This is a genomic window from Kribbella pratensis (assembly GCF_004365355.1).
Taxonomy (GTDB): Bacteria; Actinomycetota; Actinomycetes; order Propionibacteriales; family Kribbellaceae; genus Kribbella.
The window spans coordinates 723,898-780,279 of record NZ_SODP01000003.1; the positions used below are offsets into that span (position 1 = coordinate 723,898).

General features: G+C 68.2%; 55 protein-coding genes (1 of these 55 only partly in view). 28 read left to right on the top strand and 27 right to left on the bottom strand.

The window, feature by feature from the left end; genetic code table 11:
• Positions 1–704 carry the 3' portion of a cystathionine beta-synthase gene (locus tag EV653_RS31335; protein ID WP_134108165.1) on the top strand. The gene continues 670 nt to the left of window position 1, outside the view, so only the last 704 of its 1,374 coding nucleotides appear in the window; its start codon lies off the left edge, out of view; it ends in the stop codon at positions 702–704.
• Positions 705–953: 249 nt separating this feature from the next.
• Here the strand turns inward: EV653_RS31335 and EV653_RS31340 are convergent, their stop codons facing one another.
• A complete protein-coding gene (locus tag EV653_RS31340; protein WP_134108167.1) occupies positions 954–2,405 on the bottom strand; it encodes a flavin-containing monooxygenase in 1,452 nt (483 codons plus the stop codon).
• A gap of 22 nt (positions 2,406–2,427) precedes the next feature.
• Complete coding sequence (locus EV653_RS31345) at positions 2,428–3,651, bottom strand: lactate racemase domain-containing protein (protein ID WP_134108169.1); 1,224 nt, start codon at positions 3,649–3,651, stop codon at positions 2,428–2,430.
• 80 nt (positions 3,652–3,731) lie between these two features.
• Here EV653_RS31345 and EV653_RS31350 point away from each other — a divergent pair, with 80 nt between their 5' ends.
• A complete protein-coding gene (locus tag EV653_RS31350) occupies positions 3,732–5,084 on the top strand; it encodes an FAD-binding oxidoreductase (RefSeq protein WP_134108171.1) in 1,353 nt (450 codons plus the stop codon).
• On the opposite strand, the gene EV653_RS31355 is transcribed toward EV653_RS31350, so the two are convergent.
• On the bottom strand, positions 5,053–5,805 hold the full coding sequence (locus EV653_RS31355) for a hypothetical protein (RefSeq protein ID WP_134108173.1): 753 nt from the start codon (positions 5,803–5,805) through the stop codon (positions 5,053–5,055). The genes EV653_RS31350 and EV653_RS31355 overlap by 32 nt on opposite strands.
• Positions 5,806–5,869: 64 nt before the next feature.
• Entirely contained in the window at positions 5,870–6,763 is an 894-nt protein-coding gene (locus tag EV653_RS31360) for an SDR family oxidoreductase (RefSeq protein ID WP_166679633.1), read from the bottom strand.
• A gap of 174 nt (positions 6,764–6,937) precedes the next feature.
• Here EV653_RS31360 and EV653_RS31365 point away from each other — a divergent pair, with 174 nt between their 5' ends.
• The gene (locus EV653_RS31365) at positions 6,938–7,768 is read left to right on the top strand and encodes an AAC(3) family N-acetyltransferase (RefSeq protein WP_134108177.1); all 831 of its coding nucleotides are present in this window, start codon (positions 6,938–6,940) and stop codon (positions 7,766–7,768) included.
• Here EV653_RS31365 and EV653_RS31370 read toward each other — a convergent pair.
• The 5 genes from EV653_RS31370 to EV653_RS31390 form a co-directional block, all read right to left on the bottom strand.
• On the bottom strand, positions 7,752–8,774 hold the full coding sequence (locus tag EV653_RS31370; protein ID WP_134108179.1) for an NADPH:quinone reductase: 1,023 nt from the start codon (positions 8,772–8,774) through the stop codon (positions 7,752–7,754). The genes EV653_RS31365 and EV653_RS31370 overlap by 17 nt on opposite strands.
• 10 nt (positions 8,775–8,784) lie before the next feature.
• Entirely contained in the window at positions 8,785–9,282 is a 498-nt protein-coding gene (locus tag EV653_RS31375) for a GNAT family N-acetyltransferase (RefSeq protein ID WP_202871912.1), read from the bottom strand.
• Between the two features lie 84 nt (positions 9,283–9,366).
• On the bottom strand, positions 9,367–11,109 hold the full coding sequence (locus tag EV653_RS31380; protein WP_134108181.1) for a hypothetical protein: 1,743 nt from the start codon (positions 11,107–11,109) through the stop codon (positions 9,367–9,369).
• 163 nt (positions 11,110–11,272) lie between these two features.
• Positions 11,273–12,088, bottom strand: a complete 816-nt coding sequence (locus EV653_RS31385; RefSeq protein WP_134108183.1) for an alpha/beta fold hydrolase — start codon at positions 12,086–12,088, stop codon at positions 11,273–11,275.
• An 81-nt stretch (positions 12,089–12,169) separates the two neighbouring features.
• The gene (locus EV653_RS31390) at positions 12,170–12,994 is read right to left on the bottom strand and encodes an alpha/beta fold hydrolase (protein WP_134108185.1); all 825 of its coding nucleotides are present in this window, start codon (positions 12,992–12,994) and stop codon (positions 12,170–12,172) included.
• Positions 12,995–13,160: 166 nt separating this feature from the next.
• On the opposite strand from EV653_RS31390, the gene EV653_RS31395 reads away from it, so the two are divergent.
• The 6 genes from EV653_RS31395 (at position 13,161) to EV653_RS31420 (ending at position 17,489) form a co-directional block, all read left to right on the top strand.
• Positions 13,161–13,670: a DinB family protein gene (locus tag EV653_RS31395; protein ID WP_134108186.1), complete on the top strand. Its 510-nt coding sequence runs from the start codon at positions 13,161–13,163 to the stop codon at positions 13,668–13,670.
• Positions 13,671–13,857: 187 nt separating this feature from the next.
• Positions 13,858–15,810, top strand: a complete 1,953-nt coding sequence (locus tag EV653_RS31400; RefSeq protein WP_238160556.1) for a heparinase II/III domain-containing protein — start codon at positions 13,858–13,860, stop codon at positions 15,808–15,810.
• Positions 15,811–15,950: 140 nt separating this feature from the next.
• Positions 15,951–16,208, top strand: a complete 258-nt coding sequence (locus tag EV653_RS31405) for a hypothetical protein (RefSeq protein WP_202871913.1) — start codon at positions 15,951–15,953, stop codon at positions 16,206–16,208.
• Positions 16,209–16,310: 102 nt separating this feature from the next.
• Positions 16,311–16,520, top strand: a complete 210-nt coding sequence (locus tag EV653_RS31410; protein ID WP_134108188.1) for a (2Fe-2S)-binding protein — start codon at positions 16,311–16,313, stop codon at positions 16,518–16,520.
• Positions 16,507–16,983, top strand: coding sequence for a bacterioferritin (bfr, locus tag EV653_RS31415; RefSeq protein ID WP_134108190.1), 477 nt, complete (start codon positions 16,507–16,509; stop codon positions 16,981–16,983). The genes EV653_RS31410 and bfr overlap by 14 nt, the downstream gene beginning before the upstream one ends.
• Positions 16,984–16,997: 14 nt before the next feature.
• The gene (locus EV653_RS31420) at positions 16,998–17,489 is read left to right on the top strand and encodes a hypothetical protein (RefSeq protein ID WP_202871914.1); all 492 of its coding nucleotides are present in this window, start codon (positions 16,998–17,000) and stop codon (positions 17,487–17,489) included.
• 11 nt (positions 17,490–17,500) lie between these two features.
• On the opposite strand, the gene EV653_RS31425 is transcribed toward EV653_RS31420, so the two are convergent.
• On the bottom strand, positions 17,501–19,798 hold the full coding sequence (locus tag EV653_RS31425; protein ID WP_202871915.1) for a CDP-alcohol phosphatidyltransferase family protein: 2,298 nt from the start codon (positions 19,796–19,798) through the stop codon (positions 17,501–17,503).
• Between the two features lie 143 nt (positions 19,799–19,941).
• On the opposite strand from EV653_RS31425, the gene EV653_RS31430 reads away from it, so the two are divergent.
• Positions 19,942–20,976: a glycosyltransferase family 4 protein gene (locus tag EV653_RS31430; RefSeq protein WP_134108192.1), complete on the top strand. Its 1,035-nt coding sequence runs from the start codon at positions 19,942–19,944 to the stop codon at positions 20,974–20,976.
• A 91-nt stretch (positions 20,977–21,067) separates the two neighbouring features.
• Positions 21,068–21,994, top strand: coding sequence for a lysylphosphatidylglycerol synthase transmembrane domain-containing protein (locus EV653_RS31435; protein WP_202871916.1), 927 nt, complete (start codon positions 21,068–21,070; stop codon positions 21,992–21,994).
• 159 nt (positions 21,995–22,153) lie between these two features.
• Here the strand turns inward: EV653_RS31435 and EV653_RS31440 are convergent, their stop codons facing one another.
• The 4 genes from EV653_RS31440 to yczR form a co-directional block, all read right to left on the bottom strand.
• The gene (locus tag EV653_RS31440) at positions 22,154–22,414 is read right to left on the bottom strand and encodes a hypothetical protein (protein WP_134108196.1); all 261 of its coding nucleotides are present in this window, start codon (positions 22,412–22,414) and stop codon (positions 22,154–22,156) included.
• 77 nt (positions 22,415–22,491) lie between these two features.
• Positions 22,492–23,454, bottom strand: a complete 963-nt coding sequence (locus EV653_RS31445; protein WP_134108198.1) for a hypothetical protein — start codon at positions 23,452–23,454, stop codon at positions 22,492–22,494.
• Between the two features lie 1,315 nt (positions 23,455–24,769).
• Positions 24,770–25,414 carry a peptide-methionine (S)-S-oxide reductase MsrA gene (gene msrA / locus EV653_RS31450; protein WP_134108200.1) on the bottom strand — a complete coding sequence of 215 codons (645 nt, stop codon included), beginning with the start codon at positions 25,412–25,414 and terminating at the stop codon, positions 24,770–24,772.
• Between the two features lie 184 nt (positions 25,415–25,598).
• Positions 25,599–27,041 carry a MocR-like transcription factor YczR gene (gene yczR / locus EV653_RS31455; protein WP_134108202.1) on the bottom strand — a complete coding sequence of 481 codons (1,443 nt, stop codon included), beginning with the start codon at positions 27,039–27,041 and terminating at the stop codon, positions 25,599–25,601.
• 63 nt (positions 27,042–27,104) lie between these two features.
• Here yczR and yczE point away from each other — a divergent pair, with 63 nt between their 5' ends.
• Positions 27,105–27,761 (top strand): membrane protein YczE, encoded by a 657-nt coding sequence (yczE, locus tag EV653_RS31460; RefSeq protein WP_134108204.1) that lies wholly within the window; start codon positions 27,105–27,107, stop codon positions 27,759–27,761.
• Positions 27,762–27,764: 3 nt separating this feature from the next.
• Positions 27,765–28,061 (top strand): DUF1905 domain-containing protein, encoded by a 297-nt coding sequence (locus tag EV653_RS31465; RefSeq protein ID WP_134108206.1) that lies wholly within the window; start codon positions 27,765–27,767, stop codon positions 28,059–28,061.
• 373 nt (positions 28,062–28,434) lie between these two features.
• On the opposite strand, the gene EV653_RS31470 is transcribed toward EV653_RS31465, so the two are convergent.
• Both EV653_RS31470 and EV653_RS31475 read right to left on the bottom strand, forming a co-directional pair.
• A complete protein-coding gene (locus tag EV653_RS31470) occupies positions 28,435–30,324 on the bottom strand; it encodes a hypothetical protein (protein WP_134108208.1) in 1,890 nt (629 codons plus the stop codon).
• Positions 30,325–30,414: 90 nt separating this feature from the next.
• Positions 30,415–30,996, bottom strand: coding sequence for a hypothetical protein (locus tag EV653_RS31475; protein ID WP_134108210.1), 582 nt, complete (start codon positions 30,994–30,996; stop codon positions 30,415–30,417).
• Positions 30,997–31,200: 204 nt separating this feature from the next.
• Here EV653_RS31475 and EV653_RS31480 point away from each other — a divergent pair, with 204 nt between their 5' ends.
• From EV653_RS31480 to EV653_RS31490, 3 genes are read left to right on the top strand one after another with little or no spacing between them, the layout of a single operon-like run.
• A complete protein-coding gene (locus tag EV653_RS31480) occupies positions 31,201–32,355 on the top strand; it encodes a cystathionine gamma-synthase (RefSeq protein WP_134108212.1) in 1,155 nt (384 codons plus the stop codon).
• Complete coding sequence (locus EV653_RS31485) at positions 32,352–33,722, top strand: glutamate mutase L (protein WP_134108214.1); 1,371 nt, start codon at positions 32,352–32,354, stop codon at positions 33,720–33,722. Before EV653_RS31480 ends, EV653_RS31485 begins: the two co-directional genes overlap by 4 nt.
• 30 nt (positions 33,723–33,752) lie before the next feature.
• Positions 33,753–34,973 carry an AI-2E family transporter gene (locus EV653_RS31490; RefSeq protein WP_134108216.1) on the top strand — a complete coding sequence of 407 codons (1,221 nt, stop codon included), beginning with the start codon at positions 33,753–33,755 and terminating at the stop codon, positions 34,971–34,973.
• Between the two features lie 63 nt (positions 34,974–35,036).
• Here the strand turns inward: EV653_RS31490 and EV653_RS31495 are convergent, their stop codons facing one another.
• From EV653_RS31495 to EV653_RS31520, 6 genes are all read right to left on the bottom strand, one after another.
• Positions 35,037–36,191, bottom strand: a complete 1,155-nt coding sequence (locus tag EV653_RS31495) for a hypothetical protein (RefSeq protein ID WP_134108218.1) — start codon at positions 36,189–36,191, stop codon at positions 35,037–35,039.
• 8 nt (positions 36,192–36,199) lie between these two features.
• Entirely contained in the window at positions 36,200–36,781 is a 582-nt protein-coding gene (locus EV653_RS31500; RefSeq protein WP_134108220.1) for a hypothetical protein, read from the bottom strand.
• 70 nt (positions 36,782–36,851) lie between these two features.
• Positions 36,852–37,166: a hypothetical protein gene (locus EV653_RS31505; protein ID WP_134108222.1), complete on the bottom strand. Its 315-nt coding sequence runs from the start codon at positions 37,164–37,166 to the stop codon at positions 36,852–36,854.
• The gene (locus EV653_RS31510; protein WP_134108224.1) at positions 37,163–37,756 is read right to left on the bottom strand and encodes a hypothetical protein; all 594 of its coding nucleotides are present in this window, start codon (positions 37,754–37,756) and stop codon (positions 37,163–37,165) included. The genes EV653_RS31505 and EV653_RS31510 overlap by 4 nt, the downstream gene beginning before the upstream one ends.
• Before the next feature lie 203 nt (positions 37,757–37,959).
• The gene (locus EV653_RS31515; protein WP_134108227.1) at positions 37,960–39,573 is read right to left on the bottom strand and encodes an MDR family MFS transporter; all 1,614 of its coding nucleotides are present in this window, start codon (positions 39,571–39,573) and stop codon (positions 37,960–37,962) included.
• Positions 39,570–40,169, bottom strand: coding sequence for a MarR family winged helix-turn-helix transcriptional regulator (locus EV653_RS31520; protein ID WP_134108229.1), 600 nt, complete (start codon positions 40,167–40,169; stop codon positions 39,570–39,572). The genes EV653_RS31515 and EV653_RS31520 overlap by 4 nt, the downstream gene beginning before the upstream one ends.
• A 324-nt stretch (positions 40,170–40,493) precedes the next feature.
• On the opposite strand from EV653_RS31520, the gene EV653_RS31525 reads away from it, so the two are divergent.
• The 7 genes from EV653_RS31525 (at position 40,494) to EV653_RS31555 (ending at position 46,605) form a co-directional block, all read left to right on the top strand.
• Positions 40,494–41,183 (top strand): CPBP family intramembrane glutamic endopeptidase, encoded by a 690-nt coding sequence (locus EV653_RS31525; protein ID WP_134108231.1) that lies wholly within the window; start codon positions 40,494–40,496, stop codon positions 41,181–41,183.
• Entirely contained in the window at positions 41,180–42,013 is an 834-nt protein-coding gene (locus EV653_RS31530) for an SDR family oxidoreductase (RefSeq protein WP_202871917.1), read from the top strand. The genes EV653_RS31525 and EV653_RS31530 overlap by 4 nt, the downstream gene beginning before the upstream one ends.
• Positions 42,014–42,103: 90 nt before the next feature.
• Positions 42,104–43,051, top strand: coding sequence for an ABC transporter ATP-binding protein (locus EV653_RS31535; RefSeq protein WP_134108233.1), 948 nt, complete (start codon positions 42,104–42,106; stop codon positions 43,049–43,051).
• The gene (locus EV653_RS31540; RefSeq protein ID WP_134108235.1) at positions 43,051–43,833 is read left to right on the top strand and encodes an ABC transporter permease; all 783 of its coding nucleotides are present in this window, start codon (positions 43,051–43,053) and stop codon (positions 43,831–43,833) included. The genes EV653_RS31535 and EV653_RS31540 overlap by 1 nt, the downstream gene beginning before the upstream one ends.
• Complete coding sequence (locus EV653_RS31545) at positions 43,833–44,636, top strand: ABC transporter permease (RefSeq protein WP_134108237.1); 804 nt, start codon at positions 43,833–43,835, stop codon at positions 44,634–44,636. The genes EV653_RS31540 and EV653_RS31545 overlap by 1 nt, the downstream gene beginning before the upstream one ends.
• 65 nt (positions 44,637–44,701) lie before the next feature.
• Complete coding sequence (locus EV653_RS31550; RefSeq protein ID WP_134108239.1) at positions 44,702–45,781, top strand: hypothetical protein; 1,080 nt, start codon at positions 44,702–44,704, stop codon at positions 45,779–45,781.
• Between the two features lie 68 nt (positions 45,782–45,849).
• Entirely contained in the window at positions 45,850–46,605 is a 756-nt protein-coding gene (locus EV653_RS31555) for a hypothetical protein (protein ID WP_134108240.1), read from the top strand.
• Positions 46,606–46,622: 17 nt separating this feature from the next.
• Here the strand turns inward: EV653_RS31555 and EV653_RS31560 are convergent, their stop codons facing one another.
• Positions 46,623–47,774, bottom strand: coding sequence for an aminoglycoside phosphotransferase family protein (locus EV653_RS31560; protein ID WP_166679634.1), 1,152 nt, complete (start codon positions 47,772–47,774; stop codon positions 46,623–46,625).
• A 43-nt stretch (positions 47,775–47,817) separates the two neighbouring features.
• On the opposite strand from EV653_RS31560, the gene ilvA reads away from it, so the two are divergent.
• Positions 47,818–49,020, top strand: coding sequence for a threonine ammonia-lyase (gene ilvA / locus EV653_RS31565; RefSeq protein WP_134108244.1), 1,203 nt, complete (start codon positions 47,818–47,820; stop codon positions 49,018–49,020).
• On the opposite strand, the gene EV653_RS31570 is transcribed toward ilvA, so the two are convergent.
• Both EV653_RS31570 and EV653_RS31575 read right to left on the bottom strand, forming a co-directional pair.
• Positions 49,005–50,024 carry an alpha/beta fold hydrolase gene (locus tag EV653_RS31570; protein ID WP_134108246.1) on the bottom strand — a complete coding sequence of 340 codons (1,020 nt, stop codon included), beginning with the start codon at positions 50,022–50,024 and terminating at the stop codon, positions 49,005–49,007. The two genes, ilvA and EV653_RS31570, sit on opposite strands and share 16 nt — an antisense overlap.
• Positions 50,017–50,460: a MarR family winged helix-turn-helix transcriptional regulator gene (locus EV653_RS31575; protein ID WP_134108247.1), complete on the bottom strand. Its 444-nt coding sequence runs from the start codon at positions 50,458–50,460 to the stop codon at positions 50,017–50,019. Before EV653_RS31575 ends, EV653_RS31570 begins: the two co-directional genes overlap by 8 nt.
• A gap of 88 nt (positions 50,461–50,548) precedes the next feature.
• Here EV653_RS31575 and EV653_RS31580 point away from each other — a divergent pair, with 88 nt between their 5' ends.
• Both EV653_RS31580 and EV653_RS31585 read left to right on the top strand, forming a co-directional pair.
• Positions 50,549–52,042, top strand: coding sequence for an MFS transporter (locus EV653_RS31580; protein ID WP_238160557.1), 1,494 nt, complete (start codon positions 50,549–50,551; stop codon positions 52,040–52,042).
• Positions 52,043–52,173: 131 nt separating this feature from the next.
• Complete coding sequence (locus EV653_RS31585) at positions 52,174–53,217, top strand: hypothetical protein (RefSeq protein WP_134108249.1); 1,044 nt, start codon at positions 52,174–52,176, stop codon at positions 53,215–53,217.
• Positions 53,218–53,341: 124 nt separating this feature from the next.
• Here the strand turns inward: EV653_RS31585 and EV653_RS31590 are convergent, their stop codons facing one another.
• Complete coding sequence (locus tag EV653_RS31590) at positions 53,342–54,580, bottom strand: MFS transporter (protein WP_134108250.1); 1,239 nt, start codon at positions 54,578–54,580, stop codon at positions 53,342–53,344.
• A 151-nt stretch (positions 54,581–54,731) separates the two neighbouring features.
• Here EV653_RS31590 and EV653_RS31595 point away from each other — a divergent pair, with 151 nt between their 5' ends.
• Together EV653_RS31595 and EV653_RS31600 are read left to right on the top strand one after the other, a co-directional pair.
• Positions 54,732–55,340, top strand: a complete 609-nt coding sequence (locus EV653_RS31595; RefSeq protein WP_238160558.1) for a TetR/AcrR family transcriptional regulator — start codon at positions 54,732–54,734, stop codon at positions 55,338–55,340.
• Positions 55,337–55,771: a VOC family protein gene (locus EV653_RS31600; RefSeq protein ID WP_134108252.1), complete on the top strand. Its 435-nt coding sequence runs from the start codon at positions 55,337–55,339 to the stop codon at positions 55,769–55,771. The genes EV653_RS31595 and EV653_RS31600 overlap by 4 nt, the downstream gene beginning before the upstream one ends.
• A 59-nt stretch (positions 55,772–55,830) precedes the next feature.
• On the opposite strand, the gene greA is transcribed toward EV653_RS31600, so the two are convergent.
• A complete protein-coding gene (gene greA / locus EV653_RS31605; protein ID WP_134108254.1) occupies positions 55,831–56,343 on the bottom strand; it encodes a transcription elongation factor GreA in 513 nt (170 codons plus the stop codon).
• Positions 56,344–56,382 lie beyond the last annotated feature (39 nt).

A 56,382-nucleotide genomic window follows, 5' to 3' on the forward strand; every position in this document is an offset into this window, starting at 1 on the left:
AGGGCGTCGGCGAGGACTTCTGGCCGGAGACGTACGACCGTGAGATCTGCGACCGCGTCATCGAGGTCTCGGACGCGGACTCGTTCGCGCTGACCCGGCGGCTCGCTCGCGAAGAGGCCATGCTGGTCGGCGGCTCCGCGGGGATGGCGGCCGCGGCCGCGATCCGGCTGGCGCACGAGCTCGACGACCCCGAGGCCGTCATCGTCGTCCTGCTGCCCGACGGCGGCCGCGGCTACCTGACGAAGGTGTTCAACGACGACTGGCTGGCGCAGTACGGCTTCCTCGCGCACGCCCGCCAGGGCAAGACGCTGGGCGACGTGCTGGCCGGCAAGGACGGCAGCCTGCCGCCGCTCGTACACACCCACCCGCACGAGACGATCGCCGAGGCGGTCGCCATCCTCCGCGAGTACGGCGTCTCGCAGATGCCCGTCGTCCGCGCCGAGCCGCCGGTGATGGCGGCCGAGGTGGCCGGCGCGGTGTCGGAGCGGACGCTGATGGACGCGCTGTACTCCGGCAAGGCGCGGCTGGCCGACATGGTCGAGGTGCACATGGATCCGGCGCTGCCGTCCCTGGGCGCCGGCGAGCCGGTGACCAAGGCGGTCGAGCTGCTGGAGGATCGGGACGCCCTGATGGTTCTGGACGACGGCAAGCCGGTGGGCGTGCTGACCCGGCAGGACCTACTGGTCCATCTGTCCGCCGACTAGGAGTTAACGGTCGACGACTGACGGGATGATGGCGATCAGTGCCGTGATCACGATGCCGATCACGATCACCGCCGCTCCTGCGATCTGAAGGATTTCCATGTCTCAAGAGTCCTTCAGCACGACGCCGGAAACATCGGCCTCCGGATCGGTCTTTCCTTCATCCCAAGGTCGTACGTCGTGACCCCCGGACTCCTACTTGAGGAGTCCGGGCCATCACCTAAGGGACGCCGCCCTTAAGGGACGCTGTCCCTAATGGACGACGGCGAAGTCGCTCGGATCGAGTCGCCGGGTGCGACGCCAGTACGACATCGTCCACTCCGGCCAGATGGTCGAGTTCCGCCCGGACGCGTCCAGGTACCAGCTGGTGCAACCGGCGTTCCAGACGGTGTCGCCGAGCTCGCCCTGAACCCCGGTGACGAACTGTTCCTGGGCGTCCTCGCGGACCTCGACGTACGTCGCGTTGCGCCGGCGCAGAAGGTGCAGCGCCTGCATGACGTACCGGACCTGAGCCTCGATCATGAAGATCATCGAGGAGTGGCCGAGGAGCGTGTTCGGACCGACCAGCAGGAACAGGTTCGGGTACCCGGCGACCGTGATGCCGAGGTGCGCGCCGATACCGTTGCGCTTCCAGTGGTCGGCGAGATCGACGCCGTCCTTGCCGAGGATCGGCATCCGGGTCAGGTTGGCCGACACCGCGAACCCGGTGCCGTGCACGATCGCGTCGCAGGCCCGCTCGGTCCCGTCGGCGGTGACCACGCCGGTCGGGGTGATCCGCGCGATCGGCGTGGTGACGACGTCTACGTTCGGCCGGGTCAGCGCCGGGTAGTAGTCGTTCGAGATCAGCACGCGTTTGCAGCCGATCTGGTAGTCCGGCGTCAGCTTGGCGCGTAGCTCGGGATCGGTGATCTGCTTGCGCAGGTGCCGTTTCGCCTGTATTTCAAGGCCTTTCATCAACTTCGGGTTGCCCGCGAACCCGGCGCCGCGGCCTTCGAGACCCCAGTAGATGGCGTTGCGGATCGTTCGCTGCCCGGCCGGGAAGCGCTCGTGCAGCTTGCGTTCCCAGCGGCCGATGGCACGGTCCGGCTTCGGTGTGACCCACGGCGGCGTCCGCTGGTACAGGTCCAGTTGTGCGACTTCGCCGGCGAGCTGCGGTACGAACTGGATCGCCGATGCGCCGGTCCCGATCACCGCGACGTTGCGCCCGCGCAGGTCCGCCGAGTGATCCCATTGCGCGGAGTGGAACGTCGTACCCCCGAAGGAGTCGAGGCCGGGGATGTCCGGCAGCTTCGGCTCGTGCAGGCTGCCGACACCGGTGACCAGCGCCTGGGTCTCGATGGTCTCGTCGCCGTTCACCGTGACGGTCCAGTGGCCGGTCGCCTCGTCGAAGACGGCTTCGGTGACCTCCGCGCCGTACCGGATCTTGCCGGCGATCCCGTACTTGTCCGCGCAGTGCCGCAGGTAGGCGAGGATCTCGTCCCAAGGCGCGAACATCCGCGTCCAGCGCGGGTTCTGCTCGAACGAGAACGAGTACAGGTACGACGGGATGTCGCAGGCGCAGCCCGGATACGTGTTGTCCCGCCAGGTGCCGCCGAGGTCGTCCGCCTTCTCGAGGATGACGAAGTCCTCACACCCGGCCTGCTGCAGCTTGATTCCCATGCACAGCCCGGCGAACCCGGACCCGATGATGACGACCTCAGCCATACCGCCTGAGGTTACCGGCGGGTCACCGAAGCCGGTAGAGGGTCTCTCCGGCATTCGGTACGACGAACGTGTCCGGGTCGGCCTCGTACGCCGCGAGATCGAACTCGGCGGGGTCCAGGTAACCGAGGTTGGCCGCGAGTACGACGTCCTCCGGGATGCCTGTCGCGAGCGTGACCTGGACGCGGAGGTGCTCGCCGCTGACCGGGTCCCAGGTGCCCGCGCCGCGGAGGTGGGTGGAGTGGGCGAGGACGCCCCAGTGCAGGTCGCGGAAGTGGTCCCACTGGCCGAGGAAGTAGTCGCGGCAGTGGTACCCGATCTGCTCGATCTCCGGGTGCATCGCCGCCAGCTTGGTCACGTGCGGCGCGTAGAGGATGACCTCGCCGCCGTCCGCGACGATCGGCTCGACCTTGTAGAAACCCTTGGCCGCGGTCCAGATATCGGCGTACTTCGGTGGCATCACCGACACGATCCGCTGGACCGGATGGTCGAGGTAGCGGACGTGGGTCTGCGCGGAGATTTCGGCGGCAGCCTGCCAGGAGGACTGGGTGTCGCCGAAGGCGACGGCGTGCAGGGCGTCCGTGCCCGACTGCGCGACCACCGACAACGCGAGCTTCTCGGCCGGGATCAGCGCCGCGGCCTCGTTGATCAGGGCGCGGACGGGCGTGATGCCCGGCGTACCGATGATGTGCGCGCTGGTGATCAGGGCGCCGAGCCAGTGCGAGAAGTCGATCACTTCCTGGCCGGCGACGCCCGGGAAGAAGTACTTGTTGCCGCCGGAGAAGCCGACCACCTCGTGCGGGAACACCGGACCGACCACCAGCGCGACGTCGTGCTCGACGACGGCCCGGTTCAGCCGGACTGGCACCTCGTCGCGGAGCATCTCGTCGGAGATCTCCCCGACCCGCTCGGAGCTGATCGTGCCGAGATCGACAAAGGTGTCCGGCTTCCACCATTCGTGGTTGATCACGTTCGGGTAGTCACCGCCGAGGTGCCTGCGCAGCTGCTCCGGGGTCATCTCCGCATGGGTGCCCAGGGCAACCAAGATCGTGACCTGGCTGTCCTTCAAGGCCCCCGTGACCGCCTTGAGCAGCAGCGGCAACGGGCAACTGCGGGTCGCGTCCGGGACGATCACGCAGACGCTGCGCCCCTCAAGCCCCGCTCCGGCCAGCGCCGCGCCGACGAACGCCGTCACCTCGTCCTCGGTCAGGACCTGGCCCGCACCACCGATCACCGCCGCATTGGTCACGCTCCGACCCTACCCATCCAGGATGTTGACCGGGGCAAAGGTCCCGGCGCATTCTCGCTGGGGGGAGTGGGGGATCTGCGATGAGACCAACGGGGTTCGGTGGCGTTCTGTTGCAGGCCGGGGACACGGAGTACGACGCGGCCCGCACGGTGTTCAACGCGATGGTCGACCGGAAGCCGGCGATGATCGCGCGGTGCGAGTCGGTCGCGGACGTCCAGGCGGCGGTGCGGTACGGCGTCGAGAACGAGCTCGAACTGGCCGTCCGTGCCGGCGGTCACGCGGTGACCGGGGCCGGCGTGTCGGACGGCGGTCTGGTCCTGGATCTGCGGCGGATGAACAGCGTGCAGATCGATCCGTTCTCGCGGCTCGCGCGGGTCGGCGGCGGCGCGACCTGGCGGGATCTGGACCGCGCCGGCCAGCGGTACTGCCTGCTGGCGACCGGTGCGCGCGTGCCGTCGGCCGGAGTCGCGGGTGTGACGCTCGGCGGCGGCTCAGGGTGGCTTGAACGAAAGCTCGGGTTGTCGTCGGACGCGTTGGTCTCGGTCGAGCTCGTCACCGCGGACGGGCGGTTGCTGATCGCGGACGAGACCAAGAACACCGAGCTGTTCTGGGCGCTGCACGGTGGTGGCGGAAACTTCGGGGTGGCGACCGCGCTGACGTTCCGGCTCACGCAGGTGGTGACGACGACCCTGGCGTTGCTGATCTGGCCGATGGCGGCCGGGCCTTCGGTACTGCGTGCGTACCGCGATCTCCTGCAGGTTGCGCCGGAGGAGCTTGGCGGCGGAGTGGTGTTCCTGACCGCACCTCGGGCTCCGTATGTGCCGGAGGGTCTGCAGGGCCAGCCCGCTGTGCTCGCAGTCGCGGTGTACGCCGGTGGGGTGGAGGAGGCACGCGAGGCGTTCGCACCGATGTACGCGTTGGCGCCGGAGGGCCAGTTCATCGCGGGACTACCGTACGCCGACCTGCAGACCGCCCTGGACAGTCCGGCCGGGTTCCGGAACTACTGGTCCGCGGAGCACCTGTGGGCCTTCCCGGATCCCGCCGTACTCGCGTTCTGTGATCGGGCCCGGGAGATGATCACGCCGTCACCGTCGCAGCAGGTCGTCCTGCCGTGGGGTGGCGCCGTACGACGCTCTGCCGGGGACTGGCCGCAGGCGTACCGGGACGCGGAGTGGGTGGCGCACCCGTTCGGGGCGTGGGCGGATCCGTGTGCCGACGCACAGGCGATCCGGTGGGTGCGGGACGTGTGCGCGGACCTGGAGCCGTGGTCAACCGGGCAGGTGTACCTGAACTTCATCGGATACGAGGGACAGGATCGTGTCATCGCCGGATTCGGGGCGGCGAACTACGACCGGTTGGCCCGGGTGAAGTGCGAGTACGACCCCGACAACGTGTTCCACCTCAACCAGAATATTGAACCTGGTTGGCGTTAGCGCCCCGCAAGCGATGCCATTGGACGGCGACGATCACGGCGTACGTGATCCCGCCGAGCGGAACCGACCAGAGCCGGAGGAACGGGAGCCCGCCGGTGATCGCGGTGGCGGCGAAGACGACGGCGTACGTCGTGATACCGGCGATCGTGCCGCGCCGGCGACTGTCCAGCGCACTGCTCGGGAGCGGGCCCAGGTGTCGGTCGAGGGCGGTGCAGATCGCGCTGAGGGCGACGAGTGACGTGACGATGAACAGGATGCCGCCGGGGATGGCGCCGAACACGATCGCGACCGCGTTGAGGAAGGTCAGCGGCGCGAAGACGATGGCCAGGTCCGCTGCCCCGAAAGTGAGGTGCTTGATCCACCGCTTGCGGAGGTCGAGGTCACCGGCCGGGCGGATCGGGCCCGGGTCGCCGGTGAGGCGCCGTACGGTCAGGATCAGGCCGGTCACGATGATGATCACGAGCGGTACGGCGATGATCGAGAGGACGAGGGTTCGCGAGGTCGACATGTAGGCGCGGGACTCGTCGCCGTACAGGCAGCTCGCGGTCGGCGGGAACCACGAGGTGTGGACGCCGGTCGAGTCGGGGCCGAGCTTGCGCGAGCAATCCCTGGTCGGGTCGTACCAGCCCGGCTGCGACAAAGTGACGACTGCCGTCCACACCAGGCCGCCGACCAGCCCTAACCCCAGCACCCACCCAGCCCGCCGCCTCACCCATTCCACGGGCCCTACCCTCTCATTGGTGGACTCCTACTTCTCCCAGCTCCGCCGCGATGTCGCGGGTCGGTCAGGGGAGCCGGCTCACTTGTTCGCGGAGGAACTCGGTGGTGGAGCGAGGCGTGATTCCCCTTTGGCGTAAGGGCTCGTCGTCCCAGTCGGCCGCGTTCAGGTCCTGGTGCAGGCCGGCGCCGAACGCGGAGGCCAGCGCATCGTTGCGCCGGCTGAGCAGGCGGATCGCGAGCCGGGCGACCGGGCGCGGCATGCGCTGCGTCGTGATCTTGTGATCGGTCAGGCTCTCCGCGATCGCGATCGCCTCGTTCTTGCTGATCGCCTCCGGACCGCCGAACGTGACCACGGCGGGCGGGTCGGGTTCGAGCGCCACCGCCGCGACGAGCGCCGCGACATCGTCGGTGCTCACCCACCGGCGCCTGGTATCGCCCTTCCCGATCACCGCGACCTTCCCGGCGCGCACGTCGAATCGTCCCAGCGGCCCGAGATGGATGTCCTGGAACGCGTCGGGCCGCACCCGCACGCTCCGCAGCGGCGACTCCGACAGCCGCTTCTCGATCGCCAGCTTGGCGTTCTCCATCGGCGTACCGAAGGCCCCGTCCAGACCGGCGAACGAGACGTAGACGAACCGCTGCACGTGGGCCACCTCAGCCGCGCTGACCAGGTCCGCCATGCCCGCCTCGTCGGCCGCCCGGATCGACGGCCCGGGTACGCCGGCCAGCCGCCGCCCGATCACCGTCGCCGTCGCGACGACAGTCTCGACACCTGCACAGGCCGCAGCCAGGCTCGCGGGATCAGTGAGATCTCCCCTGATCACCTTCACCCCGATCCGCGCGAGCTCCTCCGCGTCAGTCTGCGGCCGCACCAGGCACCGGACCTCCGCCCCCTGCGCGATCAACCGCCGTACGACGCGGCCCCCCAGGTCGCCTGTCCCACCAACGACCAGCAACATGTGACCCACCTTCTCTCCCCTCAGACTGATCGTCCCACCGCCGCTTCCCGCCGACCAGGGAGCGCAATCCCGCCTCTGTCGGGCTGGTCGCGGAGTGCCTGCCGCAGCTCGCGCCGTCACCGGCTGGTGGTAAATACCAGGCGAATCTGGTGGCCGGGATGGGATATTTCCCGCATGCACACGGTGACCGCAGCAGATCTCGTCGACGGGCTGCAGCAGCTCGGGCTGGACCGGACGTCCGAGGTGATCGTGCATTCGTCGCTGAGTTCGTTCGGGTACGTCGACGGTGGAGCGGAGGCGGTTTGTGCCGCGTTGACGGAGGTTTGCGGGACTGTGTTGATGCCTGGTGGGACGTGGGATCTCACCGGGATCCCCGCACCGCCGGGGCTTGTCCGGCCGGACAACGCTTACTGGAATGCGGCCGACTGGTCCGAGTTCGACCAGAAGTTGTCGGAGGCAACCAGTTTCCGGTCCGATCTGCCGGTCGATCGCTGGCTCGGGCGGGTGCCGGAGGTGTTCCGGCGGACCTGCTCACCGCTGCGCACCTCGCATCCGCTGTTCGCCTACCAGGCCGCAGGCCCCGCGGCCGAGCGGCTCCTCGAGGCGCAGCGCCCCGACTGGCCGCTCGGGCCGATCGAGGCGCTCGACGGCGACGTACTCCTGCTCGGCGTCACCCACACGTCCAACACCACGATCCATCTCGCCGAGCAGCAGCTCGGCCGCTCGCTGTTCTACCGCTACGCGAAGAACGCCGACGGCCTGTGGATCGAGCTCCCGAACATCCCCGGCGAGAGCCATCACTTCGACGACATCGAGCCGGTACTGCGTCCCGCGACGAAGGAGATCCGCATCGGGCAGGCGCGCGTACGCCGGATCCCGAAGGACGCCGTACTCGCGGCAACGCGGCAACTGATCCAGGCCGACCCGGCCGCGCTGCTCTGCACCGACAATCCTGAGTGCCGCTGCGCAGCCGCCCTGCAGCAGCTGATCAGCGTACGTCGATGAGGACCTTGCCGACGATGCTCTGCTCGACGGCGGCGTGTGCCTCGGCGGCCTGCTCCAGCGGATAGTGGTGCAACGGGAGCCCGGCCTCGGGTCCCACTCGGACGGCGCCGGCCCGGACCGCGGCCTCGACATCGCCCAGCGCACGCGGACGCCACGACTCGGGCGCGTTGTAGAGCAGGACGAACTGCCAGCGGGCATTCGGCACCATCGACGGGCGCACCGGCAGCTCGAACGTGTTGCCGCCGTCGGTCGCGTAGATCGCGACCGAACCGTGCATCGCGATGATCGCGGCATCGATCGCCGCGTTCGCCGCGGGCGACACCTCGACGATCGTGTTCACGCCGTGCGGCACGATCTCGCGGACTTCCTCGATCACGTCCTGCTGCTTGTAGTTGATGACGTGGTCGGCCCCCGCGAGGGCGGCGAGGTTGGCCTTCTCGGGGCTGCTCACGGTCGTGATCACGGTCGCGTCGGACCAGCGCGCCAGCTGGATCGCGGCGTTACCGACCGCGCCTGCGCCACCGGCAACCAGCACGGTCCGCCCCGCCAGCCTGCCCGGGCCGAGGTGATCCGGCCCGTCCTCCGTCACTGTCAGACAGCGATGCGCGGTCAGGAACGGCACGCCGAGACTGGCGCCGAGGTCGTACGACGCCTCGTCCGGCAGCTCCACCACGTGGCGCACCGGCACGACGGCGTACTCCTGGGCCGTGCCTCCGGACGGGCGCTGGTACGCGGCCTCCCAGATCCAGACGCGGCGACCGACGAGGCCCGCGTCGACGCCCTGGCCGACGGCGTCGACCTCGCCCGAGCCGTCCTGGTTCGGCACCTGGGGCGGGTCGACCTGCGTACCGGGCTCGCTGCCTCGGCGCGACTTCCAGTCGGTCGGGTTGACGCCCGACCGGTGGATCCGCACCCGCACTTCTCCCGGCCCCGGATCGGTCAGCGGTCGATCCACAAGCGTCAGGACGTCAGGTTCACCGGTTCGCGAGTACTCGATCGCACGCACCCCACAGACGCTACCTCAGTTGTTTGGTAAACATCAGGCAGGCGCTGTCGTCGTTGCGGATCGTCTCCATCGGCGGCACCTGCCTGCCGTCGTAGATCAGGCCGCGTCCGTCCGGCAGGTACCCGCGCCGTACGTACATCCGCTGTGCCTGCCCGTAGTCCGGGTACAGACCGACGCCGATCCCCACCACCGGGGACCGCTCCGCCGCCGTGGCCTCGGCGGCGTCCATCAGCGCCGACCCGATCCCACGCCGCCGGTACGACGGCAGCACGTTGAAGTCCGAGATCTCCGGGATGGTCCCGAAGTACGGCGAAGTCCAGCAAACGGTCACGTAGCCGACGTACGCGCCGTCCACGGTCGCTACCAGGACATCCCGCGTTCCGGCGGCCTGCTCCGCGAGGTAGCGCTGGTACTGACTCTCCGGCTTGTCCCACCCCAAGGCAGCCATAGCCGCCGCGATCACCGCCGGATCGTCCGGTCGCAGCGGTCGAATCTCCAATCCCGTCACGCGCCCAGGCTGGTGCAGAGCTGATCACGACGCAATCGGTTTAGGCGCGGGGCGCCATCACAGGGATGACGCCCCGACGGGCGGTCACGGAGTTGGATCCGGGTAGCTGCCTCCGAAGATGTCGGTGTTGCCGAAGGTGGACCTGGACCCGCAGGTGCCGAGCACGTTCGGCGCCGGCAACGGGGTCGTGGTGTAGAGCGAGGCGCGATAGTCGTTGATCGACTGGCAGACGGCGGCGTCGCGGGCATCGTTCCAGACGGCGACGGCACGGTCGTTCGTCGCGGCGGCGTACACGTAATCGCCGAGGAACTCCGACGTCAGCGCGTTCGCACTGCTCCCGCGCGGATCACCGGCCATCGCGCGCTCCAGCGTGGACCAGCCGGACGGGACGCCGGCAGTCACGTTCGCGTGCCGGACCTCGCCGATCAGACCGCGTGGACTCGTCGTGTTGTTGCGGTACGGCGTCGTGAAGGAGTTGTGCACGATGTACAGGTCGCTTCCGTCCGGGGACACCGCAGGCGCGGTGTAGACCGGCCGGTCGCCGGTAGTGAGAGCGAGCGGTGTCGGAGTCGCCCACGAACCACCACCGTTGCGGGACCAGGTCAGCATCAGCTGCTCGTTGTTCAGTCCGAGCCGGCCGTCGGACCAGGTCATGAAGATCTCGTTGGTCGCGCCGGCTCCTGTCGGCCGGCCATTGGCGATGTCGACGTTCGGTCCGCCGGCCAGGTCGACGCGCGCGCCGGCGATGCCGTCCATCACAGGACGCCCCTCGACCGGGTCGAACACGCCGGGCTCGACCACTGGCGCTATCGCGGTCGGACCGACCCAGTGCGCACCGCCGTCGGTCGACTTGTACATCAACTGCAGGTTCGCGCCCCTGCGCGCGCCGACGCCGAAGACGTACACGTTGCCCACGCTGTCGGTCCGTACGACGCAGCCGTCGGGCTGCTGGTTGATGCCGTTGCTGGTGGCCGGTCCGACCTGCTTCGTGACCCAGGTACGACCGCCGTCGGCCGATCGCGCCACGGTGAGTGGTACCGGGAATGCCTGCCCTTGGCTGTTGCTGCGGAAGCTGGCCCAGCAGGTGTACACGTGACCGAAGAACCGGCTGCTCGACGCGTTGTCGGCGTAGATCTGCTCCTTGTCGGAGAAGGTCGTCGAGGACTGCCTCGAGATGATGACCGGTGCCGTCCAGGCCGAAGCGTCGTTGGCTGCCGCCGCGTGGACGTCGTCCGTGGTCGACACCGCGATCGCCTCGACGCCACGGAACGTCTCCAGTTTCCTGTTGGCGGAGAAGTTCGACGTGAGGTTGGCGTAGTACAGCCGCGAGCCGTTGGACCACGAGAACGTGCCGTCAGCCGCCGGCCGTGGCCCGAAGGCGACCGCGGGATCTCCGTCGGATACCAGCCCGGCCTCGTAGTAGTGCGGCAAGGTGCCGATCGGCCCCACGCGTGGAGTGCAGACGGCCGGGCCCAGGCAGTGCCGTGCGGTCCAGCCGGTGTACTCCGGCTGCGTCCAGCTCGCGCCACTGTCGAAGGAGAAGTACACGCCGGAGACCCCGACGCCGTCGGTGAACGGACACGTACTCGGGTCACCGGCCGCGCACGACTCCATGTCGATCTCGTCGTTCACCCCGGCGACGACCACCGACGGATCATGCGCGTCGATCGCGACGGCGGGTTCGTTCTGCTTGTTCTGCGAGAACGGCGTCGGTGGGCTGCCGACCGTGACCTCGGTGTCCGGTGCCGCGTAGGCAGCGACCGCGGCGCCGAAGACTGCGGCTGCGAAGGCAGCGACGGAAGCGATGATGAGACGTGGTCTGCCCATGATCCCCTCCCCGGGACCCGACCATCGGCCCGGGACCGTTTCCCGGCCCGCCTGGACGTCTCGACCTTGCACCTACAGCCAGGGAGGCACAACACTTCGAAACCGGCCGTGACGGCTCGCGCTCCTGCGAACACGAGCCGTCGCGGCGTCGATGGTTGGTGCGTCAGCGGGTGGAGCGTGCTGCGGTTTCGATGACCTTCGTGACCGGGCCGGGGTCGGAGATGAGTCCGAGGTGGCCGGTCGGGATGCGGGTGATGATCGAGTGGGCCCGGGTCGCCATCATGTTCTGCGACGCCGGGGTGATGATCAGGTCCTTGGTGCCGAGGACGTACCAGGACCGGATCGTTGCCCAGGCCGGCGGCCCGGAGGGGACGTTGCCGGCGCTGAAGGTCAGCGGACGCTGCGACGGGTAGAGCCTCTCCGCGGCCTTGCGCGACAACCCGGAGGCGAACGAGTTCACGAAGGTGTCGTGCTTCAGGTACAGGTCCACGTCACCGGCCGGCGCACCGGGGTACGGGACGAAGTCGAACACCGTCGTGGGATCGGGTACGGCGAGCGCGGAGCCGGCGCCGGCCAGCGGGAGGACGGTTTCGTTCTGCGCCGGGGCGAACGCGTCGACGTACACCAGTGCCTTGACGTTCGAGTTACCGGTCGCCGCATTGGTGATCACGGCACCGCCGTACGAATGACCGACAAGCACGATCGGGCCGGACAGCGTCGACAGGAAGTCGCGGATCGTCGCCGCGTCCGTCGTGAGGTTGCGGAGTGGGTTCGGTGGGACGCGGACCGTGTAGCCGTCGTCGAGGAGTCTGTTGGTGACCTTCTGCCAGCTGGAGCCGTCGGCCCACGCGCCGTGGACCAGGACGATGGTGGGTTTGGGACCGCTCGGGTGTGATGCCGCCGCCGGCGTGACGGCGGCAAGCACGAGGGCGAGTACTGCGACCAGGACCGCGAGTACTCGCGTGCGGTGGTGATGCATGGATAAGCCTTTCGTCAAGCGACTGTCGCCGGGAGGGCGCGCGGGAGCGTGACGAAGCCTGTGGTGCCGGGAACTGCCGGACTAGGACTGGAAGAACTCGAGCAGGTCGGCGTTGAGCACGTCTGCATGCGTCGTGGGCAGGCCGTGCGGGAGGTCCTTGTACGTCTTGAGGACCCCGTTCTTGAGCAACGCGGCGGACTTGGGACCGGCGTCGGCGTACGGGACGATCTGGTCGTCCTCGCTGTGCACCACGATCACCGGGATGGTGATCTGCTGCAGGTCCTGGGTGAAGTCGGTCTGGGAGAAGGCCACGATGCCGTCGTAGTGGGCCTTCGCGCCGCCCATCATTCCTTGGCGCCACCAGTTCGCGATGTTCGCCTCGGACGGTTCCGCGCCGGGCCGGTTGTAGCCGTAGAACGGCCCTTCCGGGAGGTCGCGGTAGAACTTCGAACGGTTCGCGGCGAGCGTGGCCTGGAAGCCGTCGAAGACCTCCTTGGGCAGGCCCTCCGGGTTGGCGTCGGTCTTCACCATCAGCGGTGGGACGGCACACACCAGCGCGGCCTTGGCAGCCCGGTCCTCACCGTGCCGGGCCAGGTAGCGCACGACCTCGCCGCCGCCGGTCGAGTGACCGACGTGGATGCAGTCGCGCAGGTCGAGGTGGTCGACGACCGCCTTCATGTCGTCGGCGTAGTGGTCCATGTCGTGCCCGTCGCTGGTCTGCGTCGAGCGGCCGTGTCCGCGGCGGTCGTGCGCGACGACGCGGTACCCCTTGGAGAGGAAGAACAGTAGCTGGTTGTCCCAGTCGTCGGCCGACAACGGCCAACCGTGGCTGAAGACGATCGGTTGTCCCTCGCCCCAGTCCTTGAAGAAGATCTCCGTGCCGTCGCTGGTAGTGATCGTTCCCATGGTTCGGACCCCCTCAGCTCGAAAACCCTTGTGTACAAAGGATGTCCCCCAGCCAGCCTCGGGTCACGATACCCGCGACGACCGGTCCGTGCCACCGAATCCGGATGCTGACATCTTCTTCGGATAGAGGTCAGTATCTGGCCGCTTTTGTCCTTAAGGTCGGAGTATGACGACGAACCAGAGCGGTGAGCGGCAAGACCTCCTCGACTTCCTGGGCAAGCACCGGGACTTCCTGCGGCACACCGCGCAGGGCCTCACGGACGAGCAGGCGAACACCCGCAGTACGGTCAGCGCGCTGACGGTCGGTGGGCTGATCAAGCACGTCGCCTCGGTCGAGCAGCACTGGGCCGACTTCGCGCAGGGCAGCGAGGCGACGCCGACGGAGTACACACCCGAGGTGATCGCGGCGTGGGAGAACCAGTTCCGGCTCGTCGAGGGCGAGACGCTGGCCGGCGTACTCGCGGAGTACGAGAAGGTCGCCGCCGCCACCGATGAGCTGGTCCGCACCCTCGACCTCGACACGTCCTACGAACTCCCCGCCGCGCCGTGGCAGCCCCCCGGCGTCTTCTGGTCCGTCCGCCGCGTCTTCCTCCACATCACCGCCGAAACCGCCCAGCACGCCGGCCACGCCGACATCATCCGCGAGTCGATCGACGGCCAGAAGACCATGGGCTGACCGAAACATTTTGTGCTGCGGGTGCATCGAGGCAGGTAGAGGGGAGCTACCAAACCTCGGCAAGTGACCGCCCCCGCGGAGCCTCGCGCGCATGCCGACGGTACGGCGTATCTGCGGGTCAGGTGCGCCAGTCCGCAGTGCAGGCCGGCACCGGCACCCGGTGACGGCGGGGGAGAGGTACAACTTCATGCGATTCAGGGGCGCGGCCGGACTGGCCGCGGGGATGGCCGTTGTCGTGCTGGGCGCGGGAACGGCAACAGGGGAGACACGTACGCCGGGCGCCTCGCCGGGCATCCAGATCGTGCCGGGACCGGAGGATCCGCTCGAGGCGCAGTTCGTGCCGGGGGCAACAAATGTCGTACCGCCGACTGCCGCGCCGGCGACCGATATCGGGAAGAAGCAGGTCCAGTCGTTGGCGGCGCCGTTCTATGCGTGCTCGGGGTTCAGCGGGATCGAGAAGACCAATCCGCTGGCGAACCTGTACGTCGACAAGTTCCAGTGGGGGCCGTATGCGGCGTACAAGGTCGGCAATGGCGGCGGCAACCTCAACTGGGCGTCGAACCCGTACAAGAACGCCAGTTGGTACATGTGGTTCCATTCGCTGCGTTGGCTCGGGCAAGGAATCATCGCGGCCGGCCAGGGCAACCTGACCGCGCTGACGCGGGTCAACACGATCGCCTACGACTGGTACCGCGACAACCCGTACTCGTGGAAGGCGAATGTCGGCGCGTGGGAGTCGACCATGCACCGGACGAATGTGCTGATCTGCCTGCGTCAGGCGATCCTGTCGGGGCTGAAGGTCACCACGCTGCCGACCCGCTACGCCTGGCTGGACACGGCGTTGCTGAGTCACGCGAGGTTCCTGACGAACTACTGGAGCGGCGCCTGGAACCACGGCACCGATGAGAGCATCGCGCTGTTCGGCGTCGGCTGCACGCTTCACCGCACCGACTACAAGAACCTCGCCCAGCAACGGTTCGCGGCCGGCATCACGACCTCGATCGATTCCCAGGGTGCGACCAACGAACAGTCGACCGGGTACGCGTCGTTCAACTATTCGCTCTGGGGCCGCGCGATCGCCGTGATGCAGAACTGCGGAGTGAATCCCGGTACGACGATCTCCACCCGGCGGGCGTTACTGGCGAAGTTCTTGACCTTGGCAACCAATTCGCTCGGCAAGCTCCATCAGCTCGGCGACACCGAGGTGCAGTCGACGTACCCCTGGGTCGGTACGCCGCTGGAGTACGCCGGATCGTTCGGCACGAAGGGTGCGGTGCCGCCGTGGCGGGTCGGGATCTACTCGGCCGGGTATGTGTTCGGGCGGACCGGCTGGGGTACCGACGCGGCGAGAGGTTTCACGGGCGAGTCGGCGTACAGCATCAGGTTCGGTCCGCCGCGGGCGTTCCACGGGCACTTCGACCACACGAGCATCACATACACGGCGCGCGGGCGAGACATCATCGTCGACGGCGGGTATGCGGCCTACAACGCCGGTGCGTATCGCACGTGGGTGGTGAGTCCTAGCGCGCACAGTGATCTGACGACGCCGCTGTCGACGTACCTGAACCCGACGACCCGGCTGACCGCGTCATCGGTGAAGACGAACGCCGAGTCTTATGTGTTCAGCGATGCCCCTGGGAGTGGGATCAGTCGCGTGCGTTCGGTGCTGGTGCTGAAGGACCCGGACCTGCTGGTGACGTGGGACCGTGCATCGGCGAAGACGGCACAGGCGTTCCAGACGCTGTGGCATCTGCCGTCCGATCAGCGGGCCCGTGTGTACTCGCGGACCACCGCAATCGCGGCTGCATCCGGCGACACGACGAAGACGATCCTGTTCCAGGTGCCGTTCAAGCAGGCGTTGCCGGCGGGGGCGATGCTGGTCAAGCAGGCCCGGACGAATCCGATCCAAGGCTGGGTCTACCCGAGCAGCTTCGTCCGCAAGTCCGCGCCGACGCTGATGCTCGCCCGCTCCGGCACAACGGCATCGATCCTGTCCTTCGTCGTCCCGGTCCGCTCCACCGGCTCGGTCACCTACACCGTCCGCCAATCCGGCACGACCTTCATCGTCAACCTCAACGTAGCCGGCAAAACCACCAGCATCGCCATCTCGGGCGGCGGCTCTCTTTACCGCGTCCGTTAGCCCTCTGTCGTTCCGGCAAACCTACGTATGAGCGGCTGCCGCGCCGTGCGGGACGCAGCAGCCGTTCGTACGTCTGCACCGGCTGGAGGGGAGCCCTCCTGGCTCTAGGCTGACGGTCTGTCTCGACTGCAGGAGGACATGTGTCGGAGCAACACGGGATCGCAGATGCCGGCAATGTCGTCGTGCCGGCGGTGCTTGCGCTGGAGGCGGCCGGCTTCGAGCTCTCGGAGCAAGAAGGCGGGACGATGATCGCCGTGTCGGACCGCGGCACCTTCATCGCCGAGAGCCCGGTGGCGCTGCTCGGCCTGGTCAAACTGATCGAGCTCCGCGGCTGGTCCTGGCAAGCAACCGACACCGAAATCAACACCACCATCGAACGCTTCGGCTGGGGCGATTAACGGAGCTCTGCGGAACCGAGTGATCTGGACCGGTGTCCGCTAGCTGATATGTGACGGACGCGACCATGCTCAAGCGGGCGCGGTTAGGGTAGCCTTTCCTGTGTGATCGTCTGCCACTGTGAGGTCGTCAGCGACCGGGACGTTCGTCGGAGCATCGACGACGGCGCTCGGACGCTTGCGCAGGTGTGTGGGGCGACGGGGGCGGGGCGGAATTGCGGTGGGTGTGTGTTCTCCGTGAAGCGGTTGTTGTGCCAGCATGGGAGGCCTGTCGCGGCACACTCGCTCACGGAGGTGGCAAGTGCAACCGGTTGATCCACGCGTCGTGGTGCTGCTCAACGAGGCGCTGACGCTCGAACTGACGGTGATCAACGGGTACTTCCTGGAAGCCAGGATGCTCGACAACTGGGGCTTCGGCCGGCTGGGCAAGGCGTTCTACGACCTGTCCATCGACGAGATGAAGGACGCCGACGCGCTGATCAGCCGCATCCTGCTGTTCGACGGCCACCCGAACCTCCAGAAGCTCGGAGCGATCGCCGTCGGCGAGGACGCCCAGGAAATGCTCCGCCTCGGTCTGGAAGGCGAGCTCGCCGCGGTCGCGCAGTTCAACGCCGCCGCGAAGGAGTGCCACGACCTCGGCGACCACGGCTCCGCAGCAGTCTTCGAGGAAATGGTCCGCGACGAGGAGAACCACGTCGACTGGTTCGAAAGCCAACTCGACGCCATCAACCGCATCGGCCCCCAGCAATATCTCGCCCAGCAACTCACCTCCAAGTAACCGGCCTCCACCGGATGGAGAAGGTAGAACGCGGCGGACTCAGGCGGATGCGCTGGTCGCGGCGGCTGCGGGAGGTGCCGAGCAGGATCTGGTCGGACGACGAGTGGCGGCGTCTACAGCTCGGGCATCGGGCCGGCGCGATGGAAGAGAAGTGGAACGTCTTCGCGGAGGGCCAGACCGTCTTCTGCCATCGGAGCTGGACGGGCCTCGGATATTTCGAGGTGACATTCGCGCCGGTCGAGGGCGGTGGATGGCGCATCTCCTCGGGGAAGGTCGCGCGTGACAGGTCCGACCTCCTGACGCGGTTGCTGCCCGGTCGGCGCCGTGATTCCGATGCCTTCAACCTGGTCCTGCTGGAGTTGGTGCTCAGTGGGATCGTGCTGGGCGAGCCGGCCGCGGAGCTCCGGGCGAAGCTGAACGAGCTGGTTCGCGAGCAGTCACCAGCTCCCGACGACAGCCCGGACGGATTCGCTGAGCACGTCTTCCGCGGGCAGCGGTCCGAGTAACCGCAGCGGTACTAACGGCTGTAGGTGGTGAGGAAGCGGTCGCGGAAGGTGTCCATTGGCCAGACCGGTGCGCCGGCGGCGGGGCGCAGCCCGGTCTGCCAGCCCCAGTCCGCGGCCCGATCCGTTACGGCTGGGTCGGCGGCGATGATGCTCACCGGTACGTCGTGGCTCGCCCCATTGCCTGACACGATGCTGGCCGGCTGATGGTCGCCGAGGACGACGAGCACCAGGTTGCGGTCGTGGAGCTGCTGTACGAACGAGGTCAGGGCGTCGAGCGAGTAGGCGATGGACTGTGCGTACGCCGCCTTCACACGGTCCGGCTGGCGCCATACGTCCTCAGGAGAGTCGCCCTCGGCCGGCATCGGGTCGAAGACCGAGCCGTCACCCAGCTGGCTCCAGTCGACCATCCGGGGGAGTGGCGCCCAGGGAGTGTGGCTGGAAACCAGGTCGAGCTCGGCCATGACTGGAGCGCGGTTCGGTTTGTCCAGCTCCAGCCGCTGGAATGCGGCCAGGGTGTACTGGTCAGGCATCGAGGCATAGCTGAACGACGGCCCGGCGTACCCGACGTTCCGGCGGTCGTAAACCGTGTCGTAGTGGTAGTAGCTCTTCGCCACCGACCAGTCCTCGTTATTGGACGGTACGTCGGCCACCGTCCGCCAGCCGGCCCGACCGAACGCGTCGGCGAGGGTGACCCGGTCCAGGGTGACGAGGTGGTCGTACCGCTGCTGGTTGTTCACCCACAGCCCGGACTGCAGAGTGGAGTGCGCCAGCCAGCTGATGCCGCCGAAGGTCGGCGAGGTGAGGAAGCCGCTGCGCGAGGAGAAGCCGGCTTGCTGCAGCCGCCGGTCCCCGGCCACGAGCGCCGACCCGACGGCAGGAGAGTCGAGCGCCGTGCGTCCGTAGCTCTCCACGAAGACCAGCAGCACGTCCTTCCCCCGAAGGCCGGTCAGCAGGTCGCTGCCCGGGGTGTTGCGGAAAGGATCCTGCTTGAGGGCCCGTACGAACTCCCGCTGGTCGCGGAGGTCGGCACGGACCTGTGTTGTGAGCCGGGCCGCGGAGGCCGAGGCAGGTCGCACGGGCTCCGGTCCGACGCCGGTCAGCACGGGCACGATCGAGAGCACGGCCAGTACGGCGACGATCCGGATCGTCGACCGCCGATGTCTCGCCACAAGCCGGGTCACCCGCAGTGCCGACAGCGGCAGCAGGGCAAGCAGGCCCACGCAGAGGAGTCCGACCCCGATGAAGACTGCGATCGCGCCGACTCGGCCGATCGAGTCGCTGAGCAGGCCCAGCGCGGAGCCGACGTACGCCGCGTCGTACACGGGGTGGAAAGCGCGGTCGAAGGCGAAGTAGAAGCCTCTGTCGAGCAGCCGCAGAACCAGCAGCACCCCGACGAGGAGCCCGCCGATCAGCGCGAGGAAGCGTGCGGGTCTCGACGGCAGTACGCAGACGAGAAGGACGAACACCAGGCCCTCGAGCGGGATCCGGAGGAAGGAGGCCGGCGACAGGCTGCCGGTGTGGTCCGGCACGACGAGCGCGGCCCACAGCAGGAGCACCGCGACCGCCGACGCCACGGTGGCACGAGTGCCGCGCGGGCTTCCGGCCTGGCGCCACAGCCCCCAGATCTGACGGCCGAACGACTCGGCCAGCAGTCCCAGAGCGATGAGCAGCACCACCCTGGTCACGGCATCGGGCAGGATGCCGCTCGCCGCGACGGTGAGGGTGATGCCCTGGATCGCGGCGACGACCTTGGCCCAGTAGCGAGGCGGGAGCGAGCCGCGCAGCCACGGCAACGCCCAGCTGGCGGCAACGAACAGATAGCGGGCCGCACCGATCGCAAGCACCCACCAACCCGCCGTACCGGCGACGTACACGCTCAGGACCAGGATCAGGAACGCGTCGACCTCCATGTCGAAGCGCGCGCCGAACGCCGAAGCGGTACCGGTACGCCGAGCGATCTGGCCGTCCACGCCGTCGAGGACCAGCGCGATCGTCGAGAGCGTCACGAGGATCGCCACCGGCGCCTGGCCGCCGAACGAGTCCGCCGTGAGTGCCGCGACCCCGCAGGCGAGGACCGCGCGGGCCAGTGTCACTCTGTCCGCAGGCCCGAGCCCGTCACGACGGTGATGGGCCATCGCGCGGGCGAGCAGCGCGGCAAGGCCAGCTCCGGAGACGACACCGGTCACCCACCCGGCGACGTCCAGGCCGATGACGGCTGCGAGCACGCCGAGGAGGACGAGCAGACCGGCGAAGCCGACGAGCGGGCCGGTCAGGATGCGGCTGCGCACTCGACCCTGAACCAGGCGCACAATGCCTCCGTATCTACGGGTACGAGACTCATACGAGAACAGCGTCGCACCGGTTCATCGGGGCGGGCGAAGGAGGCTGCGGTGCCGGCCGAAGTACGCGCGTTCTGGATCGGCGAACCCCACGCGGGCTACGAGAGGTCGTTGTGAGACAGGTGCACGTCCTGGTCCCGGATGGGATCGACGATCCGCTGCGGCCGAGCGGCGGCAACGTCTACGACCGCCGAGTTTGTCGCGGCCTCATGGCACTCGGCTGGTCGGTCCACGAGCACGCCGTGGCCGGCCAGTGGCCCCGCCCTGACGCGCCGGCACGCTTGGCCGCAGCCGCGGCGCTGGCCCGGGTCCCGGACGGCGGGGTGGTGCTGGTCGATGGCCTGCTGGCCTCGGTGCTCCCAGAGGTGATGGAGCCGGAGGCCGACCGCCTGCGGCTCGTCGTACTCCTGCACATGCCGCGGGACGATGCGCGGGAGGTCGCCGCTCTGTCGGCGGCATCGGCGATCGTGGCCACGAGTGAATGGACCCAGCGGTGGCTGCTCGACCATTACGACCTGCCCAGGGATCAGGTGTACGTCGTACGGCCCGGGGCTGACATGGCCGAGGTGGCAGCGGGTTCGGCGTCAGGCGGGCGGCTGCTGTGTGTCGGAGCGATCACCCCGGCCAAGGGCCCCGACGTCCTGCTCGAGGCGCTGGCCACGGTCGACGATCTGGCTTGGCAGTGCGTCTTCGTCGGTTCGCTGGAGCTTGATCTGGAGTTCGTCGACGCACTGCGCCGGCGCGCCAAGGACCGGCGCCTGGCCGACCGGGTGTGCTTCGCTGGCCCGCTCGCGGGCGCCGAACTGGAGCGTGCCTACGCAGAGGCGGACGCCTTGGTGCTGGCCTCTCAGTTCGAGACCTACGGCATGGTCGTCACCGAGGCGCTCGCCCGCGGGCTGCCGGTCGTGGCCACAGAGGTCGGCGGCGTACCGGAGGCTCTCGGCCACGCGTCCGACGGCAGCCGGCCTGGCGTGCTGGTCGCGCCGGACGACCCACACGCTCTCGCGCAGGCGTTGCGTCGGTGGCTGGGCGACCCGCTGGAGCGCGCTCGATTGCGCGCGGCGGCCAGGTCGCGGCGCCTGACGCTGTCCGACTGGGCGCAGACTTCACGCGAGTTGTCGGCCGTGCTGACCGAAGTCGCCGGATGAACCAGCGGCAGGTGACAGCCGTGTTAGTGGTACGAGTCCCAACTACGAGATCGGAACCGCCATCAGCCGAAGCATCTGGACCTGGGCGCGCTTGGCGGGCGGCGCCGCGATCCTTGCCGTTCTCGTGTGGCGGGTCGGCACGGGCCCGTTGGTGGATGGGCTCCGGCTGACGACCGGCTGGCCGATCGCCGCAGCGTTCGCGATCACGTCGCTGACCACGTTGTGCTGTGCATGGCGATGGAGGCTCGTCGCCCGCGGACTCGGCGTCGAGATGCCGCTGCGGACCGCGGTGGCTGCGTACTACCGGTCCCAGTTCCTCAACGCCACGCTGCCCGGCGGGGTGGTGGGCGACGTACACCGCGCCGTCCGTCACGGGCGTGAGGTCGGCGATCTGGGGAGGAGCCTGCGGGCCGTCGCGTGGGAGCGGGCGTCGGGATTTGCGGTGCAGCTTGTGCTGACGGTGGGTGTGCTGTTTCTGCTGCCCGCGGGCTCCTCTGTTCCCTCGGTCGCCGTGACGGTCGTCGTCGCCGGTGCGGCGCTGATCGTCGTACTCCTGTGCCTGAACCGACGTCGGCTCTCCTCGCGGATCGGACGCGCCTTCATGAGCGATCTCCGCAACGCGGTCCTCGCGCCGCGGGCCTGGCCGGGCATCGTGCTCGCCTCTGTCGTCGCCGTGCTCGGCCATGCGTCGGTGTTCCTGATCGCAGTACGAGCGACCGGGGCAGACGTGTCGCCGGCTCGGCTGCTACCTCTGGCGCTGGTCGTGCTGACGGCCTCGGCGGTGCCGACGAACATCGCAGGCTGGGGCCCGCGCGAGGGCGCGGCCGCATGGGCGTTCAGTTCGCTCGGACTCGGCGCGGCCCTGGGCGTCACCGTCGCGGTGGTCTACGGCATGCTCGCGCTGGTCGCCACGCTGCCCGGAGCCGTCGTTCTGTTACTCGCGCGCCGCCGCACCCGGGACAGCGCGCCCGGCCCGACCGAGGCACCGGCACGGATCGGCAGTGCCTTAAACACCTGACCAGCAATGCCCCTGAACTCAGAGAGTCCAGAGGCATCGCGGTCGAGGAGGGCAAGTACTGCTGGAGGTAACTATGTCGTGAAGGCGAAGAACCACGCCTAACGCGAGCCGATGCCTGAGTTGGGTGCTCATGCGGCAAGCGGCACACATGAGCTGTGCCTAAGGGCGTGTGCGCCAGTCGCTCAGGATCGCGTAGACGTAGGCAGGCCCGCGAACCAATCGATTGATCTCACCTGGACCCTCTAGCGGCATCAGGTCGAAGGCCTTCCGAAACTGGCTGATATGGATCGGATAGCCAGTTCGGTCTGGGACGACGGTTGTGCCGTCGATCCGGTACGTGAACGGAAGATGTGTTTTGGTGTGGAACTCCTGGCCCTCGCAGGCCTTCATGCGTTCCCAGACACTCTCGAAGCTGGCCATGAGATCAGACTGCGCCTCAGGGCGCCTTCGCGACAGTACAACTCTCGGGCTATGCGCCAGCCACTCTCGCCGGGAAGTCAGCAGGCGCGGCTCGCAAGATCGTTCGCTGCTGTGTCGATCTGCTCAGCAGAGGTTGTCAGACTCTGAACTGTCGCAGTTGCTTTCGTCTTCGTCGCGCCTGATTGGCGCAGAACTCCGGCTGCGTCAGTCACACTCGAGAGATTGGGCACCGTGCCGCCCTGCGCTTGGACACTCTGTACGGACGCCTGAATGGACGTGATCTCTGTCTGCAGATCCTGCTCGGCGCTCGCCAGGTCCGCGGTAGCGGTTTCGAAATCCCCTTCGGCAGTCATGAGGTCCCCGTACGCGGTGCCCTCGTCGCTGATCCTGGTGAACACGTCGATACAGGCAGCCGATTTCACGGCGGCGAGAGCAGCACGCTGCGCCTTGAGGGCGCTCTGTACCTTGCCGAGTGCTGCCGTCAATCCGCCGGCGGCTGTCTGGACGGCGGTGGTCAGCGCGGGGACATTGCCGACGCTCTCGGCGAGTGCTTGCTCTTCGCCTGCGAGTGCTGCCGCCGCACTGGCGTCCGCGGCGGCCTTGGCCTGCTGTGCCCGCTCAGCGGAGACACGCGTCGCGAGCGCTTCAACAGCACGGTTGTACGCCTCGATCGTCGAGCGCGAGTAAGTCACGGTCCGAACACCGCCGTTCGTCTGGGGTACAGACAGGATCAAGGTGTCGCCTGACAACGTCCCCGTGATCGTGGTGAGACCGTCAACAGTCAGGTTCAGCGCACCTTTCGAAACACGCCCCCGGATACTGGCGTTCGAGCTTTCAGTGGCTGGCCCGTCCGACTTGCTCGATGCAGAGACCGCTTGATAGGTCCCCGTCAGTACGCCGTCGCCGTCCTCGGTCCACTGAACGATCGACAGCTGATCAGACGCCGTTGCCACGAACGTCGCAGGACCCTTGTCTCTTGCTGACGTACAACCAGAAAGAAATACACCGATCAGCATCAGCACTATTGGCAGACGCAACATGACCCCCAGTCGAGCACACAGGCCGGTGCGCTTGCCCGCCCTCTCTCAGAATCGTTTGCACACGCTGCTGCGTTACACCAAGCAACGAAGTGATCTGAAGGCGCTGGAGGTTAGCCTGCAGGTGTTCGTACGCTGGGGACGCGAGGATCTGACGGCGTCAGCTCGGAGTACGCGGTCAGGGCCGCGCGGGATGACGATCCAGCGGAGATCCCGCACCAGGAATCAATTAGCGGGGCAACGGCAGGCCGATACCGGCGAGGCAATAGAACGAGTTGAGAGCTAGCACCGCCTGTGCTGCTATCTGACGACGATCCCATGAGACGGTGACCGGGGGCCACAGTGGCGCAGGCGGACGATCTGGTGTTGACCATCGCGCGACACCTTGAGGTGGATTGGCAGTACGTCGAGCATGTCGAAGCTGGGAACGTTGATCGGATCGCCGAGGTTCGCTCGGCTGGTCGTCGCGCGGGCGGTTGCTCGGTTGGAGGGTTGCGACCTTCCAGTCCGATCCGCGCAAGCGCGAAGACGGCAGGGTCGTCGCAGCCGTAACTGTGCGCGAACCTCCGAGCGAGGAGGACAGGGCGCGCATGGACGAGCGGTCACGTCTCCTCATTGACAGGCTCTCCCAGGCGCCGGGCGACGGGGCCTTAGGGCCGCCCGCCACACGATGAGCTCCCGACCCCTTCGCGGTCCGGCGCTCACTACTGGGTTGCAGATTGTCTGTACGGAATGTGGTGGAGGTGTTGGGGAGTGGCGCCTGGCCGTTGGGACCTTGTGCAAGTACTCCCGATGGGAGCGGTATCGGCTGAGCGATAGAAGCTGCGTGTGGGAAGGTGCGCACGTGCGGGAACCTATGCCTGGCGAACCGACCGTGGTCCTGGCTTCGGGCGGACCAGCTGATGCTGAGCGGGCCTCACCGGCCTTCGCAAGATGCTGTTCTGGACTACCTGATCTCAGTGACCGGTGAGGGCTTGGCGGCCGAGACCGTGGTCAGAGCTTTGAAAGGGGATCCGGTGGTTGCCTACCCCAGCGACCTGGCTGACCGGTTCCGTGCTTGGCTGGCGTCCGTCAGCGGCGAAGCCTCGAGGGGCAGCTCCGGTAGAGGCGAACTGGGCAAATCGCGGGCATGTGACGTCGCGCTTCCAGCTGCGGTCGACATGCCACCCAGCCGGTCGGGAAGGGTCAGCTGAGTTCGACCTCGAGGCAGGCGCCGAGATGCAGGCACTCAGCGCCGAAGTAGCTGGGTTCTTCGCTGCCTCACGCGAAGGGTGACCAAGAGGGCGCGACCAGAAAGGTGCGCCCTCTTCGTCAAAGGTCAGACCTCAGCCGGGAACTTCGCGCCGGTGTTGCTGTGGCAGCGGTAGCCGTTGGGGTTCTTGTAGAGGTACTGCTGGTGGTAGCCCTCGGCGTAGTAGAAGGTGGTGGCGGGGGCGATTTCGGTGGTGATGTCGCCGTAGCCGAGGGGCTTGATCACGGGGGCGTACAGGTCGCGGGTGCGCTCGGCCTCGGCGCGCTGGGCGTCGGTGGTGTAGTAGATGGCCGAGCGGTACTGCGAACCGAGGTCATTGCCCTGGCGCATGCCCTGTGTCGGGTCGTGGGTCTCCCAGAAGACCTTCAGCAGATCCGTGAAGGTGGTCTTGGTGGGGTCGTAGACGACACGGACGGCCTCGGTCTGGCCGGTGCGGCCGGTGCAGACCTCTTCGTACGTCGGGTTGGGGGTGTAACCGCCCGCGTAGCCCACGGCCGTGGTGTACACGCCGGGCTGCTGCCAGAAGATCTCCTCGGTACCCCAGAAGCATCCGGTGCCGAACCAGACCTCCTCGAACCCCTCGGGCGCGGCGGCGGTCTGCGGCGTGTGCAGGACGATGTTCTCGTCCGGTACGGCGAATCCGGGGGTGTCCCGCCCGGGCAGGGCGGCCGACGGCTCGACCATGGCGGTGTTGCGGGTGAAGAACGACATTCTCACGCCTCTCGCAGAGTGACTCTCATAGTCTCTCAACGCCAGATGTAAGGCGAACCTTCCCCGCACCCCTTACGGCGCGATGACGTGCCGGATCCGCACGCCATCACAATCGGGCGTCCAGGCAAGAACCCGGCGGGCGGCGGGATGTGAGGCGCGATTGTGATGGTGTGGGGATCCGCAGTTACGCGATCATCGCCGCGGAACGCCGGGCCCGCGTTGCGCCGGTGGTGAGGGCGGCGTACGACGTGGCAAGTCGGCGTACTCCGTCACGGAGCGCATCCACGGGCAGCGTGTACGGCAATCGGATGAACGACTCCAGGCCGCCGTCGGGGGAGAACCGTGCGCCGGCCACCAGCAGTACGCCGTTCCGCTCGGCCAGCCCGACCAGGCTCGACCCGACCGGCTCCGGCAGCTCGCACCACAACGACAGCCCGCCGCCCGGGAGCCGGAATCGCCACGACGGCAGCTCTTCGGACACGGCCTGGGCCAAGGCGTCGCGCTGATGGGCGATCGTCAGCCGCCGGTCGGGTAATAACGACTCGCGCTCCCGGAGTAGTTGCGCTGCAACTAGTTGCTCGAGCACAGGCGCACCGAGATCGAGCGACGCGCGGGCGTCGAGCACCTGGGCGACCAGCGCCTCCGGCACCCGCATCCAGCCGATCCGCAGGCCGCCCCAGAACAGCTTGCTCGCCGAGCCGACCGTGATCACGCCGTCCGGGTTGTACGACGCGAACGGCGGCGGCATCTCCTGTCCGTCCAGCGACAACCCGTACAGCGTCTCGTCGACGATCACCGTCGTCCGGCTCCGCGCGAACGCGGCGGCCAACTGCTTGCGGTCCGTTGCCGGCATCAACCACCCGGTCGGGTTCTGGAAATCCACCACCATCCACGCGGCCCGCGGCGCGGTCTGCCTGATGGTTGCCTCCAGCAATGGAAGGTCCCAGCCGTCCGGGCCCATCGGGGTGGCGACGATCCGGCATCCGCTGTGCCGGATCGCGTCGACTGAGTTGGGGTGCGTGGGGCTCTCGGTCAGTACCCGGTCGCCGATCTGCGTCATCGCGCGGATCGCGATCGACGTCGCGGCCAGTGCGCCGGCGGTAATGATGATCTGGTCGGGCGAGGTCGGCAGCCCGCGTTCGGCGTACACGGCCGCGACCTCCGCGCGCAGCTCCGGCAAGCCCTGTGGGTGATAGCCAGGGGTGGCGAGCTGCGCCGGGAGGTCATCCATGGCCGATGCGACCGCCGCGCTGATCCCCGGGATGGCGGCGGGGGCAGCCGCGGTGAAGTCGTAGTGTCCGTCGGTCTCGAACGTCGGCGCGTGATGCCGGCTGAGTGAGGGCTGGACGGGACCCGGGAGAGCGGTGACGCTGCCCGAACCGCGGCGACTGATCACGTACCCGCGGTCGCGCAGTTCCCGGTACGCCGATGCGACTGTCGTCCTGCTCACGCCGAGACTCTCGGTCAGCTCGCGCTCGCTCGGCAGCCGCGATCCGGGCGTGATCCGGCCGTCCGCGATCAGCAGCCGAAGCCGCTCGGCGAGCAGCCAGTACGCCGGGCCGGTGCCGTCGGCCCAGGCACCGAGCAGGCCGACGAGGGTGCTGGCCGGGAAATATTGCCCCTTCATGCAGTCCACTATGGCGTAATTGGCTATCGAATACCAGGCCACTTAGCGCCGACACTGGAGAACGTGACCGCCACTCCGGATGCCCCGCCGCGTCAGCTCGCGCCCATCAACCCGATCCAGCAGCTGAAAGCAGGCCACCTGCCGCGTCGCCTGGTCCAGCTGTACGTCGGACTGACGCTGTACGGCGCCTCGATGGGCCTGATGATCCAGGGCAACCTCGGACTGGATCCGTGGGACGTGTTCCACTCCGGCATCACGAGGCATTTCCCGTTCAGCTTCGGCACCGTGGTGATCGCGGTCAGCTTCGTCGTACTGCTGGCCTGGATTCCGCTGCGGCAGTGGCCCGGCCTCGGCACGATCAGCAACGCCATCGTGATCGGCCTGGTCACCGACCTCACCCTGGCCACGGTCGACCGTCCGGACGCGCTCTGGCTCCGGATCGTCTTCATGCTGGCCGGTGTCGTCGTCAACGCGCTCGCCGGCGCGCTTTACATCGGCGCGCAGTTCGGCCCCGGTCCGCGCGACGGGCTGATGACGGGGCTGGTACGTCGTACCGGCCTGAGCGTCCGCCTCGTCCGTACGTCGATCGAGCTCACCGTCCTCGCGACCGGCTTCCTCCTCGGCGGATCGATCGGCGTCGGCACCGTCGTGTACGCCCTCGCGATCGGCCCGCTCGTCCACTTCCTGCTACCGATCTTCACCGTCCGCCTGAAATCCTGAGGCGTGAGCACTTATCGGTTCTCGGCGCCGCTCTGGCAGTACCCGGGCGAAGGCAGCTGGTACTTCGTCGCGGTCCCGGAGGACATCAGCGACGACATCGCGGACCTGACCGCGGGCCGGCGCAAGGGATTCGGGTCGGTACGCGTCAGCGTGACAGTCGGCGGAAGCACGTGGCAGACGTCCCTGTTCCCCAGCAAGTCCGGCACCTACCTACTCCCGGTAAAGAAACCGGTCCGCCTCGCCGAGGCCTTACTCGAAGGCACACCAGTCGACGCCCGACTAGACCTCCTCGACTTCTAGGCCACATCACGCCGACCGCCGCCGGCCGACACGCGACTGGACGTCGTCCACTTCTAGGCCGGTGTAAGGCGGCGCCGCCGGCCGGTGCGCGGCTGGACGTCGTCGACTTCTAGACCGCAGTACGCCGCCGCCAGTCGCCGCGCGGTTGGACGACGTCGACTCCTAGGTCGGTGTACGACGGACGCCAGTCGCCGCGCGGTTGGACGACGTCGACTCCTAGGTCGGTGTACGACGGACGCCGGCCGACGCGCGGCTGGACGTCGACCTCTAGGCCGGAGTACGCCGAACGCCGCCGGTCAACCGGCGGCGTTCGGCGCGCGTCAGTGCGTGCTGGTGATCGTTGACGGGTGGTGGCGTGATCAGCTGCTGGTGATTACTTGCTGGGGCCGGTCTGCTGCGGATTTCTGCTCGCGGTCTGGCCGGCTGCTCGGGTCCCGGTGTCTTGTCTCGCGGCCTCCGCCGTCTTGGTGGCTGCCGCCTGGGTCGAGTTGCGCACCGGCGCGACATCTCCGGCCGCTGCGGCGGCTCGTGCGGCCTCCGCCTTCGCTCGGATCGCCTTGGGGTCGCTTCCTGTCTGGAGCTGCGCAAAGTTCTCGCCCTGCGGCTGTCCCCCGACCTGCGGTTGTCCTTGGGTCTGAGGCTGTCCTTGGACCTGCGGTTGTCCCTGACCTTGCGACTGTCCCTGGACCTGCTGTTGTCCCTGGACCTGCTGTTGTCCCTGGACTTGGGGCTGTCCCTGGACTTGGGGCTGTCCCTGGGCGGGAGTTCCGACGGGCTGCTCGGCGTGGGCTTCGGGTGCCTCGGCGGCCCTGGTCCAGGTCTCGCTCCGGCTCACCGGCTGTTCGGCAGCCTCGGCCTGCTGCTGAGTGCCTTCCTGCCCGCCCTGGACTACCTGCTGACCGCTCGCCGCGACTGGCAGCTGAGACCCCTCACCGACCGCCTGCTCACCACCCTCAACCTGCTGCCCCTCAGCCACTTGCGGGCCTCCGGCAACCTGCTGACCCTCGCCAACTTGCTGACCGTCCCCGACTTGCTGGCCTTCGCGGACCTGTTGACCCTCGCCAACTTGCTGACCGTCCCCGACTTGCTGGCCTTCGCCGACCTGTTGACCCTCGCCAACTTGCTGACCGTCCCCGACCTGTTGACCGTCGCCGACTTGCTGGCCTTCGCCGGTCTGCTGGCCGTCGGCGGCCTGCTGGCCTTCGGGCTGCGGGCCGGTGGGCTGCTGCTGGTCTGACTCTCCGGTCTGGACGATTGGGTGCTGGCCTACGTTGTGGAGGTTTGGGTCGATCTCCGGCCGCTGGCTCGGCTGCTGGTTGACCTGCTGGCCCGGCTGCTGGTTGGCCTGTTGGTTGAGTTGCTGGCCTGAGCGGTCGACCTGGTTCAGTAGGGCGGCGAGGTTGGCGTTCTCCTGCTGGATCTGGGCCATTCGGGTCTCGATCAGCTGCTTGATCTCGCCCTGCAGCCGCTGGAACTCGGCCAGCGCCTGGACCAGCGCCTGTTCGGTCTCCCCAGCCGCCTGGCCGCCTGCCGCAGCCACGAGCTGCTGCATCACCGCCGCCCCCTGCTGCGCCTGCACCCGCCCGCCCTGGATCTGTTGCCTCTGGCCCTGACCTTGAACCTGTTGCCCTTGGCCCTGAACCGGCTGCTGACCAGCGCCCTGCTGCTGCCCGGGGCCGCCCTGCTGCTGACCGGCACCCTGTTGTTGACCGACGCCCTGTTGCTGCCCGGGTCGTGGCGCATACACCTCGGGTTTGAACGCGGTCTCCATCTGACCCTGGACCATGTTCGAGATCTGGGTCTTGGTCATGGTCGGGTCGTTGCCCATCGCCAGCCTGACGTTGGGATCGGCGTTCTTCGCCTCTTTGGCAGCCAGGACCATCGCGGCTTTGACCATCTTGGTCCCGTGCCGGACGTCCTGCCAGCGGGAGTACCGTCGCGCGGCCTGGCGGAGCGGGTTTCTGGTCGGGCTCTGCTGGCGCTGGGTCCGTTGCATCCGGTTGGTCGCGCGCTGGCTCATCGTCTGCGACGTGCCGGCGTGCAGATCCGGGCGGACCTGCCCGTTGACGCCTACCTGCGCCAGACGTGCCAGATGCGCGGGCGTCATCCGGGAGCTGCCGATGCGCGCCAGGACGTCCCTGTCCCAGTTCTTCACGTCGCGCGCGGCCAGTGCGTACCCGGCCTTCATCGTCTTTGTGCCGCGCGACCGCGCACGCCAACGGGAGATCCGCCCCTGCCCGGGCTCAGCGGAAGGCTCGCTCATGCCTCCACCTCGCTACGCTCGGCTCCGGCATGAGCGAGTTGCTCGGCTGTTCTGTTGATTCGCTCGCTGCGCTCGCTCATGGCAGGTCTCCTAGTCGATGTACACGGCGTAGTTGACCCCGACCGACGTCGTCAGCGGGTCCTTGCTGGGCTTGTTGCTGTAGAGGTGGATCTGGGCGCCCGGACGCAGCCAGACGGCGAGGTGCCGGCGACCGGTGCCGGCGCCTGGCTCCCACTCGTCGACGAAGGTGACGCTGCTCTCATCACCGATGTAGTCCGGCTGTCCCCAGTGCCTGGTGGCGAGCGACAGGTGCGCCGGCCAGTGCTCGTCCAGCCCCGCCTCGGCCGCGGCGATGTCGTCCGGACCGATGTCGTACGCCGACCAGCCGCTGTCCGGGCAGTCCGGGAACGCGAGCCCGTCGAACACGATCATCGTCGTCCCGCGCCGGGTGGTGAAACCCCAGGAGACCATCTCGTCGCCGATGACCTCGCCGGCCTCCAGCGGCCACGGCTGCCAGGTGGTCTGGCTCATCACCCGGTTCACCAGGGCGCGCACGACCTCCGGACCGGCTTCGTCGCCGTCGGGACCGGCGATCGTGCCCCAGTCCGGGATCTCGGCGAGGTCCGCCATCGCCAGGTCGTCCTGGTCGAGCGGCCTGTCCTGCGTCTTCATCCGGCCCCGTCGTCCTTCCTGATCAGTCCCCGGCGGTAACCACTGACCGCAACCGTAGGTGGCGCAGTGGGTCATTCGCCAGCCGGTTCGACGCGCCTGTGGACAACCTGGATCCCGGCAATCATCCGAGGGCACGTCGGCCGGCCATGCCCCGCCTGTGGACGGCCTGCACGGCCGGATCAGACCAGGCCGTACGCTGGTCCGGTGAACACGGAACACCACTACGGCTTCGAGACGCTCGCCATCCACGCCGGGAACGAGCCTGATCCGACCACCGGCTCGGTGGTCCCGCCGATCTACGCCACCAGCACCTACAAGCAGGACGGCGTCGGCGGGCTGCGCAACGGCTACGAGTACTCCCGCTCCGCGAATCCGACCCGGACGGCGCTCGAGGAGTGCCTGGCCGCGATCGAGGCGGGCAACCGCGGGTTCGCGTTCGCCAGCGGACTTGCCGCCGAGGACACCCTGATCCGCTCGCTGTGCGTGCCGGGTGACCACGTGGTGTTCCCCGACGACGCGTACGGCGGCACCTTCCGGCTGTTCTCCAAGGTGCTCGGCAACTGGGGCGTCGAGATGACGCCGGCCGCGGTCACCCACCCGGAGGCGATCCGCGCCGCGATCCAGCCCGGCAAGACCAAGGTCGTCTGGCTCGAGACCCCCACCAACCCGTTGTTGAACGTCGCGGACATCGCGATCGTCGCCCAGATCGCGCACGACGCCGGCGCCCTGCTGGTCGTCGACAACACGTTCGCCTCGCCGTACCTGCAGCAGCCGCTGGAGCTCGGCGCGGATGTGGTCGTCCACTCGACCACGAAGTACATGGGCGGCCACTCCGACGTGGTCGGCGGTGCGCTTGTCGTCCGCGACGCCGAGCTGGCCGAGAAGATCGCCTTCCACCAGAACGCGATCGGCGCCGTCGCCGGGCCGTTCGACTCGTGGCTGGTGCTGCGCGGCATCAAGACGCTCGGCGTCCGGATGGACCGGCACAGCGACAACGCCGAGAAGGTCGTCGAGTTCCTGCAGCGGCACAACTCGGTCAGCCAGGTGCTGTACCCCGGCATCGACGGGCACCCTGGTCACGAGACCGCCGCCAAGCAGATGAAGCGGTACGGCGGGATCGTGAGCTTCCGCGTCACCGGCGGCGAGAAGCACGCGCTGGACATCTGCAACAGGGCCGAGGTCTTCACGCTCGGCGAGTCCCTCGGCGGCGTCGAGTCGCTGATCGAGCACCCGGGCAAGATGACCCACGCCTCGGTCGCCGGTACGCCGCTGGAGGTGCCGGCCGACCTGATCCGCCTAAGCGTCGGTATCGAGACCGTCGACGACCTGCTGCTCGACCTCGACCGCGCGATGGCATGAGCTTCGTAGTGGCCGTCGACTTCGGGTCGACGTTCACGAAGGCGGTTGCCGTGGACATCGGCTCGGGCGAGTTGGTCGCCCGAGCCGAACACCGTACGACGATCGACACCGACGTGATGGACGGGTGGCATGCCTGCCGGGTCGCGCTCGAGGACGTCGATCGCGGCGTGAAGAAGGCCGAGGTGCTGGCCTGTTCGAGTGCGGGCGGCGGGCTGCGGATCGGTGTCGTGGGCAACGAAGAGCTCGTCACCGCGGAGGCGGGCAAGCGGGTCGCGTTGTCCAGTGGCGGCCGGGTAGTTGCCGTCGTCAACGGCGGGCTGACGGCAACCAGTCAGAGGGAGCTGCGCAAGGATCGCCCGGACGTCGTGCTGCTGCTCGGTGGGACCGACGGCGGCAACTCGGCGGTGCTGCTGAAGGCGGCCCAGACGCTGGCGAAGTACACGTGGCGGAAACCGGTCGTTGTCGCAGGCAACATCGACGCCCGGGACGAGATCCGCGAGATCCTCACCGAGGCCGCCGTACCGCACGTGCTCGCGGACAACGTCGTGCCGGAGATCGGTGTGTTCGCGCCGGACAGCGCGCGGGCGGCGATCCGCGAGATGTTCCTCGCGCACGTGATCGGCGGGAAGAACCTGTCCCGCGATCCGGCGTTCGCGAGCATGATCCGCGCCGCGACGCCGGACGTCGTACTGCGGGGCGTCGAGGTGCTCGCCGGCTTGCACGGCGATGTGGCGGTCGTCGACATCGGCGGCGCGACCACCGACGTGCACTCGGTGATCGAGCTCGACCCGGAGGACGCGAACCTCGGCCGGGAGGTCGTCGCCACCCATCCGGTCACCCGGACGGTCGAGGGCGATCTCGGCATGCGCTGGAGCGCCGTACCGGTGGTCGCCGCGGGCGCCGAGGCCGGGCTGATCGCGGACGCGGACGCAGTACGAGCAGCTGCAGAACGCCGGCATGACGATCCTTCGTTTCTGCCCAGTGACCAGCAGGAAGCGTCGTACGACGAGACGCTGGCGAGCGTCGCCGCGACGGTCGCGCTGAGGCGGCATGCGGGACGGCAGCGGATCGTGTTCGGGCCCGGCGGGCGGGTGATCGAGCGTTCCGGGAAGGACCTGCGCGAGGTGGACCTGCTGGTCGGATCCGGGGGCGTACTGCGGCATAACCCGCCGGAGGTCGCGGCCCGGATCCTGGGCTCGATCGGAACGAACGCGCAGGAGGAGGGCTGGCTCGTCCCGCAGCGGGCGGAAGTGTGCGTGGACTCGGACTACGTGCTCGCAGCCGTCGGCCTGCTGGCGGATGACGAGCCAAAGGCGGCGGAGGGGCTGGCGGCCCACATTCATGGAACCGGTGCGCGCGGGCACTAGTCTCAGCAGCAACCGAGCTGCGGAGGTGCGATGAGCGAGGCGGGGCGGGACGACGCGGAGGTCTCCGAGGACCGGAGTCCGGTGGCGGACAACGAGGTCCTGGAGGAGGCCGGCGAGCCGGAGCAGCCGAGGCTTGCCGATGACGCCGCGCCGGTCGATGACGCCGGCGTGACGCGTGGGATGTACATCGCCAGTACTTGGGCGTGGCGGTTCCTGGTGATCGTGGCTGCCGTGGTTGTGATCGGGTACGGCATCCGGTACCTGTCCGAGGTCGTCGTACCGGTGACTGTCGGTGTTCTCCTGACCGCACTGCTCGTGCCCATCACCAACGGCCTGCAGAAGCTTCGTCTCCCGCGCGGCCCCGCGGCGGGAATCACCGTGATCGCGACGGTCGTGCTGGTGGCCGGCCTCCTCACCCTGGTCGGCACGCAGATCGCCGGTCAGTTCGACAGTCTGTCGACGCAAGTCGGCGAAGGTGTGCAGAAGCTGCGCGAGCTGGGCCGGATCAACTTCGGCCTGACCGACCAGGACGTCACCAACGCGATCAAGACACTGCGCGAACAGATCACCTCCGGCGGGGCGATCGGCCAGCAAGCAGCAGCAGTCGGTACGACGGCCACGCATGTCGTCGCGGGGCTGTTCATCTCACTGTTCTGCCTGTTCTTCTTCCTGTACCAGGGCGATCAGATCTGGGCGTGGCTGGTCCGGCTGTTCCCGCGCCGCGCCCGCGACAAGGCGGACTCCTCCGGGCGCAGGGCCTGGGTCTCGCTGACCGCGTTCGTCCGCGCGACGATCGTGGTTGCGGCCGTGGATGCGATCGGCATCTCGCTCGGCGCCGCGATCCTCGGCCTGCCGCTCGTGAGCGCGATCGGCATCCTGGTGTTCGTCGGCGCGTTCGTACCGGTCGTCGGCGCGCTGGTCAGCGGCGTGGTCGCGGTCCTCGTCGCGTTGGTTGCCAAGGGCCCCATTGTCGCGATCGTCATGCTCGCGGTGGTGATCGGCGTACAGCAGCTGGAGGCCCACGTCCTGCAGCCGTTCCTCCTCGGCCGCGCGGTCAGCGTCCACCCTCTCGCCGTCATCCTCGCGATCGCCACCGGAGTAATCATCGCCGGCATCGTCGGCGCCCTGGTAGCCGTCCCCACCGCCGCCGTCCTCAACGCCATCGTCAACCACCTGGCCGGCAACGACCAGGACCCCGAACCCCCACGCCCCCTCCCCAGACGCCGTCCCCGCCCAACCCCCACCGATTAGCTAGCGCCGTACGCGAAGACGCCGCCGGGCGTGTGGCTCGGCGGCGTCTTCGGGTGGTCGACGTCAGCGGTTGAGGCCGCCCTTGTCGGTGTTCTTGGTGAGGTTGGGGTTCGTCTGCTCACCCTGTCCGGACGTCTGCGGCTGCGCGGGAGCGGCGACGGCCTGGCTGGCCGGGGCGACGCCGCCTGCGAGGCGGGCTGCGTTCTGGGCGTCGATCTGGGCCTGGGACGCCTGGGCCAGGTTCTGGATGGCCTCGTTCGTCTCGACCGTGATCTGGCCGGGGAGGTTCTCGCTCCACTGCTGGATGACTGCCAGCTGGGTCTTGGTGTCCATCGCCTGGTTCATGTCGGCGCCCAGCGGCGGGTTGTGCCGGCTGGCGTTGAACGTCGCCAGCGAGCTCTCGGCCTTCAGCATGGTGTTGTTGAACTTGCCCTCGAACCACCGGCCGACCTTGCCGGGCGCCGAGGTGACCGCCTCCCGGGCAGTCCGGGCGCCGCTGACGACCGCGTCCCGGGCGTCGCGAGCCGTGCCGGCCGCGGCCGTCCGGAGATCCCGGGCGCCCTGGGCGATCTGCTGGCCGGTCTCGTTCAGCCGGTCGGCTCCGGCCTGCCACGCCTGGTCGAGGTGGACCTGACCACGCTGAGCAGCATCGACGATGCCGTCCCGGGCACCCCGGTAGGTGTCCGCGACCTGCCGGCCCGCCGCGTTCACCTGATCCACCCCGCGGTTGTACGCACCGGCGACCTGCTGGCCGACCTCAGTGGCCCGGTCCCCGACGGCGTTCGCGCCGCGGATGACCGCGGCCCGGGCGTCCTGAGCACCCTCCACGACCGTGTTCCGGGCCTCCTGGTAGGCGCGCGTTGCGCCGCCGACCGCGGCGTCGCGGTACTCGCGGGCCTGGGTGGCCAGCGTCTGCGCGGCTTCGCTCAGCCGGTGCTGAGTGTTGTCGTACGCCAGGTGGACCCGGGCGACAGCACCGCGGATCGCTGCGTTCACCCGGTCCCGCAACGGGTCCGTGTTCGCCGCGCGCATCAGGTTCGCCTGCTGGCGCGAGTCCAGGCTCGCGTACTGCATCGAGGCTGTCCGCTGCTCCGGCGTCATACCGACGAAGGCGCGGAGGTTCGCCTGCTCGTTCTCGGTCAGGTTCGCGAGCCACTCGCCTGACTGCATCCAGCTGCCCTGCGGCCACGCGGGGCTTTCCTGAGTAGGGGTCGTCATTACGTCTCCTAGTTGATGTAGACCGCGTAGCTGACGCCGACCGCGGGGGTCAACGGGGAACTGGCCGGCTTGGTGCTGAACAGCCGGAGGTGCGCGCCGGGCAGCAGCCAGGTGGCCAGATGGCGCTTGTCGGATCCGGCGCCCGGACCCCACGCGTCGAGGAATCCCGGCTGGCTGTCGTCACCGACGTACGTCGGCTCGCCGAAGTACTTGCGGGCAAGCTCGAGGTGCTCCGGCCAGTGCGCGTCGAGACCGGCCTCGGCGTCGGCGATGTCGCCCGGCTCGATGTCGTACGCGCACCAGCCGCTGTTCTTGGCGTCCGCGAACGCCATTCCCGGGAACACGATGATCGTGCTGTTGCGCTTGGTGGTGAAGCCCCACGAAGCGACTGCGCGGTCGATCTCCTCACCTGCGGCGAGCGGCCAGGGCTGCCAGTCGGTGGCCGAAGTGACTCGCTGAACGATCGCCCGGACGACCTTCGGTCCGCTGTCGTTGTTGTTCGGTCCGGCGATGGCCGTCCAGTCGCGAATGTCGGCGAAGTCGGCGAAGGCCCGGTCGTCCTCGTCGAGTGGTCTGTCCAGCGTTTTCATTCCGGGCTTGTTCCTTCCGTCGGTGCGGGGTGGGGGTCGTGGAATCTGGTGGAAAACAAGGGGATCGGGGCTAGCGAGCCGGACCGTTCCGGTCGGCGCCGCGGTGGTTCGACGCCGGGCCTCCGGCCTGGGGGCGGGCGCCGTCGCCGGCGGCGCGAGTCGTGCCGGGTGGGAGGGTCGCGGCCCGGACGTGGGCGTCGAGGTCCGCGGAACGCGCGTCCGAAGCTGCTTGCCCACCGCGGGCCGCGGCACGCTCTTGGGCGAGAGCGGTGAGCGAGGTGTCCGACACGGTACTGTCGACGGCTCCGGTGGGCGGCGGGTTCCCGGCGTTCGCAAACATGTCGTCGCGCTGCCGTTCGCGGGCCGCGTGAAGTGGTGTCCTCATGTCCCCTCCTCGTTGAGGTAGACCGTGTAGTTGATTCCGACCGATACCGACAAGGGGCGCGCTGTCGGCTTGTTGCTGTACAGGTGGATCTCTGCACCGGGCGGCGTCCACACGGCGAGGTGGCGACGGTCGGCGCCGGCGCCCGGGGACCAGTCGTCGACGAATCCGGTCTTGCTGTCGATTCCGACGTACGCCGGCTGTCCCCAGTGCCGGCAGGCGAGGTCGAACTTCGCCGGCCAGTGTTCGTCGAGTCCGGCGATCGCCGCGTCGATGTCGCTGCGCTCGATCGCGAACGCGACCCAGCCGCTGAACGGGCTGTGCGGCAGGACCTGGTCGTCGTACACCGCGAGCTCGGTCTTGCGGCGGGTCAGGAAACCCCAACCGTCCAGCTGGTCGTCGATCACGGTCCTGCGGGTGATCGGCCACGGCTTCCAATTGGTCGCGGACTTGACCCTGCGGATCAAGCGGCGCACCGGGTCGGGACCGGTAGCGCCCGTCTGCGGTCCGCCGAGACGTCGCCAGTCGCGGACCTCGGCGAGGTCCGCCATCGCGCGGTCGTCGTCGTCCAACGGCCGGTCAAGAGTCTTCATCCGTGAGGCTGTTCCTGTTCCTGTGACTGGGGTGCATCACGCTCTGCTGTCGAAACTAAGACCCCGGCGGGGTCAGGCGGGCCGTTCGTCTCACGCAGAACACAAGAACAGCCGCCCTGGGAAGCTTCCCAGGGCGGCTGTCGGGTAGGTCAACCGGAGTTTGGTCTCAGTGCGGTAAACCTGAGTGCCGGATCAGTGGCGTGTCAGTGCATCGCCGCGGCGGCCGAGGACTCCAGCGACTCCGGGCTCTCGCCCTCTGCCTTCGGGCCGTCGTTGCGGCCGGCCAGCCGCTGCTCCGGCGTGATGATCGCGATGATCAGCGCGATCGCCAGGAACGGCAGCGAGACCAGGAAGACGTCGTCCATCGCGTCGACGAGCCCGTGCAGAGCGAAGCCCTTCATCGGCTCCTTCAGCGCGTGCAGCGCCTGGACGCTGTTGGCCGCCTTGGCCAGTCCGTCGACCATCGACTGCGTGGCGTTCGGAATGATGTCGCCCAGGTGGTCCTTCAGCCGGCTGGTCAGTACGGCGCCGTAGACCGCCGTACCGATCGCGCCGCCCATCGAGCGGAAGAAGGTCATCGTCGAGGTCGCGCTTCCCATGTGCAGCCGGGGAACGCTGTTCTGCGCGGCGGTGACGGTGATCTGCATCGACAGACCCAGACCGGCGCCCATCACGAACATGTAGATCGCCAGCTGCCAGTACGGCGTGGTCAGGCTCAGCGTGGACAGCAGCACCATCGCGCCGCTGACCAGGACCGCGGAGATGATCGGGAAGTGCTTGTACCGGCCGCTCTTGCTCATCATCTGACCGCTCGGGATCGACGCGGAGAAGATACCGACGATCATCGGCAGCAACGCCAGGCCGGAGCGGGTCGGCGACAGGTCCTTGACCGCCTGCAGGTACAGCGGCAGGAAGATCAGCGCACCGAACATCGCGAAGCCCAGCAGGAACGCGTACCCCGCGTACCCGGAGAAGATCCGGCCCTTGAACAGGTCCATCGGGATGATCGGCTCCGCCACCCGCAGCTCGATCAGGACGAAGGCGACAGCCAGTACGACAGAAGCGACCAGCAGGGCGATGGTGGTGCCGTTGCCCCAGCCGTTGGTCGGGCCGCTCCAGGAGATCGCGAGCAGCAAGGTGGTGACCGCGGCGGCGACCGTCGCGGCGCCCAGGTAGTCGATCTTGTGCGAACGCTTCACGTGCGGGAGCTTCAGCACGGCGGCGACGATGCCCAGGGCAACGAGTCCGATCGGCAGGTTGATCCAGAAGATCCAGCGCCAGCCGGGACCGTCGGTGAGCAGACCGCCGAGCAGCGGGCCGGCCACCGAGGACAGGCCGAAGACGGCACCGAAGTACCCCATGTACTTACCGCGCTCGCGGGGCGGGATCACGTCGCCGATGGTGGCGAACGCGAGTGACATCAGACCGCCGGCGCCCAGACCCTGGACGGCGCGGAAGCCGATCAGCTGCTCGATGTTCTGCGACAGCGCGGACAGCACGGAACCGGCGAGGAAGGTGACGATCGCCGCGATGAACAGCGGGCGGCGGCCGTAGAGGTCGGAGATCTTTCCCCACAGGGGGGTCGAGGCGGTCGAGGTCAGCAGGTACGCCGTGACCACCCAGGACAACTTGTCGAGGCTGTTGAACTCGCTGACGATACGCGGCAGCGCCGTCCCCACGATGCTCTGGTCGAGCGCAGCCAGGAACATCCCGGCCATCAGGCCGCCGAGAATCACCAGGATCTGCTTGTGGGACAGGTAGCTGGGACCGCTATCAGGCGCAGCGCCGCCGGCGGTGGCAGGCTCTGTGGTGCTCATTTGGTGCTCTCCAGGTTCTTGTCGGTGTTCTCGCGGTGTGCGGGATCGCCGCCGGCCGCGAAGTCTTGGTCTGTACTGCGCTCTGCGCTGGGGGAAGGTCTCGGGGCCACGGCGGCCCACCCCTTCTCGGCCCAGGCGGCGCTGGAAGGTGCTTCGGTCCGGGCGGCGACGCCGTCCGCGAAGCGGGTCATCAGCCGCTCGAAGGTCTGCACGTCCTCCTCGGACCAGCCCTCCATCGCGGCACTCAGCAGCTCCATCCGGTGACGGGCGCTGGCTTCCCACTGCTCGATGCCCTCGTCGGTCAGCTCGACCCGGAAGGCGCGGCCGTCGTCGGGGTCGGGGGAGCGGCGGACCAGGCCCAGCTGCTCCAGGGACCGGACATGCCGGCTGGTGGTCGAAGCGTCGAGCTCGAGTCGCCCGGCGAGGTCGGACAGGCGCAGTGCACCGTTGCACCGCAGTGCGAACAGCACGATGTGCGCGCTGTGGTCGATCGTGTCGCCGGGCTGCTTGGCCTTCAGTCGGCGTCCGATCCGGGTGAACGCGTGCATGACGCCCTCGATGGGGGTCTGCGGAGAGTACGCGTCGTTTACTTGCATGCTGCAAGCATATACATGCTTGCGTGATACACGCAAATGAGTTTCCAAGAAGTTCAAGTGGGTCGCCACTTATTTGCTCTCCGTCACAGGATGATCACTGTCCGCAGTGAAGGCCGCAGTTCCTTCACTCTTTCGACGGCGGAAGGGGGGTGTTTTGTGACGCGAGGTAGTCCTGGATCCCCTTCGGAGGTCGGTCCAGCACCCTGGTTCGGGCGCTGCGGCCGCCGGGAGGCTGGGTCGGTGATCAAGCGGCGGCTGGTGGAGTTCGGGGTCATCTGACTTGTTCTGACGTGGCTGCCGTGGGAGGTGCTCGGCGTACTCGGGGTGAATCTGGATGAGGGCGCGGGCATGCTGGTGTTCTCGCTGGCGGCGTCGGGTCCGTCGTTGGCCGCACTGGTGATGTGGCTGCGGTACCGCGAGCGCCGGCGGGTGGTCCGCTGGTCGCCGGTCTGGCCGGTGGTTGCCGTCGTACTCGGAGCGATCGGTCCACTGGGGGCGTGCGTGATCTGCGGGCAGCTGCCCGAGCTGCCCGACCACGCTGCCTCGGTCGTCGCGGGAGCCGGAGGGGTGCTCGGCGCGGCGGCGTACACGTTCCTGGCAGGGCCGGTTTCGGAGGAGTTCGGGTGGCGCGGCTACGTGCAGCCTCGGTTGCGGGCGTACTTCGGTCCGCTGGGGAAGACTGTGGTGCTCGGGGCGGCGTGGGGGTTGTGGCATGTGCCGCTGTACTTCCTGAACGGCACGGGGCAGCACGATGACGGGCTGTTCACGGCGGCGGGGGTGACGTTCTTCCTGGAACTGTTCCCGCTGACGTTCCTGATGTTGTTCGTGAGCGAGAAGCTGCGGGGCGGGGTGCCGGGGGCGATCCTCGTACACGCTGCCTGGAACCTGACCGAAGAGCTGGTGCCGCCGCTCGGTAAGGGGGTCTGGCTGGAGTTGGTGGTCATGATCGTGGTCGCTGCGGCGTTGCTGCCATCCTGGACGCCAGTCAGAACAGGCAGAAGGGTGGCGCGATGACGCAGGTGGCCGTGGTGACGGGCGGCGGATCCGGGCTGGGGCGGGAGATGGCGCTGGCGCTGGCGGCGGCCGGGTATCACGTGTGGGTGACTGGTCGGACTGAGGAAAAGCTCCAAGAAACCGCCGCCGCAGCCGCTGGCGCGGCTGCGGCGGCGGGAAGTCCGGGGAGCGCCGGAGGGGGCGAGGGTGGGGACAGCGCCGGAGGGGTCGAGGTTGGGGGGAGCGGCGGGGGCGCTGGGTGGGGTGTGGTGGAAGGTGCTGTGCTCGATGTGGCTGATGGGGATGCTGTTCGGAGGTTCTTCGGGGGGCTCGAGCGGGTTGATGTGTTGGTGAACAACGCGGGGACCGGGTCGCCGGCAGCGGGGGTACAGGATGTGCGGGAGGAGGATTGGCGGCGGGTGGTGGATACGAACCTGACCGGGTCGTTCTTGTGTGCGCAGGCGGCGTTCGAGCTGATGCTGCGACAGGATCCCAAGGGTGGGCGGATCATCAACAACGGGTCGATCTCGGCGCATGTGCCGCGGCCGCAGGGGATCGCGTACACCGCGAGCAAGCACGCGATCACCGGTCTGACCAAGGGCCTCGAGCTGGAAGGCCGTGCGCACGGCATCACCGCCTGCCAGATCGACATCGGCAACGCCGCGACCGCGATGACCGCGCGGATGGAGCAGGGCGTACTCCAGCCGGACGGTTCGGTCGCGGTCGAGCCGACGTTCGACCCGAAGATCGTCGCGGACTTCGTCGTCCAGATCGCCAAGCTCCCGACCACAGTCGCCGTACCGACCCTGACCGTGATGGCCGCCGGTATGCCGTACGTCGGCCGCGGTTGACCTCCAGCGCTGTTGAGGTTCTACCGTCGCTGGATGGAGCCGCTCGAAACAACAAGAAAAGTGTCGGGCGAGCCGTCTAGTGTCGGGCAGGTGAGTGAGCAGCGGGAGTCCTTGGTTCATGTCCGCGACCTGCGGAAGTCGTACGGCGACTTCGAAGCGGTTCGCGGGATCGACCTGGACGTGTGGCGGGGCGAGGCCTTCGGGTTCCTCGGGCCGAACGGCGCGGGCAAGTCGTCGACGATGCGGATGATCGGCGCGGTCTCCCCCACCAGCGGCGGCACCCTGCGCATCCTCGGCCTCGACCCGGCCACCGACGGCCCGGCGATCCGCGCGCGACTGGGAGTCTGCCCGCAGGACGACACCCTCGACACCGAGCTGACAGTCAGGGAGAACCTCACGATCTACGGCAGGTACTTCGGTCTCAGCCGGGCCGAGTGCCGCGAGCGGGCCGACGAGCTGCTCGAGTTCGTGGCGCTGACCGAGAAGGCGAAGGTCAAGGTCGACGAGCTGTCCGGCGGGATGAAGCGCCGCCTGACGATCGCCCGCTCCCTGGTCAGCAAGCCCGACCTGCTGCTCCTCGACGAGCCGACGACCGGCCTCGACCCGCAGGCGCGGCACCTGTTGTGGGACAAGCTGTTCCGGCTCAAACAGGCCGGCGTCACGCTGATCATCACCACGCATTACATGGACGAGGCCGAGCAGTTGTGCGACCGGCTCGTGGTGATGGACGGCGGTCTGATCGCGGCCGAGGGTTCGCCGTCGGACCTGATCCGGGACTATTCGACGCGCGAGGTGACCGAGCTGCGGTTCGGGCCGGACGTGATGCTGGCCGACCACGACGCCCTGGCCGGCAAGGTCGAGGACCTTGCCCAGCGCATCGAAGTACTGCCGGACCGTCTGCTGCTCTACACCGACGACGGCGAGCGCGCGGTCGCGGCAGTGCACGAGCGCGGTCTGCAACCGGCTGCGGTTCTGGTGCGCCGCTCCACGCTGGAGGACGTGTTCCTGCGCCTCACCGGCCGGACGTTGGTGGACTGATGGCGCTCGCACTCGAGAACGGTCGCCGGATGTTCGACTACTGGCTGACCGTCTACAAGCGGACCTGGAAGGGCACGATGATCAGCAGCTTCCTGCTGCCGATGCTCTACCTGGCCGCGATGGGGATCGGGCTCGGCTCGTTCGTGGACAGCAACGGGACGGGCGCGCTCGGCGGGGTCAGCTATCTGCAGTTCATCGCGCCGGGGCTGCTGGCCGCGACGGCGCTGCAGATCGCGGTCGGCGAATCGACGTACCCGGTGATGTCCGGGCTGAAGTGGCAGAAGTTCTTCCACTCGATGATCGCGACGCCGCTGCGACCGGCCGATGTCGTGTACGGGCAGCTGGCGTTCATCGCGTTCCGGGTGTTGAGCTCGTGCGCGGTGTTCCTGGTGATCATCGCGTTGTTCGGCGGGTTGAAGTCGCCGCTCGGGATCCTCGGTCTGCCGGTCGCGCTGCTCGTCGGGATGGCGGTCGCCGGCCCGATCGCGGCGTACGCGACGACCTTGGAGAACGACTCGGGCTTCGCGATGGTCTTCCGCTTCGGCGTGGTTCCGGCGTTCCTGTTCTCCGGTGCGTTCTTCCCGGTCTCGCAGCTGCCCGACTGGATCGAGTGGCTCGCGTACGTGAGTCCGCTGTGGCACGCGGTCGACCTGTCCCGCAACCTGAGCCTCGGCACGGTGAACCCGTGGCTGGCGCTCGTCAACGTCGTCTACCTGCTGGCGTGGTTCATCGTCGGCACCTGGCTCGCCGTCCGCGGCTTCACCCGAAGGTTGATCCGCTGATGGCAACTATCGCTGCCCGGGTTGTCCCGGTTCCGGTTCGGCTCGGTGGGGGCCGGCACATCGTCGAGCGGAACTTCCTGCTCTATCGGCGGTCGTGGGTCGTGTTCCTGTCCGGGTTCTTCGAGCCGGTGTTCTACCTGCTTTCGATCGGCATCGGTGTCGCTCACCTCGTCGGCGACTTCACGTTGTCCGACGGGACGAAGATCGCGTACGCCGCGTTCGTCGCGCCCGCGATGCTGGCCAGCTCCGCGATGAACGGCGCGATCTTCGACTCGACGTACAACATCTTCTTCCGGATGAAGTACGCCAAGCTCTACGACTCGATGCTCGCGACGCCGTTGCGGCCGTGGGACGTGGCGACCGGCGAGATCACCTGGGCGCTGCTGCGCGGGGCGATCTACTCCGCGATGTTCATCCTGGTGATGCTGGTCATGGGTCTGGTCTCGTCGTGGTGGGCGCTGCTCGCGCTACCGGCCGCCGTGCTGATCGGGTTCGCGTTCGCCGGTGCGGGCATGGCGCTGACCACGTTCATGCGCAGCTGGCAGGACTTCGAGTTCGTGCAGCTCGCGATCATGCCGATGTTCCTGTTCTCGGCCACGTTCTATCCGGTCGAAACGTACCCGGAGGCGATCCGCTGGCTGGTCGAGATCACCCCGCTCTACCAGGGCGTCGTCCTCGAACGCGCCTTCGCCACCGGCACCGTCAGCTGGTTCCTCCTCGTCCACGCCGTCTACCTGGCCGCCATGGGAACCCTCGGCATGTACGTCGCCTCACGCCGCCTGGGCAAGCTCCTCCTCAAGTAGCCGGAACCACGGCCCGCCGTCGCGCCGGGGAGTTCTGCCGGCTTCGTCCAACCGCATTGGTCGCGATGGAACGGGTAACCGTCGGGTCGCGTCAGTTCGGTATGAAGCTGATCGGTGCGTGGCGGCGCCGGCAACGGGATCGGAGGCTGCTGTACGGGCCGAAGGTCATGCTGCCTGGGGGACCCGAACAATGGATCGAAGACACGCTGGACTGGTTGACGGGACGGTTCGGGGTCGAGCCGCTGCGTCGTCCGCCGGTGCTGCCGAGCGAGTTCGTGCCCCGCGGGTACGACGGTTCCGAGCGAGCTGCCCGTGACCTCTGCCTCAAGGTCTGCGCGTGGATGGAGGTGCCGGACGACCGGATCCGGTTCAGCTTCCGGATGGAGGAGGTCCGCGCCGCCGCCCGCAGCACGGCCGTACGCCGGCTTCGCGCGGAGCAGCGCGCGAACATCGCGGCGGTATCGGGGCTGCGGGCAACAATGATGACAGCCGAGGTCGATGCCCTCGCCGCCGCGGGTTTCGCGCCGGAGATCGCAGTGCTTGCCGAGCGGGAGTTGCAGGCAGAGCTGAATCGCTGTACGGCGATCGTCCAGGAGACCGACCTCGACCGGCGGGCCGAGCTGTGCGATCGCGCCGAGGTCTTCTGGTCGAAGCCGCCGGGCAGCGGATCGCGCGCGTGCTGGCTCGACCTGCGCAGCGGTGCCCTCGACGGTACTGCGGTGATGCTGTCGGCCGACGTACTCGCCGACCCCTCCACGGTGGTGGCCGCGACGGCCCATGAGCTCGGGCATGAGGTGCTGTGGGGATATCACCTGATCGACCGGCAGCGGCCGGATGCCGAGGCGGTGACCGATCTGTTCGCGATCTTCCACGGGTTCGGGATCTTCCTCGCGAACCAGGCGGTCGAGCCGATGCCAGGCCGACGTTCGGCGCTGCAGACGCTCGGTTATCTGGGGGAGCGCGGGGCGTCGGAGGCGTTGGCTGCGTACTGCTTCCGGCGGCATGAGTTGTGGCCCGTGTCGATGCTGCCGGTGATGCCGACGGAACTCGACCGGTCGGTGCGGATGCGTACGTTCGCCCGGCTCGCGGCGATGGTGAAGGACGTCGAGATCGCGTCGATCCAGGAGGGTGCTCCATTGGCCTGATGTCAACCGACGGTGACGGATCGACCCCGGAAGGTTTGGCGTGACGCCGGGCAGGCATGATCCGGCGAGTGAGGAATCCGATCGGCATGATGCGACGAAGCCAGCAAGTGCGGTCCCAGCTCAAGGCCCCGCGGGAACGGTTGCCTGGCGGTAGTCGCCGCTGGATCCGGTCGTCGATGGACTGGTTGGTCGCGGAGTTCGGCCGCGACATCCTGCTTCGGCCGATCGCGCTGCCGGCCGAGGTCATTCCGGACGGGTACGACGGGAGCCGGGCTGCGGCCACCGAGCTTTGCGGTCGGGTTGACGGCCGGATGGACCTACGGCCAGGTCAGTGTGGGCTGAGCTTCGAACTGAACGGTGTGCGTCGTCCGTCGAACCGCGGGACGACCGTGGTGGTGAAGGAACAGCACGGTCGCTGGAGCCGAGGGGTTGGCCAGAATCAGATCGAGCTCTCGCCTACGCTGGCCGCCGATCCGGTCGCGCTGATCGCGATCTACGCGCATGAGGTCGGGCACGAACTGCTCCTCGGCGGCGAGCGGATCACGCTGACGCGCCGACCCGACCATGAGCCGCTCACCGACCTCATCACCGTCTTCTACGGGCTCGGCATCTTCACGGCGAACGCGGCGTACGAACGTCGTCCGCGACCGAACGGGCGAGGTAAGCAGCCGGTCGCCCGCGGATACCTGCGAGAGGCCGCGCTCGCTGAGGCCCTCGCCTACTACGCCCTGCTGCGCGGCGAACGCCACCCGGACTGGGATCGCCACCTGGACCCGCCCGTACGCCGCGGTATGCGCAACCAACTAGCCATCCTCCACCGCTGACCGGCAGCGGGCTCTGGTTACGGCTTGAGGAGTTGGCGTAGCCACCACACGCCGCCTCGGAGCATCGAGACTTTGCTCGGGCCGGTTACGTGGTCGAGGAGGTGGGCGTAGGTCATGGTTTGGTGGAGCGCGCCCAGTTGTGTGGCGAGGTCGAAGGCGTGGCGTAGGTCTGTCGGGGTCGCATACTCCTCCCACTCGCTGAGGTACGCGTCCAGTACGCGCGGGTCCGCCGACAGCGGTGAGCGCTCCTCCTCGATGAACGTCACCAGGTCCAGGAACGGGTGCGACCAGGACGCGTCTGTCCAGTCGAAGGCCAGCACCTGGCTGTCCCGGACTGCCACGTTGCCCGGGTGCAGGTCGCCGTGGAGCAGAGTTTCGGGGAGGCCGATCGACGACAGTTCGGAGATTGCCTCACGCAACTGTTTGGCACGGATGGGCAGCTGGGCTCGTTCGTGCGGTTCGAGGCGGTCGGTTGCCGGGGTGGGGCCGAGCACGCGCTCCAGTTCGGCGTCCAGTACGGCGAGGCGGCGGTCGACGCAGGTCAGTTCCAGCAGGCGTTCGGGGTGATCCACGTAGCTGCGCTGCAGGCGCGCATGACGGCGTACGGCGTCGATCCACACCTCGACGTCGGTCTCGGCGGCCAGTGGTGTGCCGAGGTCGGGCAGCAGCATCCAAGCGCGCTGCGAGTCGATGGCGAGTGGCGCCGGGACCCCGCCGGGGTGGTCCTCGGAGGCCTTCTGCAGGAACAAGGGCTCGTGCGCGAACAGGAGGGGCAGTGGGTCCGGGCCGGTCGGCTCGATCGTGGTGGAGTGGGCGATTGCTTTGAAGTAGACGTCGCCGTCGGTTGTCGGGATGCGGAGGACATTCGACAGGCCCCACGAGCGGACCTGCGTCCATGGACCGGTCGCCTCTACATGCTCAGCGATCCATGGCAGCGCCTCGTCGTACCACTCCGGCTTTGTCCACGGCGCCAGATCCGAGCTGATGAAGCCGTCAGAGGGCAGCACCTGATAGGTGAGCGGCTCCTCGGACAGACACGTCAGCACGGCGGTGTCGACGCCTTGGTCCCGCAATGCGCGAATCGTCGGCTCGACGTTGAGGAATTGGGCCCCGTCCGGCACCTCGATCTCTTGCGGCACCTCGGACACGCCGACAACCGTGACTCTCATGTGGTGCAGCGTATGTGCCCACTGCGAAACGTAAAGTGATTTTGTGATCGATGCCAGGGACATTGCACGGGCGGCCGATCTGTTGCACGACGTGGTGGCGCCGACGCCGTTGGAGTACTCGCGGTGGTTGAGCGAACTCGTCGGCGGCGACGTGTTCCTGAAGTGCGAGAACTTGCAGCGGACCGGCTCGTTCAAGCTGCGCGGCGCGTACGTGCGGATGGCCCGCCTGTCGAAGGCCGAGCGCAGCCGGGGCGTGGTCGCGGCGAGCGCAGGCAACCATGCGCAGGGCGTCGCGCTCGCCGCGCAGTTGCTCGGCATCAAGTCGACCGTCTTCATGCCGCACGGCGCGCCGATCCCGAAGGAGAAGGCGACGCGGGCGTACGGCGCGGAGGTCCGTTTCGTCGGCACGTCGATCGACGACTGCCTGATCGCGGCCCGCGCGTTCGCGGACGAGACGGGTGCGGTGCTGATCCATCCGTTCGACCATCCCGACATCGTGGCGGGTCAGGCGACCGCGGGGCTCGAGATCGTCGAGCAATGCCCGCAGGTGCGGACCGTCGTCGTACCGACCGGTGGCGGCGGGTTGCTGGCCGGGATCGCGTCCGCTATGCAGCGCGACGGGCTGCCGATCGAGGTTGTCGGCGTACAGGCGGCCGGCGCGGCGGCGTACCCGGCGTCGCTCCTGGCGGGGGAGCCGGTGCAGCTCGAGCAGATGGCGACGATGGCGGACGGGATTGCCGTCGGGCTGCCGGGGAAGGTGCCGTTCGAGGCGGTGCAGAGCTATGTCGGTGAGGTGCGGACCGTCGACGAGGATTCGTTGTCCAAGGCCCTCTTGCTCGTCCTCGAACGTGCGAAGCTCGTGGTCGAACCGGCCGGCGCCGCCGCGGTTGCCGCCGTACTCGACGAGCCGAAACGGTTCAAGCCACCGGTCGTTGTCGTACTGTCCGGCGGCAACATCGATCCACTGCTGCTGATGCGAGTGATTCGGCACGGTATGGCGGCGGCCGGGCGGTACCTGTCGCTGCGCGTGCGGATCCCGGACACACCAGGCGGACTGGCCACGTTGCTCAACCAGCTCGCGGCGCTGGACGCGAACATCATCGAGATCGTGCACGAGCGGATCTCGGAGACGTTGAGCCTCGAAGAGGTCGAGGTCGCGCTGCAGCTCGAGCTCCGCGGCGAGGACCATCGCGAACGTGTCCTCGCCGGACTCGTTGCCAACGGCTACAGCTACACGCTCAACTGACGGACGTGGTCGACCAGGCTGATCAGGAACTTGCCCGGTTCCTCCCACGGCGCGAGATGCGCCGAGTGCTCGAACCAAACCGCTTGTTTATAAGGCGCTTCGACCGCCTCGAGCCAGGCCTCCACGGGTTTCGTCGGTGTCGTGTAGTCGTGCCGTCCGAAGAACATCAGCACCGGGATCGGGAACTCGGTCACCCCGCTGTAGTCGACCGTGAGCATCTCGTCCAGCACGCGGCCCAGCGTGAATTCGTTGCCCTCGCCAATCGTCTCGCTCTCCTCGACCGTGTACTCCGGCGAGAGCAGCGGGGCCTGGAAGTAGTACAGCGAGTCCTCGCGGTACGCCGACAGGCCGCCGCGGTACTGCGCCCATTGCCGAGCGATGATGATCCGCTCGCGGGTTACCGGCTCGTCACCGGGGTACGGCGCGATCGACGCCAGCTGCTCGAGCGCCTCGGTGTGATTGTGCTCGCGGGCCTGCTGCATCGCATACTCGAAACACAGGCCCTCGTTGGCGCGGCCATCGATGATCTGGCCGATCCCGACATACGCGTGGAACAGATCGGGGCGGGTCAGCGCGGCCTGCAGGGCGACGATGCTGCCCCAGCTGTGGCCGAGGAGGATGAGCTTCTCGACGCCGTACCGGTCCTTGACCTGCTCCGCGAGCTCGATCGCGTCCGCGGCGTACTGCGTCACAGTGAGCGTGTCCGAGATCGTGCTGGGGTCGACTGCGCGCAGGGTGCGGCCGGCCGCGCGCTGGTCATAGGTGACGACGGTGAAGTATTCCTCGACCGGGCGCTGGAACTGCCAGGCAGCCGGGGCGAGCGGCGACGCCGGACCGCCGTGGATGAAGAAGATGACCGGGTTCGAGCGATCCCTGCCGCGGGCGTAGACACAGTGGTCGATGCCACCGGCCGTGAGTTCGTAGCTCTCCTGGACACCGGACGGTGTCACGATGCGATGCAGGTCCGCGATGACCTCGCGGGCGTCGTCGAAGGTCTCAGTCACCCGTTGAGGGTAGAGGCTCGCAGCTCTTCACGAGAGGTGCGTGCAAGCGCTCGGCGAGAACACGACGCTGGGTCGGCTGGGCCTCGCCCTGAAGCCGCAGACCCTCGTCGGTCAGCCGGACGTTGATCGCGCGGCGATCCTCCGCGCACATGTGGCGCTCGACCAGACCGGCGACCTCGAGGCGGCCGATCACGCGGGACAGGGCACTCTGGCTCAGATGCACGGACTTGGCGATCGTCGCCACCTTCGCGGACTGCTCCGGCAGCTCCGCGAGCCGCTCGAGCACCTCATACTCACTCATGCCCAGCGAGTGGCCCGCCTGCAGCGCCCGGTCGAGGGCACAGGTCAGGTCGGCGTGGCGAGCCAGGAGCTCGCGCCATTCGCGCACATCGGCGTTGGTCTCACCAGTCCCAACGCTGACCTTCGTAGCGGTCATGACGGTGACCATAGCATGCACGCGCATTCAATGCAAACGCATTTAATGCCTAGACATTAGATGCACATGCATGCAATAGTCTCTCCTCGTGACTACGCAAACCACATCTCCAGCCCGTATGACCTGGGACGCGCGCCTGTGGGGTGCACTCTTGGTGGTCTGCGGCGTGATCTTCCTCGACGGCCTGGACGTGTCCATGGTCGGCATGTCACTGCCGTCCATCGGCGCCGACCTGGGCGTCTCCCTTTCTTCTCTCCAGTGGGTCGTGACCGGCTACGTGCTCGGGTACGGCGGCCTGCTGCTCCTCGGCGGGCGGACCGCCGATCTGCTCGGCCGGCGTCGCGTCTTCCTGATCGCGCTGGCCGTGTTCGCCCTCGTCTCGATGCTGAGCTCGCTGGCGAGCAACCCCGAACTGCTCATCGCGGCGCGGTTCGTGAAGGGTGTCGCCGCGGCGTTCACCGCCCCGGCCGCGCTCTCGATCATCACCACGACCTTCCACGAGGGCCCGGATCGCAACCGCGCCCTCAGCATCTTCACCACCTGCGCCGCCAGCGGCTTCTCGATGGGCCTGATCCTCGGCGGCGCGCTGACCGAGGTCGGCTGGCGCTGGACCTTCCTGATGCCCGGCCCGGTCGCCCTGATCGTGCTGCTGTTCGGCCTCAAGCTGATCCCGAACAGCCCGCGTGACGACGCCGCCGGCGGGTACGACGTACCGGGGGCCGTCACCGTCACTGGCGGAATGCTGTCCCTGGTGTACGCCGTTGTCGGCGCCGAACACGCCGGATGGGTATCGGTGCAGACCTTCGGGCTGTTCGCGCTGGCGATCGTGCTGCTGGCGAGCTTCGTCGTGATCGAGCTGCGCACCAAGCACCCGCTGGTCCGGCTCGGCATCCTGCGCAACCCGTCGCTGCGGCGGGCGAACCTGGCCATCCTGACCGTCTTCGGTTCGTACGTCGCCTTCCAGCTGATCGGCACGATGTACTTCCAGAACCTGCTCGGCTGGTCGTCCTTCCAGACCGCGCTGGGCTTCCTCCCGGCCGGCCTGCTGGTCGCCACGCTCTCGCCGAACGTCGGCAAGATCGTGGACCGGGTCGGCACCGAGAAGATGATCATCCTGGCGATGGGCCTGTTCGTCGCCGGGTACGCGCTGAGCCTGCGGATCGGCCCGGAGTCGGCGTACTTCTCGACCGTGTTCCCGACGATCATCCTGCTCGGGCTCGGGTTCGCGATCGGGTTCCCGTCGCTGAACATCCAGGCGGTGTCCGGGGTTCCGGACCACGAGCAGGGGCTCGCGTCCGGGCTGTTCAACACCTCGAACCAGGTCGGCGGCGCGGTGGTTCTCGCGATCGTGACCGCAGTGATCAGCGGCCAGTCGGTCGGTGTTACCACGGCGGCCGGGGTGCTGCCGGCGTACAAGTCCGGGCTGGGAGTCGTGACGGGGATCGCGGCGCTCGGACTGGTGATCGCACTGACCGGCCTGCGCGGGCTCAAGGCTCGCCGCGCCCTCGAAGAGGAGGAAGCGGCCGAGCTGACCGCCGTACAGGACGAGCTGGCGTCGGAGGAGATGACGCCGGCGGCGTGACAACAACCAGCTCCCGCGCGGGGCTGTGAGGTTATAGATGAGTGGTGCGGACTTCTCTCGGGGGTCCGCACCACTACTTTTCGGGGGATTCCCCGATTGGTTTCGACCCGTCGGGGTGCTGCACTGGGGGCATGAGCAACCAGAGCTACGACCAGCAGGTCAAGGACATCCTCGACCGGGTCGCCAAGGGCCACCTCTCCACCGAGGAGGCCACCACCCTGATCGCCGCCATCAAGACCACCCCCTCCGAGCCTGAAGCTCCGGCGGCACAAGCTCCGGTTGCCGACAGCGAGAACGCGAACGGTAGGCCGCCGTGGCCGACCGGCGACGACGTACCGACCTCGGCCGTGTGGGCCGAGGCGGTCGACTCCCCGACCGCGGACCCGGCGCCTGCCGCGACCCCGCCGTCTTCCGAGCCGTCTTCCGAGCCCAGCAGCGAGCCGGCCGCAGGCCGCCTCGCCACCGACCCGTCGCCGGTGCAGGACGTTGTGGAGGCCGAAGACGAGGCCGAGCCGGTTGAAGAGGAGCACAGCAACGTGCCGGTTCCGGCGGGGGTGCAGCGGGTTACCGTGCGGGCGATCGGGCGCCGGGTGCGGTTGATCGGTGAGCCGGCCGTGAACGGCGTGGCCGTCGACGGACCGCACGTGATCAAGCGCGACGGAGACACGCTCGCCATCAGCAGCGAAGGCGACATGGGCGTCTCGATCGACGGATTCAGCATGCTGCGCAACCCGACCGACCTGAAGGCGCACGTCAACGGTCTCGCCAAGGAGCTGTCGGTGCGCGTCAACCCGAGCCTGCAGGTCGAGGTCGAGGTCACCGGCGGCAGCGTCAACGCCGAGCGCCTGCCCGGTCTGACCCGCGTCCGTGTCACCGCCGGTACGGCGAAGGTCGCGGACGTCGACGGCCCGATCGACGTACTCGTCCAGGCCGGCTCGGCCAGCCTGGACGCCCAGATCACCAAGGGCCGCTCCCGCGTCCGCGTCGAGTCCGGTACGGCGCAGGTCGCGCTCCGCCGCGGCTCCGACGTCCACGTCCACACCGAGGCCCAGCTCGGCCGTGTCACCTGGTCCGGCGCGGTCTCCGGCCAGTCCAAGGACGTCGAGATCGGCCGCGGCCGCGCTGCCCTCGACGTAGAGGTCCTGGTCGGCACCGCCCAAATCGCCTCCGACTGACCGCACCCCCGCCGCCCGTGCCCCGCCCGTCCGTCCCGCTCCGAGGGATCCATCTCAGGGGCCGACCCCTGAGGTTGTGGGTTGACCCCTCAGATTTTGGGTGCCGAACCGACCAACTCAGGGGTCAACCCCTCGGACGGGCGAGTTCGGTCGGGACGGTGCGGAGGGTGCGGAGCGGGGAGAAGTAGAGGACGGCGTTCCCCGCGAGGGTGCCGAGGCCTGCGATCCACAGTGTGGTGTGCAGGCCGAATGCTGTGCCCAGTGCCCCGCCGAGCAGGCTGCCGATGGGTGCGGCGCCCCAGCTGACGAAGCTCATGGTGGCGCTCACCCGGCCCTGCAGCTCGGGTGGGCACAGCCGTTGCCGTGCGCTGACCTGCAGGATGTAGCTGACGATGATGCAGAAGCCGGCGAGCAGCGTGCCGGCCACGAACCAGCTGACCTGCCAGCCCGGTGCTGTCATCGCCTGCACTGTGAACGCGACACCGATCCCCGTCGACGACACCAGCAGCGTGCGCACTTCGCCGTACCGGGTGCTGAGTCTTTCGGTGACGACCGAGGCGACGATCGCGCCGCCGAGGCCGATCATGCTGAGTACGCCGATGGTTGCCGGCTGCAAATGAACCGCGCGGACGAGATAGACGACCATGATCGCGCCGGCTGCCGCCTGGAACAGCATCGTCACCATCGTGTTGAGCGCAAGCGGCCGCATCAGCGGGTGATGGAACACGTGCCGCATGCCGTCTGCGATCTCGCGCCGCAGGTCCGGCCGTTCGGGCTTGACCGGCTCGGCCTCCGGCGTACGGATCGAGCGCAGCCACAGCGCTGACCACAGGAAGCTGAGCGCGTCGAGGCCGATCGTCAGCGCGGCGCCGAGCCACTGGACCAGGATGCCGCTCGCGCCCGCGCCGACCACCGCGGCAATCGAGTGGTTGGCCGCGAGCTTCGCGTTGCCCGGCAGCAGGCGATCCCGCTCGAGCAGCCGCGGCAGGTACGAGTTGTGGGCCACGTCGAACAGCACCGTGAGGATCCCGGCCGGCACGAGTACGGCGTACACCTGTGCGAGCGTGAGTACGTCGAACCACCAGGCGATCGGGATCGACGCGTAGAGCAGCGCCCGGAGCAGGTCGGCGTACACCAGGACCGGGCGGCAGCGGATCCGGTCGGCCCATGCGCCCGCGAACAGGCCGAGGACCAGCCATACAGCCGTCTCGCACGTCCGCAGCAGCGAAACCTGCAGCGTCGACGCGTCCAGCGTGAGCACGGCGAGCAGCGGGATCGCGCTCATGCTCAGGCGTGAACCGAGCTGACTGAGTAGGTCAGCGGCCCACAGCCGCCGGAAATCCGGGTGACGGAGGATACCCATTCCGCGACCGTAGAGCCTGAGTTGAGCCCTGTCGACTCAACTATCAACAAAGTTGAGCCGAGGAGACTCAAGCTTGAGCCGAATGCAATGTCTGCTCTCCGGCTGCACTCGGCATTGACAAGGTTTAGACACCGTGCAAATAATCCGAACTGTGTTAAAGAGTTCGGACGGGGACTGGCGTGCGGCCCGCCGGGCGAATGCCCGGGCGGCGGTGCTGGACGCCGCGTGGGGTCTGGTGCGGGAGAACGGGCTGGCCGCGCTGTCGTTGCGCGAGCTGGCCAAGCGCGCCGGGATCACCACGCCGACCGTCTACGCGTACTTCGAGTCCAAGAACGCGATCCTGGACGCGATGTTCGCGGACGCCGCGCAGTCGTTCGTGGAGCTGATGAGCTCAATGCCGTCGAGCGACGATCCGCTGGCGGACATGGTTGCTGCGGCGCGCCGGTTCAGCGACTTCTGCGTGTCCGACGTACCGCGGTACCAACTGTTGTTCCAGCACTCGGTCCCCGGCTTCACGCCGTCGCCCGAGTCGTACGGGATCGCGCTCAGTGCACTCGCGCTGGCCCGCGACCTCCTCGCACGCAACGGCGTGCACGATCCACGGCACCTCGACATCTGGACCGCGATCACCACCGGCCTGGTCGGCCAGCAGATCTCCAACGACCCGGGCGGTGATCGGTGGACCGGTCTGATCGAGGACGTGACCCGGATGTTCCTCGCGCAGTACGGGGACGCCACCCAGCACAAGGGGGAATCATGACCACTGTCACGCAGCCCAGACTCCATCACCTGGCTCTCACCGTGACCGATCTCGACTCGAGCGTTCAGTGGTACGGCGACGTTTTCGACGTACACCCGATCCTCGACGTGCCGCACGAAGGCGGGGTCGGCCGCATCCTCGCCGACGCCGACCGGCAGCTGATGATCGCGCTGCACCACCACGACACCAACGACGGATCCCTCTGCGCCGAGACTGTGACCGGGCTCGACCACGCCGGCTTCACGGTCGCGACCCGCGCCGACCTCGAAGCCTGGCAGGACCACCTCGAGGCCCACGGTGTCGCCCGCGCCGACGTCGCCGACAAGCCACTCACCCAGTCCCCGATCGCCGACGAGCCCTATGCGTCGCTTCTGGTCTTCCGGGACCAGGACAACATCCAGCTGGAACTCTTTGCGCCGGCCGCGCACTGACCCTGACAAGCAAGCGCCCCGGTGGGGTGTCCACCGGGGCGCTTGCGAGCTTTGGTGGGTCAGCCGGTGAAGGGTTCCGCGGCGACGATCTGGACCGTGACGGGCTTGCCGTTGGGCGCCTCGTAGGTGGCCTTGTCGCCCTTCTTCTTGCCGAGGATCGCGGCGCCGAGGGGGGACTGCGGCGAGTACACGTCGATGTCGACCGACGCGTCCAGGGCGAGCAACTCGCGGGAGCCGAGCAGGAAGGTCTCGACGTCGTCGTCGCCGGCGAAGGTGATCGACACCTTCATGCCGGGCTCGATCTTGCCGCCGGCCTTCGGGGTCTCGCCGACCCGGGCGCGACGGAGCATGTCCTCGAGCTGCCGGATCCGCGCCTCGATCTTGCCCTGCTCGTCCTTCGCGGCGTGGTAGCCGCCGTTCTCCTTGAGGTCGCCCTCGTCCCTGGCCTCGCTGATCCGCTGCGTGATCTCCGCGCGGGCCGGGCCCTTGAGGTGCTCGAGCTCCGACTTCAACTGGTCGTAACCGTCCTGCGTCAGCCAGACAACGCTGTCCTCATCGATCTTCTGCGTCACGGGCTGCTCCTTGTGTCGGTTGGGATGGGCAGGAAAATA

Coding starts and splice junctions, on each gene's coding strand:
- EV653_RS31340 (WP_134108167.1), bottom strand. CDS start 2,405: ATGGCTGAGGTCGTCATCATCGGGTCCGGGTTCGCCGGGCTGTGCATG.
- EV653_RS31350 (WP_134108171.1), top strand. CDS start 3,732: ATGAGACCAACGGGGTTCGGTGGCGTTCTGTTGCAGGCCGGGGACACG.
- EV653_RS31360 (WP_166679633.1), bottom strand. CDS start 6,763: ATGTTGCTGGTCGTTGGTGGGACAGGCGACCTGGGGGGCCGCGTCGTA.
- EV653_RS31365 (WP_134108177.1), top strand. CDS start 6,938: ATGCACACGGTGACCGCAGCAGATCTCGTCGACGGGCTGCAGCAGCTC.
- EV653_RS31380 (WP_134108181.1), bottom strand. CDS start 11,109: ATGGGCAGACCACGTCTCATCATCGCTTCCGTCGCTGCCTTCGCAGCC.
- EV653_RS31385 (WP_134108183.1), bottom strand. CDS start 12,088: ATGCATCACCACCGCACGCGAGTACTCGCGGTCCTGGTCGCAGTACTC.
- EV653_RS31390 (WP_134108185.1), bottom strand. CDS start 12,994: ATGGGAACGATCACTACCAGCGACGGCACGGAGATCTTCTTCAAGGAC.
- EV653_RS31395 (WP_134108186.1), top strand. CDS start 13,161: ATGACGACGAACCAGAGCGGTGAGCGGCAAGACCTCCTCGACTTCCTG.
- EV653_RS31400 (WP_238160556.1), top strand. CDS start 13,858: ATGCGATTCAGGGGCGCGGCCGGACTGGCCGCGGGGATGGCCGTTGTC.
- EV653_RS31420 (WP_202871914.1), top strand. CDS start 16,998: ATGGAGAAGGTAGAACGCGGCGGACTCAGGCGGATGCGCTGGTCGCGG.
- EV653_RS31440 (WP_134108196.1), bottom strand. CDS start 22,414: ATGGCCAGCTTCGAGAGTGTCTGGGAACGCATGAAGGCCTGCGAGGGC.
- EV653_RS31445 (WP_134108198.1), bottom strand. CDS start 23,454: ATGTTGCGTCTGCCAATAGTGCTGATGCTGATCGGTGTATTTCTTTCT.
- msrA (WP_134108200.1), bottom strand. CDS start 25,414: ATGTCGTTCTTCACCCGCAACACCGCCATGGTCGAGCCGTCGGCCGCC.
- yczR (WP_134108202.1), bottom strand. CDS start 27,041: ATGAAGGGGCAATATTTCCCGGCCAGCACCCTCGTCGGCCTGCTCGGT.
- EV653_RS31470 (WP_134108208.1), bottom strand. CDS start 30,324: ATGAGCGAGCCTTCCGCTGAGCCCGGGCAGGGGCGGATCTCCCGTTGG.
- EV653_RS31475 (WP_134108210.1), bottom strand. CDS start 30,996: ATGAAGACGCAGGACAGGCCGCTCGACCAGGACGACCTGGCGATGGCG.
- EV653_RS31485 (WP_134108214.1), top strand. CDS start 32,352: ATGAGCTTCGTAGTGGCCGTCGACTTCGGGTCGACGTTCACGAAGGCG.
- EV653_RS31490 (WP_134108216.1), top strand. CDS start 33,753: ATGAGCGAGGCGGGGCGGGACGACGCGGAGGTCTCCGAGGACCGGAGT.
- EV653_RS31495 (WP_134108218.1), bottom strand. CDS start 36,191: ATGACGACCCCTACTCAGGAAAGCCCCGCGTGGCCGCAGGGCAGCTGG.
- EV653_RS31500 (WP_134108220.1), bottom strand. CDS start 36,781: ATGAAAACGCTGGACAGACCACTCGACGAGGACGACCGGGCCTTCGCC.
- EV653_RS31505 (WP_134108222.1), bottom strand. CDS start 37,166: ATGAGGACACCACTTCACGCGGCCCGCGAACGGCAGCGCGACGACATG.
- EV653_RS31510 (WP_134108224.1), bottom strand. CDS start 37,756: ATGAAGACTCTTGACCGGCCGTTGGACGACGACGACCGCGCGATGGCG.
- EV653_RS31515 (WP_134108227.1), bottom strand. CDS start 39,573: ATGAGCACCACAGAGCCTGCCACCGCCGGCGGCGCTGCGCCTGATAGC.
- EV653_RS31520 (WP_134108229.1), bottom strand. CDS start 40,169: ATGCAAGTAAACGACGCGTACTCTCCGCAGACCCCCATCGAGGGCGTC.
- EV653_RS31530 (WP_202871917.1), top strand. CDS start 41,180: ATGACGCAGGTGGCCGTGGTGACGGGCGGCGGATCCGGGCTGGGGCGG.
- EV653_RS31540 (WP_134108235.1), top strand. CDS start 43,051: ATGGCGCTCGCACTCGAGAACGGTCGCCGGATGTTCGACTACTGGCTG.
- EV653_RS31545 (WP_134108237.1), top strand. CDS start 43,833: ATGGCAACTATCGCTGCCCGGGTTGTCCCGGTTCCGGTTCGGCTCGGT.
- EV653_RS31550 (WP_134108239.1), top strand. CDS start 44,702: ATGGAACGGGTAACCGTCGGGTCGCGTCAGTTCGGTATGAAGCTGATC.
- EV653_RS31560 (WP_166679634.1), bottom strand. CDS start 47,774: ATGAGAGTCACGGTTGTCGGCGTGTCCGAGGTGCCGCAAGAGATCGAG.
- EV653_RS31575 (WP_134108247.1), bottom strand. CDS start 50,460: ATGACCGCTACGAAGGTCAGCGTTGGGACTGGTGAGACCAACGCCGAT.
- EV653_RS31585 (WP_134108249.1), top strand. CDS start 52,174: ATGAGCAACCAGAGCTACGACCAGCAGGTCAAGGACATCCTCGACCGG.
- EV653_RS31590 (WP_134108250.1), bottom strand. CDS start 54,580: ATGGGTATCCTCCGTCACCCGGATTTCCGGCGGCTGTGGGCCGCTGAC.
- EV653_RS31600 (WP_134108252.1), top strand. CDS start 55,337: ATGACCACTGTCACGCAGCCCAGACTCCATCACCTGGCTCTCACCGTG.